The following is a 50,724-nucleotide window of genomic DNA, read 5'->3' as shown; positions in this document are numbered from 1 at the left end:
CACAGCGGAGGGGGTGGGGACACTGGGTGCCCCCCCCCCCGGTCGGAGGGTCAAGACCACCTGGAGGGGGGGGGGGGGAGGTTGGGAACTCTTGGGTTCCCCCCCCCCCCACCCCATTGCCCTGGAGAGATCACGACTGGCGACTGACCAGGTCCATTTGACCGCAGTCTTCCGCCTCTACGGAACCCCCTGTGGACTGAGGTCCAAATACTCCGCAGCCTGTTCAGCCAATAGGTGCCGCTAGTGTCTCGCTTAGTCTTCGCTCGCGGACAGGAACCTGAGTGCGGAGCTTGCCGCAGTAAGAAACTCCTCGGTCTGGCGATCAACTGGGCCAGGGCCCAGATCGCCGAGATTTCGCATCGAGACCCGTTCGGCGGCCTCTCTCATCTCCTCCATCTGGTGCCGCCTCAGCGCCTCGGCAAACGGCTCCGGGGCCGGTCGCTTGTCCAGAGCAACGACAAACGCAAGGTGCTCGCCTTCATGGCCGAGGGTTTGCACGCGCCATCCCAGCTGGTGAGCGGCTCGACGCAAGGCTGCACGAATCAGCGGAATCCCACCGAGGAGGTTGGCATCGTTGGGGTGGAGGTTCGCCTGTAGGGAACCCCCATATCCACCCGCGTCCTTCGGACAAGTGGCTGCCAGGACCGGAACCAGCGCCTCGGCCAACGCCAAGCAACGCGGGTCCTTCGAGAAGGAGTGCCTCTTCGCCGGCTTCCGTGTGGACACGACAGCCTTCGCTGCGGCCGCTGGTACAGCAGCTGCCAGCCCTTTGCGGGCGGGGAACCCGGCCCGGGCAAGATGAGCTTGCAAGATGGCCAGTGCTCGGGACATGCCTTCGCCGTCCAGCCTGCCAGGCAACAGTCCTGCGTCCGCACAGGCAACAACGTGACCGAGTGCCTTCTGATAAGACATGGACTGGGCACGGGAGAGTGCCTTTGCCAGACGAGTGCGGTGCGTGCGGCGGGCGGTCATGCTCGGTCCGTTCCGGTCTGCCGCAAAGGAAACACCCCACCGCACGATGTCTCCGGCAGACCGCAAGGACGCGGTTGGACTAAGGAGTATGCCGGTTGCCCATCCCCTGCGGTCCGGGCAGCGGCCCGGTTCACCCATGGCGGTGGCCTACTAGGTGGCGTGCGCCCGCAGGGCGCAGAGCTGATTATGCCACTACATCATCCCTTCTGGGCCTCGACGGCGCTCAGTACCGACTGACGATCCGTCGGCCACCGGCTAAACCAACGGTTTCCAGATCGCCCGGGCTGCCTGCTGCACCCTTGGCGCCGATCGCCGCCCTCTCGAGCCCAACGCGCTGACGTCCACTACCTCGAGCACCTTCCGGCTTGGGATGAAAGCGCAATGCTCGAAACGTGTCACAAGCAGGAGGTGCGCTCGCATGCCCGGGACAGCCGCTTCCCTCTGTCCCGGGCAAGGGAGCTGCATCGACCACGCCCTGCTCGGCAAGCGAGCAAAACCCAAGCCCAAGGGACTTCAGAAAATTACCGATGCGGCTCAGCGATCAGATGCGCGGTCTCGGAATCGTCGAGGACGGCGCCCCGTCCTCGACGACCGCACGGAGCTGGCATGCCGAGCGGCCTGATCGTGCGATGAGTGACCATGACGGCACGATTGTCCGCCCAGGGGCACTAACGCCTGGAGCTAGACGTGGACGGGTCTGGCGGTCCGGCACACATGCCGGTCCACCCTCACCGGCGCCGACGTGGCCGGGGAGGACATCCGGGCGGTGACCGCGCTCGTGATCGCCGCCCTGGCCGCCGAGGGCACCTCTACGATCCGAGGGATGTACCACCTGCGGCGCGGATACGGCAGCCTGCTGCCGAAGTTGGCCGCGCTCGGAGCCAACCTGACGATCGACCAGGAGTAGCCGTGACCAACACCGTGCCGTGGACCCCGAACGCGCTCGCCGACCTGCGCGAGTGCCTGGACCTGATGACCGCAGACGGCACGGTGCCCGGCGGTGTCATCGCCCACGGCACCTTCGACACCGAGCCCGGCTACCTGGCCTCCGGCGTCGTCGCCCCCGAGTGCGGCGACGCCCGGCCGGGGCCGGACACGGTGTACGACGTGGCCTCGCTGACCAAGGTCCTGGCCACCTGGCCGCTGGTCGGCACCTCCCTCATGGATGGCTTCACCCCGGACACCCCTCTCCGGGACCTGCTGATCGGCATCCCCGCCGAGGCGCCTGGAGGCCAGGTCACGGTTGGCCAGGTCCTGGCCCACACCTCCGGCCTGCGGGCCGACACCCGCCTCGACCAGTACCGCAACCGCCCCGAGCCGCTGGCCGACCTGATCTGCGGAGAGCCGCTGATCGCCGACCCCGGAGCCGGACACCGCTACATCAACCGCGGCTTCATCCTCCTCGGCCTGGCCCTGGCCCGCTACCGCTGCCAGCGCCTGGACGAGCTGGCGGCCGAGCTCTGGCAGGACCTCGGCATGACCAGCACGACCTACGGACCGGTGCCCCGCTCCGCTCAGGTCGCCCCGACCGAGCAGCGGTTGAACGGCGGGCCCCGGCTGTGGGGGATGCCGCACGACGACAACGCCGCCCTGCTCGGCGGAGTCGCCGGCCACGCCGGGGTGTTCACCACCCCGGCCGACCTCGCCGCCTTCGCCGTCCACCTGCTGGCCTCGCACGCCACCGACGAGCCCCTGGGTCGCTGGCTCGCCTACAGCATGCGGCCGCAGGCCGCGATCGAGCCCGGCCTCGACCGGGGCCTGGCCTGGATCCTCGCCGACGAGGGCCGGGTCGCCTACCACCACGGCTTCACCGGGACCAGCCTCTACCTCGCCCCGACCACCGGCCGCTTCCTGGCCATCTGCACCAACGCCGTCTACCACCACCAGGGCAACCGCGCCCGCCTCGCCCCGCTGCGGGCCCTCGCCCTGAAGGCGATCACCGACGAACCCTAAGAGGGCCACCCGTGCCCAGCACCACGCTCGCGTCCCTCACCACCCTGCGGCTCGGTGGCCCGGCCAGCGACGTCCTGCAGGTGGCCGACCCCGACGACTGGTTCGAACTGGTCCGTACGATCGGCGACCGGCAGGAGGACGCACCCATCCCCCTCGGCCACGGCAGCAATGTGATCGCCTCCGACACCGGCCACGAGGGCACCATCGCCGTGATGAACACCCGAGGCATCACCGTGAAGCGGGTGGACGACGACACGGTGGCCGCGACCGTCCAGGCCGGCTACCCGCTCGCCGACCTCGTCCAGTGGGCCGCAGCCGAACGCCTCGCCGGGATCGAGTGCCTGGCCGGCATACCCGGCACTGTCGGCGCCACCCCCGTCCAGAACGCCGGAGCCTACGGCCAGCAGGTCTCCGACACCCTCGACCACCTCACCGCCTGGGACTGGGACATGGGCCGACTGCGGACCCTGCCTGCCCAGGCATGCCGCCTCCGCCACCGCGACAGCCGCTTAAAGAACGACCCCGGCCGCTGGACCATCCTCACCGCCACGTTCCACCTCACCCGCTCACCGGCTGCCCCGATCACCTACCAGCCGCTCGCCGACGAACTCGGCGTCCATGTCGGCACCCGCCCGCCCGTCGCCGAGGTGACCGCCGCAGTCCTCGCCAACCGTCACCGCCGTGGACTCCTCCTCGACCCCCACGGCCCCGACGCCCGCCAGGCCGGATCGGTCTTCCTCAACCCACCCGTCACCGCCGCCCAGGCCGCCCGCTGGTCGGCCGCCGGCTGCCCGGTCCACACCGACAGCGACGGGCAGCTGCGGGCCAGCGCCGGCTGGCTGCTGGAGCACAGCGGTTACCGCCCCGGCTACAAGGTCGCAGAGGGCATCCGCTGCTCAGAACGCCGCGCCCTCACCCTCACCGCCCACGACGGAGCGACCGCAGCGGGCTTCGCCCGGGCCCTGACCGAACTCTCAACGCAGGTCAAGATCGCAACTGGGATCTCCCTCCAGCCCGAGCCGATGCTGGTCGGTGCCTGGGCATGAAGAGCCACGTGGGAACCGAGACCTTCATGACGAGGCCAAGACCACCCACTCCGCACCACCCCCATCGACAGCCACGACGAGGCGCGAAGCGCACCAGTACGGCCCAGGTTCTGGAAGTGAACCTCTGAACTATGGCCAGGCCAACAGCTCCATGGCCGGCACTCCCCACTCAATCCATCGCCGAACCTCCCACACCCCCATGAGTCGAATGCCGTGTGCGCCTGCAAACTGTAGGGCCGGCTTCGTGTAGAACCCGTTCGTGACAACGATGGCGACATCGGCCCGATGCTCCGGAACCGCGGTCCCGTTGAATGCCTGCAATGCCCCTGTGCCGACATTGGCTCCCTTAGAGGTGTGCTTGCACTGGACCACGACCCTCTGCCCGGCCGGGGATAGTGCAATAACGTCCGCACCGAGGTCCCCAGGCTTTCCCTGATCCTGGATTATCGTGAAGCCGTCCTGTCGCAGCCGTCCGGCTACCAGCCGCTCAAAATCCTGGTGATGCATTGTCCGTATGGCCTCCATCGAGAGGCTTCTACCGGACCGCAGCAGCCCGATCCTGAGGTCTTCCAAGCGCGCAACATCGTGGACCGAGTCGCGACAGCCCTTCAGGGCGGCCCGATACACCGCTTGAGCGGAAGTCAGCCCGGCAGAGAACCCAGCTACCGCCTCCACCTTCAGCGACGCTTCCAGGTCAGGAATAGCCTCCTCTCCAGGTACAAGGCGGAACGCAGGCTCAACGCTCTCCCAGAACCTCCCACATTCCTCAACACTGGCGTCCACCTCAATCCGCAGATTTGCCAGAGTCGCAGCCAGCTTTCCTGTAGCGGACGAGAGGTCGCTAGTGCGTTCTGGCGGCACCGAGCGGCCTACAGGACAGGTGAATTCGGCCTGATGAACCTTGATCGCCGCTGCTGCTTCACGTTCAACCCGCTCCTGGTGAGCCCGCAGTTCCGCATAGACATGCCGCAGGTAGCGACCTTCTCCACTGAGAAGGTGTCCATCCAGGTGCTCTCTGCGGCGATGCTCTTTCAAGGCCAGCTCGTGGATGGCATTGCGGTGCCGGGCCATCAGTTCGACGAGCCGCTCGCGCGCCTTCGCCAACTCGAAATAAACGCCTGCAATGGCTTCGAACTCCACGGACCATTCTGGCACCCGCGGCTCGCGTGCGTAGAACCCACTGGTGTCGTAGCCGAGAAGCCTCTGCATGGAGCGTCGTAGTCTCCGAGTGCGGTCAGCCGCATCAGTAACCGCCTTCTTCTCAACCCCAAGAAGGGCTACAAGGTCGCGGCAAGCTGCTTCACACGACTCCTCGAACCTGGCAGATGGCGGGCCATAGTTAGGTCCTGCCCCGTACTGACCGACCTTCACCCGCCTCTCCGTCTCCTGAAGTTCCCTATCGACCAGGTCACAGTGCTCCTGGAACGCCTCCTCTGCTTCCAGCAGGAAATACGCCTCCTCGTTCCACAGCCACACCGCCAGCATTTGAGTCTCATCGGCAACTGCGATCTGCCTCCCCATCCATCTGCGAAGTCGCGGATCGGAGTACCGGGGAGGCAGCACGGGAAGAGAGAGATCAATTTGCACTCGCGGATGTTACACAAGAAAGACTCGCCTTGCCTGCCTCCGCTCACGGCTGGATGGCCAGTGCCGCTCTCGGGAACTCGTGGCTGCCTTCGTGGCACCGGACAGACAGCTCCAAAAGTCATCCAGCAATTGATCTTGCAGCGCGCGGAGACGCGTTGGCCGACGCATCATCAAGGTCCTTATCGGGCAGCCGGTGCAGGCGCCCTGCAACCACGAAAATCTGAAGGTGCTTGGCCACCAACCATTCCCCGAGCGGCCACTCCCGTGCCTGCCCGAGCGACGGCTCCTGAAGGGCCGCACCAGACGCACTTCCCTCGGCCTGCCTGGCAAATTAGGCACCGCAGGCGATTCACGCCGATCCATCAACCTACCGCCTCGAACTGACGCAGCGGCCTTTCCTCCGCGAGAAGTTGGCATAGCGCTGGTTTGCAGGTGTCGTGCAGCGAGCAGGCTGTCACGGTCCCCTGCTGCATATCGTGAGAGGTACTGTTTGAAGCCGTTACGCGGCGAGTCATGGTCCAAGAAGCCCGCGAGCCGGCCTGGTGAGGACATGCTCCGTGCTGTCCTTGCGAAGGCACCCACCGAACACCGGAAGCTCGCTGATGGCCGAGATACGAAGGCCGTTCTCCTCGACATGGTCCATGAGTGGGGCGAGATCCGCGGTGGCAAGGTCTGGTGCGAAGTCATTGGCAGCCGGTGGGCTCACTTGTCCGATGACTCATGGGTCATCGGCGACTACCGTCCAGTCGGCCTGAGTGCGGACATGTGCGCGGTCAGCGATCACGCGGTGGCACGAACCTTGGCTTCCGGCTACCAGAAAATGATCTCTAGCAGCGTGCCCCCGGTGTCCTACTGGAGTGTCATCACCACGCTGGAGGACGTCATACCCGTCATGCTCGCTGTCCTTGACCGCGAACTGACCGGAGCAATCGCATGCCTCGATTGGTACCTCCGGACAACATGCTCCCCCAGGCTCTGCCCACATCACCCAGACGGCGACGGCCCCCCGATCTGCGGCTCGACCTCCTGTGCAGACGCTGCACCCGACAGCCCTTGTGACTGTGTCTGCGGGGGCGAGAATCACGGCATCGGCAGGGGTGCACTCCGTACTGCACGCCCCGAAGCACCCGACTGGTCCTCCGTGCCGGCACCGTTGTGGCAGCCGGGCTTCGGCACCGTAGAGGTAGATCCGACGCACCGCCGGATTGCTGGACGTAGTCCGTTCAACCGGCATGGCACTCGTGTACGTGCCCCCTCAGTCGCGTGGACCGGCACGGTAGAAGGTGCACCAGCAGCCCGAAACTGAGCACCACCTGGTCTCAGTTTTGGTCTCATTCACCCCCGTCCAGCCGGGTTCGGCCGCCGCCCAGGGGTTCGCTCCGGCGCAGGTCAGGACAGGTATGAACCCCGGCGGACGGCGTTCGGGAGAACTGGAAAGCGTGTTGGGGGCAACCCCTCACGAGTTCGAATCTCGTCTCTCCGCCTCTGCCCGCCAGGGCAAACGTTGGCCCCGACCGGGTTCCGGTCGGGGCTCTCGTCGTTCCGCAGATGCGGTTGCGCTTTCGGCGCTGCGGGGGGCCACCCTCCGCTGGGGCGAGGCCTCGGGCGGTCACTCGGGCCGCTCAGGTCCACCGCGCCGCCCGCTTCGACTCGATGTCTTCCTCCTGGTACGGCCGCTGCCACCTGTAGAAGCACTTGCGGCTGAGCCCGTAGTACCGGCAGGTCGGCGAGACGTTCCCGGTGGCTTCCTCGGCGTCTCGCAGGACCGCCAGGCGCCGCTGGGCCTGGCGGTCCTGCTGCCGTTGCGGCGAAGGGGGCAGGGCAGGACTCCGTCGTCGTCGGAGGTCCATGTGTCACCGACGTCCGGCGGTTCTATCGCCAGGGTCGGACCCGGCGTACCCGGTGGGTCCCCGTCACCGCCATGACGAGCGAGTACACCGAGGTGGACGCGGTGATGAAGAGGCGGTTGTTCTTCGGCCCGCCGAAGGTGAGGTTCGAGACGAGCTCGGGGACGAGGATGCGTCCGATGAGCGTGCCGTCCGGGTCGTAGCAGTGGATGCCGTCGCCGAATGCCGCCGCCCAGAGCCGGCCGCCGTCGTCGAAGCGGATGTTGTCGAAGCCGCTGTCCGGCGCCTCCGCGAAGACCTTGCCGTCCGAGAGGGTGCCGTCCTCGCGGACGTCGAAGACGCGGATGTGCCGGGCGCGGCTGTCCGCCACGAACAACTGCCGCTCGTCGAGTGAGAAGACGAGTCCGTTGGGCCCGGTGAAGCCGTCCGCGACGAGCTGCACCTCACCGCTGCCGGGGTCGATGCGGTAGACGTTGCAGGCGCCGATCTCGCTGTCGGCGCGATGGCCCTCGTAGTCGCTGGTAATGCCGAAGTCCGGGTCGGAGAACCACACCGAGCCGTCGGAGTGCACCACCGCGTCGTTGGGCGAGTTGAGGCGCTTGCCCTGGTAGCGGTCTGCGAGCACGGTGACCGAGCCGTCGGGCTCGGTACGGGTCACCCGGCGGTTGCCCTGCTCGCAGGTGATGAGGCGGCCCTCGCGGTCCAGGGTGTTGCCGTTGCTGTGGCCGGCCGGGGCGCGGAACTGACCGACCCTCCCCGTGGCCTCGTCCCAGCGGAGCATCCGGTCGTTGGGGATGTCGCTGAACACGAGTTGGCGCCAGGCCGGGAGGTAGACCGGCCCTTCGGCCCAGCGGCAGTCTCCGTACAGCTTCTCCAGCCGGTGGTCGCCGCTGGCGCACTTCCCGGTACGGAAGCGCTCATCCAGGATCTCGTACAGGCCATGCGTGATCTCACCAGACACAGTCCACCCCTTGACGCCATTATGCCGAATGTCATTCGGTTCTTCTTGAGTATGACAGAAGCCGATATGGTTACTACATGGCATCGGAGAACCTCGACGAGATCGACCGCGCGCTGGTCGCGCTGCTGCAGCAGGACGCCGGGCAGCCCTACGCCACCCTGGGCAAGGCGGTCGGGCTCTCGGCCGGCGCCACACACGAGCGGGTCCGCAAGCTTCGAGAGCGCGGGGTCGTCCGGCGCACAACGGTCGAGGTCGATCCGAAGGCGCTCGGGCTCGGCGTGCTCGCGTTCGTGATGGTCGAGTCCTCGGCCTGGATGGGGGACTCCGCCGCGGCCTTCGCCGCGATCCCGGAGATCGAAGAGGCCCACGTCATCGCCGGCAGCGCCTCGGTCCTGGTGAAGGTGCGCTCGACCACTACGGAGCAACTACAGGACGTGCTGCGCCGGTTGTACGCGATCGAGGGGGTCAGCGGCACCCAGGCGACAGTCTCCCTGGAGACCTTCTTCGAACGCCCGCCGTCGCCCACCCTGTAGAACCTTCGATGCCGCCCAGCGAGCAGGGTGGCATCGGCAGGGTGGCATCGGCAGGGGAATACGGGCCCCTGCTCTGGGCTGCCGGTCGGCGTGGTTGCGGTCCCGGTTGCATTCACCCCCGTCCAGCGCCGTTCGCAGCTCGCCGAGCCAGCCGCTCCGCCCCAGGTCAGGACACCCGACGGTCCGGGCCTTCGTCGTCTCCGTGGTGGTGTGGCCGCGGTCGGCCGATGATGGAAGTCCGGGGGCGCGCGACGTCAGAGGCAGCGCATGGCTGTATGGCACGTCCGGGACTTCACACCGGACGATCTCGAAGCGGTGGTCCGGCTCGACACGGAGAGCGCCACCACGGATCGCGCCGCCGTCTTCCGCCTCTCCGACGTGGTCTCCGCCCTGCTGGCACGGAACCCGAGCGTCGTCGTGGTGGCCGACGGACGTCTCGTGGGTGTGGCGGTGGGGCGGGTGGACGGGGACCGGGCCTGGGTGCTGCGGATCGCCCTGCATCCCGCCTGGCGGAACCTGGGCATCGGTTCGGCCCTGCTGTCGGCCCTGGAGCACCGGCTGCGGGATGCCGGTGCCAGGATCGTCGCGGCTCTGCTGCCCGAGGAGGAGACCGGGGCCACCGCCCTGGGCAACTCCGGATTCCGCCCCCACCGGGGGCTCACGTACTTCGAGAAGTCGGAGGTCGTCAGCGCCCAGGGCGCGACGGTCCTGGCGACGCTCGGCGCGGTCATGCCCGAAGCCGGCCTCTGGGAGCAGCTCACGGGCATGGCCGACGAGAAGCGGCTCATCGAACGCCGCCTGGTGCTGCCGCTGGCGAATCCCGAGCTGGCGGACGCCCACGGGGTGGAGCCGCCGCGCGCGGTGGTGCTGTTCGGTCCGCCGGGCACGGGCAAGAGCACGTTCGCCAAGGCCGTGGCCGGCCGGTTGGGCTGGCCGTTCGTCGAGATCTTCCCGTCCCGGCTGGCGTCCGAGGACGGGCTGGCCTCCGGACTCGGCCGCCGCTTCGAGGAGGTCGCGCAGCTCGACCACGTACTCCTCTTCATCGACGAGGTCGAGGAGGTCGCCGGTACGCGCAGCCTCGCCGCCCCCTCGTCCGTCGGCGTGGTCAACGAACTCCTCAAGTCGATCGTGCGGTTCCGGGACCGCGACGGCCGGCTGCTCGTCTGCGCCACCAATTCGGTGACCGCCCTGGACCCGGCGTTCCTGCGTCACGGCCGGTTCGACTACGTCCTGCCGGTCGGGCCGCCCGACTCCGTGGCCCGCGACGTGCTGTGGGCCGGCTACACGGCGAAAACGGGTACCGCCGCCGACACCGCGGTCCTCGCCGAGGCCAGCGAGGGCTTCACTCCCGCCGACATCAGGCAGGTCGCCATGGCGGTCGCCCAGAGCACGTTCGAGCGCACGCTCGACACCGGGGAGCGGACCCAGCCCAGCACCCAGGACTACCTGGACGCCATCCACCACACCCGCCCGACCGTCTCCGAGGAGATGGCCCGCGAGTTCGCCGACCAGGCGGCCCGCTACGGGCGTGTCTGAGCCGGGCCGCCCGTACGTGGTCCGGGCCCGGGCGAGAGTAACGTGGATGTCACCGAAGGCACTTCGCATGCCGGCACCGGATACTGGCGTCGTCTCCGGCGGAACGGCAATGCCGGACCCGACCTCGCGGTCGGGCCCGGAGACAGGTTCTCGATCATGACCACGATGCTCGATCGTGCGACGACGCCCACCGCCCCGGATCCCACCGCACGGCTCTCCCTCAGACCCAATGATGCGCGGCCCGGCCGTCTGGACGGAGCCTGGTGGCCCCGTTCACGTGACCTTCTCCTCGAACTCCCGGCCCTGGCAGCCGAACTCGACGAGAGGTGGGGCCGGCTCACCCGGATCACCCTGAACCCCGCGCAGTGGCCCGCCATCCCCCGACGGATCCCGGTCACCGGGCACACCGTCCACGCGGGCTGGTTCACCACCGAACAGGACGAACACACGATCGCGGTGTTCTCGTACGCCCCGCTCCGGATGAACCTGCTGATCGTCCCGCCGGAGACGGACGCCGTCGACGCCGCCCGGCTGATGACCGAAGCCGCCCGGCCCGCCAACACCATGACCGGGAGCGAACTGCTGGCCACGCGGACGGGTGACGGCACACCGGGGCCGCGGTCTCCCGCCTCCCCCTCTCTCTCCCCTTCCTCCTCCTCCGACTTCCTGCCGTCGGCCGTCGCCCCCTCCGACGGCGCCGGTGAGGCCGGTAGACGGGCGGAAGTCGCCCGCAGCCGGGCCGCCTCCTGGCCGGTCCCCGCATAACCCGTCGGCCATAACCCGTCGGCTCGGCGGCCCGTCGGCACGCGGCGGCCCGTCAACACTCGGCGGCCCGTCAGTACTCGGCGCCGCTGCGCAGGTAGCTGCCCGCGACCTGGAGCCACGCCCCGGGGCCGAAGCAGACCTCGATCCGGTACGGCGTGTCCTCGAAGACCCGCAGGACGCGCAGCGCACCGCTCGGATGCAGGTCGTACTCGAAGGTGACGCCGTCCGCACCGTCCTCGTACTGCATGTCCAACGGCCCCTTCGAGGGCTCCGCCGGTGCCCGGGTTTCGGCCGAGAGTTTCACGTAGACGGACATCTCTCCGACCCGCCTTCCTGTCTACCGAGGGGCCCGGCGTCGCGGGGCCTGCCGTTCGGCGTCGTGGGCACCGGCCCCGACCACCCACGGTACGCCGGCCGCACCGCACCGGCCCGGCCGGTCGGTCGGTCGGGAGAGCCCGTGCAGGGGCGCCGGCCCGGGCCCCGGCGCAGGGGCCCGCTCAGCGCCACTCGATCAGGAACAGGGTCGCGTCGTCGCTCGTGCGGCCGCCCCGCTTCTCCTTCAGGACGTGGGAGAGCGCGCGCACCACGGCCCGCACCCCGGCCTGCGAGCGCTCGACACGGTTCACCCAGTCGATGAGCTGCTCCTCCCCGAACTGCTCCCCGCCGGGCTCGCGCTCCTCGACCAGGCCGTCGGTGAAGCACAGGACGCGGTCACCGTGCCGCAGCGTCCGCTCGCTGATCACCGGCTCCTCGCCGCCGAAGCCGACCGGCAGGGTGGTCTCGCTCTCCAGCCGCTCGACGACGACGTGGTCGCGGATCAGCAGCGGCTGGGGATGGCCGGCGTTGACCCACTGCAGGTGGCCGGTCAGGGTGTCCAGGCGCATCATCTGCGCGGTGACGAAGTGGTCCGGCCCGAACTGCTCGGCGATGGCCCGGTCCATGAACGCGTAGATCTCGGCCAGTCCGATGTCGGCGCGCCGGGCGTGCCGGTACGCGCCGATGGCGACGGTCGCCATGGTCGCGGCGTCGAGCCCGTGGCCCATGGCGTCGATCGTCGCCACGTGCAGGAGGTCGTCGTTGAGCGCGTAGTCGAAGCTGTCGCCGGCCACCTGGTAGGCGGGTTCGAGGATGCCGGCGACGGCGACCCGGTGGACGGTCATCGACAGCGGCGGCAGCAGCGACCACTGGATCTCGGCGGCCACGCTCATCGGTTCGAGCCGCCGGGACTGGAAGATCCGGTCGGTGTAACCACTCTTGGTGACCAGCAGATCGGCGACCAGGACGGCGAGGCGCCGCAGCGTCCGCCGGTCGTCGTCATCGACGGCGTCCAGCGTGAGAGCCAGGATCCCCGCCTCGTCGCCGCCGTCCAGCAACGGCAGGTACACCCGCACCCCGTCGGCCTGCGCCACCTCGACGGGGACACCACGCAGGAACGCCTCCCCCGCGGGCGAGCCGTCGATCGGCACCGGCCGCCCGGCCGCCAGCCGCCGCCCCGGCAGCGGCGCCAGCACCAGCTGGCCGTAGTCCTGCAGCAGGAGCGCCGGATCTCGGCCACCGAGCCCGCGCACCACGTCCGCGACCAGCGGGGCGATCAGCTGGGGCGGCAGCTCATGGGCCCGATCGAGCAGGGCGCCCAGCAGCCGTCCGCCGCGCCCCTCCGGCCCCGCCGGCCCCTCCGGTCCGTCCGGTCCGTCCGGTCCCTCAGGCCCCTCCGCGCCGGACGACCGCTCACCGCGCATCCTCGCTCACCGCCGTCCTCCTCCGGCCACGGCGCTCGGACTCAGCACTCGACACTCAGCACTCGGCACCGGCCCGATCGCCCCCGGCGCCCCGGCACGGTTCGCCGGGGCGGGTCCTTCCATTACGCCCGACAGCAGTCCATCGCGCCCCCGCTCACCCCCGCGTCGGGGCGGAGCACGGCCCCGACCGCAGTCGCAGTCCCGGTTGCGCGGGACCTCCGTCCACTCCCGTTCAGACCCTCGGTGCCGGAACGCTCCGCCGCAGGCCAGGACGCCTGCGGCCCCTCCGGACAGTCGGACGAACCATGGAAAGCCCGTCGGGGCGACCCCCCACAAGATCGAAACTCGTATCCTCCGCCCTCACGAAAGGCCGGCCCGTCTCGACGGTCCGGGCCTTCGTCGTTCTGCCGGGTGCAGTCCCCTCACACGGCCGGGTCCTGGGTCTCCAGCAGTGCGGAGTTCCCCTGCTGCCACCGACAGGCAGACAACCACCACGGACAGGCACACCGCGCCAGCCGGGCGCCTGCGCCCCGGTTCTTCAGCCCACCGCCGGACTCGGGCTCCGCAGGACAGAGCGTCACGTCAGGAGTGTCAGCTGTTCGCCCCAATCCAGGCCGAGCGGGCGGGAGCCCGCCAGGCCCCGGAGGCGCTCGTCCCGGTCGGCGAGGGCCGCCGTTATCCGGGTGGCCAGCCGGTTTCGCAGGCGCACCCAGTCCGCGTCCCTACGCCGCGGGACGGCCGGAACCTCGGAGAGCAGCAGTTGCTCGGCGTTCGGCCCACGCGGGGTCCACCACTGACCGTCCGACCGGCTCTCGATCCGGGCTGATTGCCGAAGCGCGTTGCGGAGCGATGCCACGTTGTACCGGTACCCGAATCCTTTGAGGCAGTAGTCGAGCGCGGCGACGGTCAACGGTCGATCGGCCGCCGCCAGTACGAGCCGGCCGGACTCTTCGAGGGTCCGCGGGCCGGGCAGCGGTCCGTGGCGGTAGAGGCCGTACACCCCGGCTCCGGCCCAGCAGAACCGCCGGTCACCAGCGACCGCCACCTTCGCGGACGCCTCCGCGATTCGGCGGTCGTGGTCGAGCTGGGCCAGGCGCGCCAAGTCCCTCACATGCACGGGTGCGGCGACGGAGCAGGCCACCGCGTACAGGATGTCCGCCTGGCTACGTCCGATCGGGCCGCGGCAGCCACAGCGGTTGAGCTCCCACACTCCCAGCGCCGACCCGCAGTCGTCACATGGGTCCTCGCCATCCGTTCCGAGGCCGGCCGCATTCAACGCACTTCTCCTGGACGGTCACGCCGGTACGTCGGCATCCACATCATCCGCGGCTCCAGTCGAGCGCCACCGGACCAGCGGGGAATCCCGCCCCGGGGTCATCGGAGACAGCGGAGTTGAGGGTGTCGAGAAAGCGACGTACATCAGCCACGTCGATACCGTCGAGGTTCTCGGCGGCCGCCGCGTCGAGGACGACGTGAGCCTTGCGGAGCACGTCACGCGGCTTCCGGTTCGACCTGCCGAACAGCTCCGATACCGCCGCCTTGGTCAACGGGTAGAGGTCGCCGGGCGTCCTCGCCGAGCCGGGCTTCACAGCAGCGTCGAGGTATCTGGTCAGCAGCTTGCCCGCCTCCGCCACATTCCGCAGGCCGGGCAAGATCACTGTGCTTCGCTGGTTCGCCGCCGTGGTGTCGAAGCTCGGGAGGTCGGCCAACTCCCAGGCGGTCCCGATGGTCAGCGCGGCCCTGGGGTGCATGGTGACGACCACGCTGAGCATGTCCGCCATCGGCAAGGTTTCCACGATGACGTCGCGGAAGCGTTCGGTCTCCAGATCCCGCTTGGCCCTGGCCATCGTCGTGCTTGCCAGGTCCTCCAACTGGTCACAGCACAGCAGGACGTGCTTCATCCCCGCGGCTGACGCGAACAAGAGGAAGGTCGCGAGGTAGACCGCACCGTTGCGCGTGCGCGAGGCCGGCTTGATCCGGTCGAGGTACTCGGCTGCGATGTTCGGATCCTCGTCGCAGAGCGCCACGATCAGCTTGTCGTCGGGCGGTCCCAGCGTTCGCCCCCGCAGGGACCGATGGACGTCGGCCACCACCTTGAGCAGCGCCCGGGGATCGTCACTCTCGGCCCGCGCTATCAGCTCCAGCCGTAGCCGCTGCGCCAGGGTCGGCTCGTCGCCGACACGGAAGTCTGTGGCGTACTCGACCGCGGTGAAGAGCGCTGCGCTGAGCGAACGGATCTGCGCAGTGTCGAAGCTGGTCAGCAGGCCGCAGATCGGATTCTCGCCGGCGTCCTCCTCGTCCAGCCCGGTCGAGAGGTAGGCAGTCCTGCCGAAGTCCTTGTTGAGCAGCCCGGTCAGGTGCTGCATCAGTACCGACTTGCCGAAACCGCGGGCGTCCGAGTCCCCCGGGGCAGTACCTGTTGACCACAGGTAGCCGAACTTGAGCCCGGAGTAAGCAGCACCGAGGACGAACTTGTTGATCGATTCCTGGAGTTGTTCGGCGTTGACGTCCGGTTCGTACAACAGCCCGTTCTCCCTGAGGTCGGAGCCGCCCAGCCGGGCGATTCCGGTGATCGGGAACGGGTTGTTGCGCAGGCTCCAGCGCTTCTTCATCCACACGGGACCGGGCAGCGGTGCAGTTGTGGTCATCAGATACGGACCTCCTCGTACTAATGCGTCGGATCGACGCGGATGATGTTGAACACGCGGGGCATGCCACCCTGGGCAGACATCACCAGCGGCCTGGTGGAGGGCGGTGTCGCACCGTGGGTCGCCTGGTCCAGGTGAACCCGGAAACCGAGGTGGGGATAGTCCCCCCGGAGGGCGCCGAGGATGGCAGCGTCGAACTCGTCGTCGCCGATCCGCTGGTGCCAGCAGACCGCCGCTCGGAGTCTCCAGACCGGGAGGTACATGTCGCCGGCGGCGTCGCCGCGCTGACGGAGCCATATCTGCGGCAGCGCCTCCAACGCGGCCTGACGGGACTCTCTGCCAACTGCCCGACGGATGGTCACATCCCCACCATCACCCGATACCTCGGACGTCGCCCAGAAGCGAAGGGCGGGCGGCCCGGGCGCGTAGTAGCTGAAGTTGGTCAGCCCGAGGAACCTGGTCCAACGGCGCAGCAGTTCATGGCTGATGTAGTCGAGGTTGCATCCGGCAACGCTGAACGCCAGCCGCACCATCGCCTCCTCACAGGTCGTGATGAAGGTCTTGCGGCTCATGACCCGCTCCCGGGCGCTCAGGCGTTGTTCGGCCCGGCCGACGTACCCGCGCACTCCGTGGTCGATCACCTCACGGGTGGCGCTCCAGCCGAGGCTTCCCTGGGCGGCCGCATCCACCGCGTAGTCGACGAAGTCGCCGAGGAAGTCCTGGTGGGAGTGGTGCGTACGGTTGTCGAACTTGAGCAACGGGACCGTGAAGTGGGTGGAGAGTCGGTCCGGCCGTGCCCCGACCAGCCGCAGGAAGCCCTCGAACTGCGGATGGGCGTTCAGCAGTACGCCGATCAAGGCGTTGTAGGCGGCCAGCCGGTCGCGCCCGACCAGGGCGGTCCATTCGACGCCGTTCTCGGTCAGCCTGAACGTCACATCGGAGTGGGCGTAGGCCGAGTTGGGCGTCGAGGGAAGGATGTGTCGCTCGACCCACCCGAGCCGCATCAGCTCCTTGAGCACATCGACCGTGTTGTGCACATGGCGCTTCCCGTCGGCCCGCATTCGGTCCCATTTGCGCTCGTCGAACGAGCCGTCAGTGTCGCTCTCCCTGGCAACCTTTGCTGCCTGACCGACCAGTGCGCAACGGATCTCTTCGAAGGTACATCCCTCGGCGACCGCCTGCGCCGCCACCTCAATGTAGGCCAGATCCTGGAGCCGGGGGATGCCTGAGCCGCCGGCGCTCACTTGCCGACCCCGATCCGGCGGCACGCAGCGCACCTACCTTGCAGTCGATCAGAACACCCAAGCATGCACACGTAAGCCTCCCTGAGCGAGATCCGCGAGGTGTCGCCACCAACTGACCACAGCTCCACGGAGGTTGGCAACGGCTAAAAGAATGTTGCGGCTCTCATGGGGCATGAGAGCCGCAACATTCATATAAAGGGCCAAGATCCGAGATTATTGCCACCCAAACCCAAGTGACCGACCTAGAGTTCGGGTCAGCGCACAGAACCTCCGGACTCCGGCATCGATCTGGTGCGCACGCTCAGCATCCGAGCCGATCCGAGAGGCACCCGATGACCGATCCGCGCGAGCCCGAGTACGTCGACCAGGTGGACCTCACCCGCGGGCGGCCCGTACGGCTACAACAGGTATCCGAACAGCGCTACTTGGCGATCATGCCGTGGGGTCAGCTGCACAGCATCGTGCCCGATCCGCGCCAGGCCGAGATGCCCCGGATGAGGCAGTACCTCTCCGCCGCGCAGCGGGAGCAAGCCGAGCTTCGCAACGAGATCCAGCGAACGATCCAAGGAACGAAGAAGAAGGCGAACGCCAAGGACTACGCCCGCTACATCGCCGAGGGCCTGCGCGGCTCCCGCGGCGAGCGCTGGGCCACGCCCCCGTTCGCACTCTGGTTGCCAGGCGACATGGACATCGTCCGCTTCAGGACTCCGTTCGGTGACGACCTGCTGGCCTACATGCCGTTCGATGCCACCGGTGTCCTGGTGGATGCCGAGACCCAGCACCTTGCACACATTCTGCTCCAGGAGGAGCCAGCAGCATACGGCCTGACTAAGAATCTGGTTTCGCAGCGCCTGGTCAGCGTGGAGATCTACCACCAGATCAGCCTGCGCGGTGCCCGCCAGATCTTCCACGACCGCAACCTGCTTGGAGTCATTCCCAACAAGAACGTGGCGCTCGCCTCGGACTCCAGCAATCTCGCCACCGACATCACCTTTGCGCTGCTGGAAAGTGTCGTCCTTCCGGCTTCGGCCGGAAGCCAGGAGACCTCGCTCGGTCTGGTGGTCTCAGCACGTCCCCGTCAGCTGAAGTCCACGGACACCGAGTGGATGACGCTGTCCTCGTTCCGCGCGTTCGTGGTGACGGCACTCTTCGGCCGGTCGGGCTTCGAGAAGACCAGCGGCCCCATCTCCGATCTGCCCGCCGGGTGCACCCCCGAGCTCGCCAAGCAGTACATCGGAGCCGCTACCGAGTTGATCTTCAGCTCCTTCGCCAAGCACTTCGAGCGCCGGACGGAAACGGTCATCGCCGCCCCCGCCATGCTCGCCGCACTCGGTGCCGTCACCTACCGCTCGATGCCATGGAGCCCGGAGCCCCGACGCAGTCCCGAAGCTCTGATCGAGCTGCTGTCGGAGGTCGAGTGGGCACGCGACCCCAAGATCTGGGACGGCACCGTGGGCAAGGCGACGACTGACGCACGGACCGGCCGGCCGACGCTCTCGCTGGCCGGTGGTGTGAAGGACAGCGGTTCGAGGACGGCTGCCGCGCTCGAGGATCCGGCTTCGCCTCGATACGGGCAGATTCGCGGCTACGTCCAGCCGACGCTCGTCGCCCCGACCGCGACCTAGCCGGACCCGCCCCTCAGACAAACCTGACATCAGCATCACAGTCAACTCCGGACCAGTACCAATCGACAGCCGGACTCAGAGCACACACGAGGTCTCACGTCCGGCCTCATGCTCTCCCGGGCAACGGGGCGCGGCTGACAGTTGGAAGCCTGGTCCACCGCGGGTCAGGGCAGGTGTGAACCCTGGCGGACGGCGTTCGGAGGAGCTGTATCCTCCGCCTTCACGGAGGCCCGGGCCGTTTCGGCGGTCCGGGGCTTCGTCGTTGTGACGGGGTCAGTGGGACAGGGGTTTGGTGAGGTGGGTGGCGGCGGGGGTGGGGGGTGGGGTGGTAGCCGTCGCTCTGGTGGAGGGCGATGTTGTGGTGGCTGCGGGCGCCGATGGTGAGGACGACGCCGGAGCAGTCGGCGGTGGCGGCGGATTCGGCTGTGCGGAGGAGGAGGCCAAGGCCGTGACCGCGGAGGTCCGGGGGGGCGACGCAGAGGCGGCCCAGGTGCCAGGCGGTGCCGGTGCGCCGGGCCCGGACCATGCCGAGGAGGCGGCCGCCCCGGAAGAGGCCGGTGGCGTGCCAGGTGGTGAGCCAGTGGCGGGCGTCCTACGGGGTCTCGTGCAGGGCCGGGACGGCCAGGGTGTCGTTGGCGAGGGCCTCGTCAACCCAGCAGCACCCCTGGAGGTTGAGAACCTCGGTGCGTCCTCGGGGCTCAGCGGGCGCAGGTAGGACCCGAGCAGCGGGCCGGGCAGTGTTCCGGGCTGTCCGCGTTCGCGGAGCGGGCGTAGGGCGTGGGCGGCCCGCGTCAGGACCTGGTCTGATCAACCTGGAGCACCACGCCCGCCGAATCGCGCGGAGCACGGTCTCCACCATGCTTGAACCGTCCGGGGCTCCCGGGGCGGCGGGTGGCGGATGATGGGGAGGAGCAGGGGGTCTAGAGGTGAGGGGCGAAGCAGTGGCTGACAGCGGATCCGGCGGGTCGGGGACGGAACTCGTGGCGGGCGGCGGGGAGCCCGGGGCGGACGCCGTAGAGCCCGGGGCGGACGCGGCTGCCGCACGGCCTGCGGGCGGGGCGGAGGGGCCGGGGCGGCGGCGGTCGGTGGTCCGGCGGGTGGCCGTCCTGGTGTTCGTCCTGCTGGTGCTGTGCCTGCCGCCCTGGTGGACGCTCCTCGGCTCCGGGGCCGGCTGGCCGCTGCCGGTGGTCCTGGCGGGCACGGCGGTGTTCGCCGCCTGGCTGGTGTCCTTCCCGTTCCTGATGGTCGCGGGCCACGGATCGCGGCGCGACGACCGGGCGGCACGCATCGGGGACACCAGCCTCGGGGTGATGTGGGTCCTGTTCACCTGGTCGGTGCTGGGCGGCCTGGTGAACCTCGTCCTGGGCGGGCTCGACGTCGGCGGCGCCGACCGGGCCAGGACGGTGGCCGGGGCGGTGGCCGCGGTCTCGGCCGGGCTGCTGGCCTGGGGGCACCGCGAGGCGATGCGGGTGCCCCGGGTGAAGCGGCTGGACGTCCACCTGCCGCGGCTCGGCGGCGGACTCGACGGGACGAGGGTCGTGGTGCTGGCCGACACCCACTACGGGCCGATCGACCGGGCGGACTGGTCGGCGCGGGTCACCGAGGCGGTCAACGCCCTCGACCCGGACGTGGTGGTCCACGCCGGGGACATCGCCGACGGCACCCCCGCCCAGCGCCGCGAGCAGTCCGCGCCGCTCGGCACCGTCCGGGCCCGGCTGGCCAAGGTCTACGTCACGGGCAACCACGAGTACGGCGGGGAGGCCCAGGGCTGGCTGGACCGCATGGCGGACCTCGGCTGGGAACCCCTGCACAACCGCCACGTGCTGGTGGAGCGCGGCGGGGACACCCTGGTGCTGGCCGGCGTGGACGACGTCACCGCGGAGTCCTCCGGCCTGGCCGGGCACCGCACCGACCTGGCCGGCGCCCTCGCGGGGGCGGACCCGGACCTGCCCGTCCTGCTCGTCGCCCACCAGCCCAAGTACGTCCCGCAGGCCGCGGCCGCCGGCATCGACCTGCAGATCTCCGGACACACCCACGGCGGCCAGATCTGGCCGTTCAACTTCCTCGTCCGGATCGACCAGCCCGTGGTGCACGGCCTGAGCCTGCACGGGCAGCGGACCCGGCTCTACACCAGCCGCGGCACCGGCTTCTGGGGCCCGCCCTTCCGGATCTTCGCCCCGAGCGAGATCACCGTCCTCACCCTCCGCACGGGCGACGCCCCCGCCGACCGGTAGCACGCATCAGGCGACGGCGGACCTGTACCGGATCGCGCGTGTGCGCGGGCCCGGAATCGGTGGTCCCCGGGCGGGCCCGGAATCGGTCGTCCCCGCCCGGGCCCGGGGCCGTCACATGACCATCACAAGTCGAAAACGGTCCGTCACGACGCGGATGCGGTCTGGAAGGCTGGCGCCCTCGACGAACCATCGAAGGGCGCCATCCGCATGGGCTTCTCCTCCCGCAAGAGCTTCAAGGCGGGCCCGTTCCGCGTCACGGCCTCCAAGTCGGGCCTGAGCTACTCCGCCGGGATGAAGGACGCCCGGGTGACCAGGCGGACCGACGGACGGGTCCGGACCACGCTCTCCCTCTCCGGGACCGGCATCCGCCACACCGCCACCAGCAGCACCCCGCAGCCGACCGGGGAGGCGCCCGCCCCGCCGGGTCGGCAACGGCGGCCCGGCTTCTGGTACTTCCTCGTCGTCCTGCTGTCGGCCGGGATGTTCAGCGCCGTCCCGTTCGCCCACGCGGCAGCCCGACTGCAGCGCAAGGACCTGCTGATCCGCGCCGGGTGCTACGCGGGGGCCGCGGTCGTCTTCGGGGTGCTCTCCTCGCTGACCCCGAAGGACCCGAAGGGGAACGCGGTCGGCGCGGTCGGCAACGTGTTGAGCGGCATCACGGTGCTCCTGGCGATCGCCGTGATCGTGACCGCCTGCTACCAGCTGGTCCCGCTCCGCCGAGAGGTCTTCGGTCCGGCCGCCGAAGCGGATCGGCCGCCCCACCCCGCAGCGGCCAATCCCGTGGTCGCCGCCCGGCTCGCCGCCCGCGCCCGCCGCGACGAGGCACGGTCCCTCGCCCGGACCGACCCGGTGCTGGCCCGGGACCTGCACATCGGACGCCCCGACCTGTCGCGCGAGTACGACGACGGCGGCCTCATCGACCTCAACCACGCGCCGTCCGGTGCGATCGCCGCGGCCTGCTCGATCGATCTCGCCCTGGCCGAGCGCATCGTGGCGGCACGTCAGGAACTCGGGTCGTTCAGCTCGCTCGACGAGGTGTTCGTCTTCGCCCGGATCGAGGACGGCACCGCCGCACTGATCCGCGAGTACGCGATCCTCCTGGCGAAGTAACGTCCGACCCCAACCGTCTCCGGCCCGGACCGCCACAGCAGCGGTCCAGGCCGCGGGCGACGCCAGCCACTTCGCGAGCTTCCACCACCCCGACCGGTTGCTGGAGTTGATGCTCACCAAAGTCCGCCCGGCGATCACCGCCGGACCCGTCCCCCGCTGAACCCGGCGGCCGGGTGTCACGGCCGACGGGTGTCACAGCGGAGAGACGGACGGGCGTCAGCCCCGGGCAGCTGTCACACCACCACGACGGTTATCTCGTGGACGGCGTTCCGGTCACCGGTGAGCGGCTGGACCCGCCCCGCGGAGTCGGTGGCCCGGCAGCGGATCCGGTGCGCCCCCGGGGCGAGGTCGTGCCGGAGCCGGAACCGCTGCCAACTCGGGTCCGGGCCGCGCCCGTCCAGCTCGGCGGGCTGCCAGTCGGCGTCGTCCACCGCGACCTCGACGGCCGTCACCTCGGTGGAACTCCAGGCGTAGCCCGCCAGTTCACGAACGCCGGCGGGGACGGTGGCGCCGTCCTTGAGGCTGAGCAGCTTGCTGCTGACGTCCTTCTCGCGGACCGGCCGGGACTCGCTCTCCCCCGGCAGGACCCGGGTGTACAGGCGGGTGGTGAAGAGGTGCTCGGGCCGTTCGGCGGCCAGCACGATCCTGGTCAGCCACTTGACCGAGTTGGTGCCGAACATCCGCGGCGCCACCGCGCGCACCGGGTGCCCGTGGTCGGGGCGCAGCGGTTCGCCGTTCATCCGGTGCGCCAGGACCACCTCGGTACGGGCCTGCTCCAACGGGAGGTCCTTGAGGAAGCTCACGTCGCTCTCCCCCGCGAAGTCCCCCCGGTCGGCGCCCTCCAGCCAGACGTGCCGGGCCTCCGGGCGCGGGCCGGCCAGCGCCAGCACCTCGGCGAGCGGGACACCCTCCCACTCCAGGTTGGTCACGGCCCTGGTCGGCACCGTCGGGTGCAATGGATTGCCGAAGCACTCGTGGACGGCGGTGAACCTGGTCTGCGGCAGCCCCCCGAGGGCCCGGAAGTCCAGCCGCAGCGGCCGTTCCACCAGGCCTTCGACGGTGAGCGACCAGCTGTCGGCGTCGAGCTCCGGCCGCCGGCCGAGGTGGTTGCGGATGAAGACCTCCTCGACCGGAGTGCGGAAGGCGTCGGGCGTCTCCGGATCCGTCCTGAACATGCGTCATACCCCCGTGCTGATGTCACTGTTCCCGGACCGACGGTACAAGGAGCGACTGACAACGAGCCGGGCGGGACCCCAGGTCAGGCGTGCCGCCCGGCAGCGGCGAGGGACCGGGGAGGGGGACCGGGGACGTCCGATTCCTTCAAGACCCCGCCCCTGCGGGCCGCCTACCGTGAAGCCATGGACAGCACTTCCGCACCACAGTTCGCCTTCATCGGCCTCGCCGTCTCCGACATGGCGGCGTCGGTCGCCTTCTACCGGCGACTGGGACTGGTCTTCCCCGAGGGCTCCGAGCAGGAGCCGCACGTCGAGGCCGAGCTGCCCGGCGGGCTGCTCCTGGTCCTGGACGCCGAATCGACCATCCGCTCCTTCCACCCGGACTGGCAGCCGCCGACCGGCGGCGCCCGGGCCGCCCTGGCCTTCCGCTGCCAGAGCCCGGCGCACGTGGACGCGGTGTACCAGGAGCTGACCGAGGCCGGGTACCAGGGCGAACTCAAGCCCTGGGACGCCTTCTGGGGCCAGCGCTACGCCTCGCTGCGCGACCCGGACGGCAACGGGGTCGACCTGCTCGCACCGCTCCAGGGCTGACCGCAGGGCTCACCCCGAGGCCCGCACCAAAGCGCGCACCAAGGCCCCGAACAGGGCCCGGAACAGGGCGCGGGAACAGGGCGCGGACTAGGGCCTGTCCGACAGCAGGTCCGTCACCCGGACGCCCGCCAACTCCCTTACGTCGCGCGACAGGTGCGCCTGGTCGGCGTAGCCCGTCCGGGCCGCCGTGTCGGCGAGCGGGACGCCGGCGCGGGCCAGCCGCAGGGCGCGCTGCAGCCGCAGGATCCGGGCCAGCGTCTTGGGACCGTAGCCGAAGGCGGCCAGTGAGCGGCGGTGCAGTTGCCGGGCGCCGAGCCCGACGGCCTCGGCGGTCGCCGCGACGCTGCGCCCGGCCGCGAGCGCGCCGGCCACCGCCCGTACCAGCGGGTCCTCGGGCCGGGCCGCGGCGGCCAGGTGCAGTGCCAGTTCCTCCAGGGCGGCGGCCGGGTCGGGGGCGGCGTCGATCCGCTCGGTCAGCCGGCGCACCTCGGGGCCGGGCAGCAGGTCCGCCAACCCGACCCGGCGGTCCCGTAGTTCGGAGGCCGGTACGCCGAGCAGCAGCGGCCCGGTGCCGGGCCGGAAGCGGACGCCGGCCCACGGGCCGGGCAGCTCCGGTCCGGGCCGGAACGCCCGGGTGTCCGGTCCGGCGACCAGCAGCCGGCCCTCGGTCCAGAGCAGGTCCATGCAGCCGTCCGGCAGCACCAGGCCACCGCCGCCGGGGCCCGCGCCCGCGCCCGCAGTCGCGCCCTTCGTCCACAGCACCGCCCCGGGCAGCCTGGACGCGCGTTCCGCGTAGTCGGTGGGCATGTTCGAAGGCTACGCGCGCCGCACGGGCGGCGCGTTCCGGACGCCCGAAGGCCCCGACCGGCAGAACCGGTCGAGGCCTTCGGGGTGCCTACGGGGTGCCTACGGGGCCTGCCGGGCCTGCGGGCGCCCGTCGCAGGGCCGCACGGTCAGGCCGCCACCTCGGCGGCGGCCTCCGGGGCCCCGGCGCCCTCCAGGGCCCCGGCGTCCTCCGGAGCCGGTCCCGCCGCACCCGCCCCGCCCGCCGGCCCGCCCCGCATCAGCACCAGGGTGAGCGCCGCCGCGACCAGGGCCGCGATCCCGCCGACCGTGAAGGTGGTGGAGGTGGCGGTGTTGAAGGCCTCCCGGGCGACCCGGGCCAGGGCGCCGTCGCCGCTGCCGGCGGAGAGGGCGAGGGCGTCGGTGATGGCGTGCCGGGCCGGCGCGGGGGCGTCGGCGGGCATGGCGCCGGTGTAGGTGCTGGAGAGCACGGTGCCGAGGATGGCCACGCCCAGGGCGGCGCCGGACTGCTGGATGGTGTCGTTGAGCGCGGAGCCGACACCGGCGTGCTCGCCGGGGATGGCCCCCATCAGCGCGTTGGCGGCGGCCGGCATGCCGAGGCCGGAGCCGACGCCGAGGACCAGCATGGCGAGGGCGACCTTGGGGAAGCCGTCGCCGACCGAGAGGGTGGCCAGCAGGCCGAAGCCGCCCGCGATGATCACCATGCCGATCGAGGTCACCACCCGGGCGGGGACCTTCTTGCCGAGCGCGGCGCCGATCACGTTGAAGGCGAGCGAGGCGACGGCCAGCGGGATGAAGGCCAGGCCGGTGTCGGTGGGCGAGAACTCCAGCACGAACTGCAGGTACTGGGTGAGCACCAGCATCAGGCCGCCGGTGGCGAAGGTGAGCAGGACGAGGGAGAAGCTGGCGCCGGTGAAGACCCGGTTGCGGAACAGCTTGAGCGGGACCATCGGCGAATCGGTGCGGACCTGGCGGATGCCGAAACCGACCAGTGCGGCGATCGCGACACCCAGCGAGCCGAGGGTGTTGACGTGGGCGAAGCCGTCCCGCGGGAGGACGATGATCGACCAGACCAGCGCGGTCATGCCGACCATCGAGAGCACCATGCCGGGCAGGTCGGTCTTGCGCCAGGGGCCCTTGGACTCGGGCATCAGGACGATCGCCGCGACGATGGCCACCGCCGCCACCGGCACGTTGAGCAGGAACACCGCGCCCCACCAGAAGTGCGCGATCAGCGCGCCGCCCAGCACCGGGCCGCCGACCAGGCCGATCATGGCCACCGCGCTCCAGGCGGCGATCGCCTTGGGCCGCTCCTCGTCGTCGAAGACGGTGATCAGGATGGAGAGCGTGCTCGGCATCACGAGGGCCCCGCCGACGCCCATCAGCACCCGGCCGGCGATCAGTTCACCGGGGCTGGAGGCGACGGAGGCGACCAGGGAGGCGGCGCCGAACAGCACCAGACCGATGATCATCACTTTTCGTCGCCCGAACCGGTCGGACAGGCTGCCCGAGGTCAGCAGCAGGCCGGCGAAGACCAGGATGTACGAGTCGATGATCCACTGGATGTCCTGCGCCCCGGCCCCGAGGTCCTCCGCTATCGGCGGGATGGACACCGTGAGCACCATGTTGTCGACCACCAGCACCAGGCTGCTGAGGCAGAGCACGACCAGGATGAGCCAGCGACGCGGGTGACGATCCACCGCGTTCCCCCTTCGGTTCGGCGCCTCGGCCACAGCCCTGCGCACGTCCTCGCGTCGGCGGCAGCCGCGCGGAAGTCCTCGTGGCGCACACCGTCCGCCGTCCCCGACCGAACGGTGTGCGCTACGCCGAACACTGTACGGAGACCGAACACTGTGCGCAAGACCGTACGGCGTTCGGTCGCCGAACAGTGTTCGCATGACCGTACGGTGTTCGGCACCGGGCCTATGCTGGACGGACCGCACCCGACCAGGGGGCACGTGGAATGGAGGGCCTGATGACGGCCAAGTCGGAGGACAACGCACCGGGGCACCGGACCGAAGCACAGCCCGGCATCGCCTCGCCGTGGACTCGCCCGCAGAAGCGGCGCACCCAGCCGGCCCTCAGCCGCGAGCAGATCGTCGCCGAGGCCTTCGCCCTGCTGGACTCCGACGGCATCGAGGCGCTGAGCATGCGCAAGCTCGGCGCCCGGCTCAACGCCGGCGCGACCTCCCTCTACACCCACGTCGCCAACAAGGAGGAGCTGCTCGCCCTGGTCGTCGACCACGTCTTCGGCGAACTCCCGCTGGCCCGCACCGAGAACGCCGAGGACCCGGTGGTCTGGCGCGCCACCATCGTCGAGTGCACCGAGGCCGTGCGCGCGGCCGTGGTGCGCCACCCGTGGATGGTCGGGGTGCTCGGCGACGTCGGGATGATCTACCTCGGCCCCAACTGGATGCGGCTCTCCGAGGCCCTGCTGGCCCTGATGGACGCGGCCGGCTTCGAACTCGGCGAGGCCAACGACGTGATGGGCGCCGTCATGGGCTACGCCATCGGCACCGCCACCGTGGAGGCCGCCTGGCTGAGCGCGCTCGCCAGGAGCGGGGAGGGCGAACAGGAGTTCATGGACCGACTGCTGCCCGCCGTCGTCGAGGCCACCCGGTCGCACCCGCACCTGCACCGGGTGTACACCACCCAGGTGCCGGAGGAGATCGATGCGGGCCGGGACAGCAGCTTCCTGCGCGGCCTCAACATGATCCTGGACGGGGTCGAGGCGCGGCGGGCCAAGCCCTGAGCCCCCAGGGGCTCACAGGGCCAGGACTCGGCTCGGCTCGGCTCGACTCGACTCGGCTGACTCAGCTCGGCTCGGCTCGGCTCGGCTCACTCAGCTCAGCTCGGCTCGGCTCGGCTCGGCTCGGCTCAGCCGCGACGCCCCCTCAACTCCCGCTCAGCGCCTGGACCTCGGCGTAGCCGGGCATCGGACCGACCGGCCCGCCCGAGGCCACCGCGGCGGCCGTCGCCACCGCCGCCGCCAGCGCCGCGCGGTACAGCAGCCCGCCCGTGCTGACCCGGGCCACCCCGAGTCCGGCGAGCTCGGCGAGGGTCGGACCGGTCGGCGTCCAGAGGACGTTGAGCGGGACGGGCAGCCGTCCGACCAGCCCGGCGATCGCCGTCGGCTCGCTCAGCCCGGGCACGAACACGCCGTCCGCGCCCGCCCGTCGGTAGGCGTCGAGCCGCCGTACGGTCTCCGGCTCCGGGTCGTCGTGCCCGCACCAGTAGGTGTCGGTGCGGGCGTTCACGAACAGCTCCGGCACGGCGGCCTTCACCGCGGCGACCTTGGCCGCGTGGAGGTCGGCCGGCGCCAGGGTGCCGTCCGGCCGACCGTCCTCCAGGTTGATGCCGACCGCCCCGCACCCGGCCAACTCCACGGCCAATGCGGCGACTTCGGCCGGATCGTCACTGAACCCGGACTCCACGTCGACGCTCAGCAGGTAGTCGTCGCGGCCCAGTCGGCGGGCCAGCCGGAGGGTCTCCGCGCGGGTGGCGGCGGCGCCGTCGGGCAGTCCGGCTGCGGCCGCCACACCCAGGCTGGTGGTGCCGATCGCGGGGTGGCCGGCGGCGGCCAGGGCGGCGGCCGAGGCGTGGTCCCAGGCGTTCGGGAGCAGCAGTGGACGGCCGGGGCGGTGGTGCAGGGCCGCGAAGGCGGTCAGCGGAGCGGGGGTGGTCATCGGGTCTGCTCCTCGGTCGTGGTGACGGGTCCGGCCGGAACGGCTCCCACCGGGCCGACGGGGCCCGGCGAGTCGGCGGGACCCACCGGGCCGACGGGGCCCAGCGAGTCGGCGGGACCCACCGGGCCGACGGGGCCCAGTGAGTCGGCGTAGTAGGCGGCGGCCTCGGCGAGGTGACGGACGATCTGCCGGATGCTCCAGCCCGTCCCCGGCGAGTCGTCGAGCTGCCGCTCCGGCAGCGCGGCGACCCGGTGGGCCCAGATCGCGCCGAGCCGGGTGAGCCGGCTGCGGGCCTCGTCCAGGTCGGCGGCGGTGAACGGCGCCAGGTCGGCCGGGGTGGTGACCAGGGAGGCGTGCCAGTGGTCGGGGGCGGTCGGTGCGCCGGCCAGCCGGGCCTCCACCTCGGCCAGGTGGTCGAGCAGGTGGTCGGCGACCCGGCGCACCACCTTGTGCGGGGTGTACGTCCGGCCGTCGGCGTTGACCACCGGTCGGCCGTCCCAGGCCGTCCAGGTGTCCGCCAGGGCGAGCACGTGCCGGACCGCCGCCGGGACCAGGGCGGCCGTCTCGGCCCGGCCCGGCTGCTCCCGCTCGGCCCCGTCGGGGAGCGCCTCGGCCCCGTCGGGGAGCGCCTCGGCGCCGCCGAGCTGCTCCTGCGCAGGCGGCACCGAGCCGTCCGCCGGGTCGGAGGCGCCGTACAGGATGCCCTCGGCGATCACCAGGGCGTGCGCGCGGCCCGGGCAGGGCCGGGGCCCGGCGCCGAAGGCCAGCGGCTCCCGCCCGGGCTCCCGGGCGGCGTCCAGGTCGAGCAGCACCCGCGCGCCGGCCGGCACGGCGACCCCGCCGACCACGGTCGCCCGGGCCGCCAACCGGCGCATCACCCGGACGGGCGGGTCCTCCCGCAGCACCGCGGCCAGGTCCGGCGCCCCGCCGCCGGGCCCGGCCTGCTCGACACCGCCACACCCGGCGTCCTCGGCACCACCATGCCCGGGGTCCCCGACACCGCCACGCCCGGCGTCCTCGGCACCACCGCGCCGGGCATGCTCGACCAGGGCCGCGGTGGCCTCGCAGGCCTGCACCAGCAGGCCGATCCGGTTCGCCGCCGTCTCCGCGTCCGCGTCGCCCATCGCGGGCAGCAGCCGGGCCACCGCCGCGTCCGCCGCCGGGTCGTCCGGTGCCGGGTCGAAGTACGCCCGGGCGACCGCCTTCACGTCCCGCGCGACGGCCTCCGGCCCGGCCAGGCCCAGCGCCGTCGCCAGCACCCGCACCACCCGCAGCCGTACGTCCGGTTCGTAGCCGCCCGCGGCCAGGGTCCGCAGCAGGCCCTGGTCCAGTCGTGCCAGGTCGGCGAGGACGAGCGCCCGGCGGCGGGCGTGCGGCTCGCCCGCGCTGAACCGGGCGACGGCGGACCGCAGCCAGGCCACCGTGCCGTACCGGCCGGGCGTCGCGGGCGGCGGGACCAGTGCCGGGTCGGCCAGGGCCGCGGTCACGTCCTCGTAGCGGGCGAAGATCACTTCGTTCATGCCGTCATCGTGGCCCCGGGTCGTTTCGGCCCCGGCCGAACCGTGCCGGGACGACCATGGAGGCATGCCCGACCACGAACGCACACCGGTGGACCACCGGGGCTCCCCGCTCGCCGCCCTCGCCGCGCTGCTCGCCGACCCCACCCGCGCCGCCTTCTGCTCCGCCCTGCTGGACGGCCGCGCCTGGACGGCGGGCGAGCTGGCCCGGGCGGCCGGGGTCGCGCCGTCCACGGCCAGTGAGCACCTGTCCCGGCTGATCGCGGGCGGCCTGCTGAGCGAGGAACGCCAGGGGCGGCACCGGTACGTCCGGCTGGCCTCGCCCGCCGTCGCGACCCTGATCGAGGACCTCACCGCCTTCGCCGAGACCGGCCCGGAGACCGGACCGGAGAGCGGCCCGGGGCGCGGCCCGGAAACCGCCGGGGGCACGGTCGGCGGGAGTCCCGGCGAGCCCGCCCGCCGGGCCGGGCCGGCGCCCCGCACCCTCCGCGAGGCCACCCGGCAGAGCGCCGAGGCCCGCGCCCGCACCTGCTACGACCACCTGGCCGGCCGCCTCGGTGTGGCCGTCGCCGCGGCCCTGATCGACCGCGGCCTGGTCAGCGACCGCGCCGGGCTCGCCGTCACCGAGCGCGGCCACGCCTGGCTGGCCGCCCAGCGGATCGAACTGCCGCCACGGGCCGGCCGCCCGGGCGGGCGCCCGGTGGTGCGCAGTTGCCTGGACTGGACGGAGCGCCGCAGCCACCTGGGCGGCGCGCTGGGCGAGGCGCTCTGCCGGACCGCCCTGGACCGCGCCTGGGTCGAGCGGATCGGCTCCGGCCGGGCCCTGCGGGTCACCCCGGACGGCGGCCGGGCGCTGCGCGAGCTGCTCGGCGTCGAGGTGTGAGACGTGTGAGGGGTGAGGGGTGAGGGGTGAGGGGTGAGGGGTGAGGGGTGAGGGGTGAGGGGTGTGAGGGGTGTGAGAGGCCGCCCGCTCACCCCATCGACTTCGCCCCGTCCAGCGCCTCCCGGATGATGTCCGCGTGCCCGGCGTGCTGCGCCGTCTCCGCGATCAGGTGCAGCAGCACCCGCCGGGCCGACCAGCTCGCCCCCGGCTCGAACCAGGGCGCCGGCGGCAGCGGGTGGCCGTGGTCGAGGTCGGGCAGGCTCCGGACCAGCTCGTCCGTGCCGCGCGCCACCGCCTCGTACCCGGCGAGCAGTCCGGCCAGGGTCTCGCCCTCCGCCATCCGGAACTGCGCCGCCCACTCGTCGGCGGCCCCGCTGCCGGAGCCACCGCCCCCGCCGCGCATCGCCTCCGCGCCGCCGGTGATGAACCGCCCCCAGCGCGCCTCCACCGCCGCCACGTGCTTGATCAGGCCGCCCAGGCACAGCTCGCTGGCGGTGGTGCGCCGCGCGGCCTGCTCGTCGGTGAGGTCCCGGACGGTGCGCCGCAGCAGGCCGCGGTGCTTGTCCAGGGTCTCGACGAGGTCCTCGCGCTCGCCCATCAGACGTCCACCGTCGGCGGCTGGTCGCCCACCGTACGGCCCAGGTCGATCAGCCCGAAGGCCGCGCCCTGCTGGTCGCCGACCGCCGCGAACCGCCCGAACGGGCTGTCCATCGGCCCGAAGTACACCTTGCCGCCGCGCGCCGTAAGCCGCCCGATCGCGGCGTCGGTGTCGTCCACGGCGAAGTAGACGCTCACGTACGAGGGCGCCTCGGGCGGCAGGAAGTCGCCCTCCGCGCCCATCCGGCCCAGCACCGGCCGCCCGCCGACCAGGAACATCCGGTAGTCGAACTGCTCGGAGTCCATCTTCCGCACGCCGTACGGGAAGACGGCGGGGAAGAAGGCGTCGGCCTTCCCGGGCTCGCGGGTGACGAGCTCGGCCCAGGCGTACGCGCCGGGCGCGTCCTGCTTCTCGAAGCCCTCGTGGGTGCCGCCCTGCCAGACCCCGAACACCACTCCGCCCGGGTCCTTGGCGATCACCATGGTGCCGAAGTCGCCGACCTGCATCGGCCCCATCACCACCTCGCCGCCGTTGGTGCGGATCCGCTCGGCGGTGGCGGCGGCGTCCGGCGAGGCGAGGTACAGGCACCAGGCGGACTGCGCCTGCTGGCCGGGCATCGGCGGCACGATCGCGGCCACCGCCTTGCCGTCCGAGTAGGCCTGGGTGTAGTTGCCGTACTCCGACGAGCTCTCGCCGAAGGTCCAGCCGAGGACGTCCCCGTAGAAGGCCTTGGCGCCCTCCAGGTCGGTGAACATCGCGTCGGCCCAGCAGGGTGTGCCCTCAGGTAGCGCTGCCATCTCTCAGCCCTCGTGTACGACGGTGCGGGCGCGCGCCGGAAGGCGCGCACGGCCCCCGACTCGCCAGCCTAGCCACGACACGGCGCACCCGCGCGGGCTGGCCGCGCGGGTGCGCCTCCGTCCGGGAGGGTCCGGTCAGTTCGCCGGGGCCGCCGCGCCGAACGGGGGGCGCAGCGAGGCGGTGCCCAGTCCGGTCGGACCGAGCGGCCCCGCACTCACGGTCACGCCGGGCCGGGGCACCGGAGCGGCCGCCGGGGGTACGGCTGCCGGGTCAGCCCCTGCACGGGCCCGGATCGCGCCCGCGAGGTCCCGTTCGGCGCCGAAGTGCCGCTCCAGGTCCTCGGTCCGGTACCGGCGGCACTCCCGGTGCCAGTTCAGCACCCCGGCCAGCCAGTTCTCCAGCTCCCGCACGTACCCGTCGAGCAGCCCCCGGGCCTGTGCCGACAGCCCGAAGTCCTCGTACATCACCGGGAGTTCCTTCTGCGCGACGTGCTGGAACTGCTCCAGCCGCGAGTGCATCAGGTCGTCGACGATCCGGACCGCCGACGGGTAGTCGCAGTCGAAGAAGTTCTGCACCACCAGCACGATGTTGTGCAGCTCGCCCTCGTACTCGATCTCCTTCTGGTACGAGAACAGGTCGTTGACCATGGCGCCGTAGTCCATCGCGGAGTTCTCCAGCGCCCGCATCGAGCCGTGCCGGTAGACCTCCTCCGGCACGGTCCGTCCGTGGCCGAGCCGGGCGAGCAGGGTGGTGAGCTCGGAGCCGAAGGTGGTGCGGCGCATCTCCAGGTAGTCCACCGGGTCCGGGATCCGGTTCTGGATCTGGTTGGCGAGCTCCCAGATCCAGCTCGCCGTCATCACCTCGACCGACTCCCGCAGCCGGCCCCGGGCCTCGACGGTCATCGGGGCGGCGGTGCGCTCCCAGATGTCGGCGAGCGAGCGCTCCAGCGCGTTGGCGGGCGCGGGCGCGGGGGTGCCGTCCACCGGCATGAACAGCGGCAGCCGGGCGGTGGCGGCCTTCGCCCCGGCCAGGTCGCGGGTGCGGCCGAAGACCACCGGGTAGTAGTCGTCGGCCCAGGTGCCCCAGGCCAACCAGGCCGAGGCGACGTCGAGTTCGTCGACGGTGGCGTCCGGCTGGAGGCCGGCCGCGCAGAGCGCGAGGTCGTAGTCACGCATCGACTCGGCGTCCCAGATGCCGGAGCCGGGGACGCCGGGCTCGGCGGCGGCCAGCAGCCCGACCCGATCGGCCCACTCGACCACCCGCTCCCGCGCACCGTCCAGGTGCGGGCTCAGGGTGAGGCCGAACGGCAGCTCGAACTCCGGCAGTCGGGACGGCCCGACGGCCCGGTACGGCCGGTTCCCGTACGACCGCGCCCGTCGCACGGCCGGCGCCGCCGTCGGCCCGGTGCCGGCTTGCGCCCCGCCACCGGCCGTCCCCTTCCGCAGGATGTCCAGGGCCGAGGTCCCGATGCCGCCGATCGCGTACTGGTCCCACCAGTTGCCGGCCCCGGGCATGCCCGGCAGCCCGCCCCCGCTGCCGGGCGGCACCCCGCCGGCCGAACCCGCCCCACCGGCCGAAGTCGCCGCAGCACCACCGCCGTTCATGTACCGGCTCGACCGCATGTGCCACTCGTGCCCGCCGGACTGCCAGTCCTGCAGCCCCTTGACGTACGCCAGCACCCGGGCCCGGCCCACCGGGTCCAGCCCGGTCTCCTCGAACAGCACCGGCAGTTCGGTGAACACGGTGTTCTCGAACTGCTGCAGCCGTGAGGTGAGCAGGTCGTTCACCGCCTCGGCGGCGTCCTGGGTCGAGCACTCCAGGAAGTGCTCCAACACCAGGATCCCGTTGCTCAGTTCACCCTCGTCCTCGACCTCGCGCTGGTACGAGAAGATGTCGTTGCGCAGGTGCACTCCGTCGGAGAAGGCGTCCATCAGCACCCGCAGCGCCCGCGAGCCCGACACCTCCGCCGGCACCTCGGCCCCGGCCGCGTACTCCACCAGCTGCGCGGACCACGGCGCGCCGCCGACCTTGCGGCGCATCTCGATGTACTCGACCGGATTGGCGATCCGGCCCGCGTCGATGTTGGCGAGCTCCCACAGCGACTCGTTCAGCAGGTTGCGGGTGCTCTCCGCGAACCGGGCCCGCCAGTCCTGCCCCATCACCGGCACGGTGCGCCGCCACAGGTCGGCCAGCCCGGCCTCGACCGGGTTCTCCGGCTCGGGCACCGGCGCGGCCGGGTCGGCGGGCATGAACAGCGGCAGCCGGTCGAGGTGCGCCTTGCCGGCCCGGCGGTCGTTGGTGCGCTTGTACATGTCGAGGAAGTGGTCGTCGAAGAAGAACACCCACACGTACCAGTCGGTCACCAGCGACAGCGCCTCGGCCGAGGCGTCGGGGTGGGTGTACGCGCACAGCAACCCGTAGTCGTGGGCGTCCAGGTCGGCCTGGTCCCAGATCCCCGACCCCTCCAGCATCCCCATCTCCCGGGCCCAGAGCGAGGAATGGGCCCGTGCCTCCTCCAGATGGGGATTGAGGCGCGCCGGGTGCGGCACGTAGAAGGACGGCAGTTCGAACGGCTGGCTCACGGCGGCGGGCCTTTCTCGACACGTCGTTGGGGATCAAGAATGACCCCCCGTCACACCCCGGCACCGCCACAACCGAAACAGTCATACGAGATGCCCCGCCCCTGGAACAATGCCCACCCACACCGCTGAGGGTGTGGCGCTCAGCTCAATCCTCCGGGTCGGACGACGTCCCGTTCGCCGCGAAGCCGTTCACCGATCCGTTGAACTTCGTGAAGCGCACCCTCGGGGCCTCTGCCGACTCCTGCTCACCACCCTGCTTCTCGATGAAGGTCTCCCGGATCAACCCGGCATCGTCCGGCCGACCGGCAACATCCGTCGCATCCGCCACCCGGTGGACGTACACCTGCCCCTCGGGCGAAGTCTTCTGCAACCTCATGTCGCTCATCATCCGGTCCAGCGGCCCGACCACCGGTGGCTCCACGGCGGCCCCATCCGGCTCCTCGGCTTCCGGGAACGCCCCCGGCACCAAGTGCTCGTACAAGTCGCTCACCGCCTCGTTGTTGGCCACCACCGACAACTGTGCGAGTGGGCCGATCAGATCGACAGCCTCGTGGATCCGGTCGTCATGCCGCGCCAACCACCACATGGCCGCGCTGCCAGGTGACTTGAACACATCGCCGCCGAGGTAGGCCCGCTTGCTCTGCTCGTACCGCCGTTCGTGCTCCCACACTTCCTCGGTCTTACGCACTTCGGACAGCTTCCCCAATCGGCGCCGGTCGTCCTCGGAAAGCCTGAGCTCGACCCGCCCGCCCATCGCCTCAACCAGTCCCGACCTGTCCCGACTCTGTGTGCCGAGCACACCGTTCAGACGGTGTTGCACCAGATCCAGACGCCCCGGCACCTCGCACTCGGTCACCTCGCGTGCACGGGCCAACAGCGTCTCGACCGCCAAACCGGCCGGATCCGCGTGCACGGTGCCAGTCGTATTCAGGACCGGTCGCCACCAAACCGTCGCCGAGAACTGGAAGTCGTAGTCCGGTACCAGACTGGGCAGTGCTACCCCGGCCACCCTGGTCTTCTCCCACGGCGGCTCGGCCGGCTCCGCCCTCGGCACCCGTGCCGTCGCCAACAGCACGGTGAGCACCAAGGCCACCGTTGCCGGCACCGCCCACAACCACACCGGCCAGTGGGCCGACACTCCGAGCAGGACGATCGCCGTCCCTGCGGCCAGGGCCAACCCGACCGTTGGAATCTTGTCTACGCCCCTCATCGCCTGCTCCCCCCGACCAACGGTCCAATTCCCTGCACCTCGTCGATCCGCCGACAGAACCGCACCGCCACCTCCGCCCGGCTCAGCCGACCAGGGACGTCATCCGGTCCGGCGGCCCAGGCACGGGCGTGCAGGTACAACCGATTGAGCGCGACGTTCCCTCCTCCAGCGGCGTCGATGAGGATCCCCATCAGCCGCTCTCCTCCGTCCAGCTCCTGACGGACCGCCGACAGAAGTGTCTCGACCAGTGCTTGGAAGATTCCGGCATCAGCCCGCCACGGAGGCTGCCGCTCCATTCCCTCACTCGCACGGCCCAGCAGTCTCAGATACAACTGTTCTTTCCTACAGGCCAGTTCGAGCAGAGCCACCCTGGCATACCTCGGTACCCCGTCGGGCTCCCGCCGCGCGAGCTGGTGCAGACGGACAAGAGCCTGTTCAGGGTGGTCCGGAGCCATGACGTCGACGCAGATCAGCGACAAGACCTGCACCAGGCTCGGGTGCAACTTCGGTGTCACCGACCAGTCGTAGGTCTTCTTCCGAAAGGCGGAACCACCGGTCTCACTTCTGAGCCCCTGTTCCAGAACCCGCATAACCTCGGGCAGCAGCCGCGTCTCCTCCACCCACGACTCCACCATTCCGGTCAGGACCTGGACGTCGCCGAAACGCAGCGCCTGTTCCGTGAGCCGATCGACCAGTCTGCGCCTGTCGGGAGTACCCAGCCCGGCCGTCGTGCCGACGATCTCCCCCACCCACTCCCCGAAAGCTGCACGCAGGTCCGGGTAGTACTGCCAGAAGTGGGAACGGACGGCGTCCGCGTACGCCAGTGCAGCGAAGTGGACGCGCCCATTCGCCACGACCACCCGCAGCTCGGTCAACCGTTGGTTCAGGTCGGCGTGATCGAGGCGTGGCCGTTCATCCTCCGGATGACCGACCTTCCTGAGCAGTTGCTCCGCGAACCGGAAGACCGCGTCCGTGGGGGCCCCGTCCAACATCGCCGCAGCGAACAGCAGCGCGCGCTGGCGCCCGTCCTTGAGATCGGCGACCTGCCGGGCCACCTCTCGCCCGCGCTTGCACAGAGCGGAGATGGCCTTCGCGATCCACACACCGGAGTCACCACCTGCCGTGCGCACCTCCATCACCAGCTCGGAGAGACGCTGCAGGTCCCGCATGGGGGCAGTGTCGAGCAGCTTGCCGAGCTCCGGCCAACGCCTGGCCGGGAGGTGCACCTCACGTAGGTGCCTGGCCAGCACCTGGTCACCGGCCGGACGCCCGACCCGGACCATCAGTTGGCGGAAGTCCGGGTGCAAGCGGTGCTCGTGCTCGCTGGAGAGGACCACGACGAAGCGCCCGCGGCATGCCTCGACCTTGTCCCAGTAGGACTGCACCAGGGTCTGTGAAGCAACGAGCTGCTGCTCGGACACTCCGGAGAGATCCAACAGGACCCGTTCACCCTCCGCCAGTGAACCCGCTTCGTTCGGCTTCTCGTCCGGCGCAACCTCACGGAACGGATCGCGGGGTTCTCCCGCTCGGTGAAGCAGCACGACGGCTGCGGTGCGACGCCCGTTGCCGTCGGAGCCCGAGATCAGGACCGCCGTGCCGCACGCTCGCAGTCCGGCAGTCGCCCTCTCGTACCCGGGTGGCGGTACGAACCGCTCGCTCAGCCACCGTCGCCGCTCGACCGCGACCCGGAGCGGATCTGCACCCTCACGGATCAACCGCTCCGACTCGTAGTGGTAGTGGTAGTTGTTCTGGGCTCCACTGCCTGTGTGTGTCGGCCCCTGCGTGCTGCCGATCCGAGTCCCACCCCCTGTCTCGCTCACCGGCGGCGGTCCTCGCCGGGGGCCCAGCCACCGAAGTCGTTTTTGACCGTGCCGCGTTCGACGTAGTTGCTGCCCTCTCCGTGGAACTCCACCCCGCCATGCCGGATGGTGTTGTTCTGCGTGCCGCTTCCGGTGTGCAGCGGCCCGTTCGCACTGTTGATGAACGTTCCGACGTCCCGTCCTACGTTGCCGATCCCCCCGCTCTGGTCGTGCCGGTAGTCCCGGGCCTGCACCGCGCTGCCGTTCTGCCGATCGATCTCGTTGTACGTCTCACGCACTCCGGCGTGGTCCATGGCGATCTTCTTTTCTGCCTCGGCAAGTTGGGGCAATGCCTTTGCGAGGTCATCGCCGATCCTCTGCAAGCCGGACTCCGCGTCGCGGTTGTCGAAGCGGCGGTACTGGCAGTCGGCCAGTTCAGCGATCTCTACCGGAAGGTCTCGCCGGTCGAGTCGGGTCGCCCGACCGACGAGGACCGGAATGACCAGCGCACCGGTCTCGAAGGCCTCGATGATCTCCCGGCGGGTCCAGTCCTCCGGGTCGTTGAGCGCGCGCCGCCCGTCCGCCGTTCGGGCGTTCGACCAGCGCGAGCCGATGACGGCGACCAGCACCGCGCAACGGCGGACGGCGGTCAGCAGTTCCTGGGGGAAGCGCCCCCCGGCCGTGATGGACTTGCTGGCACGAAACACCCGATCGGTGCCGAAACGCCGGGAGAGCTCGCGCTCGATCAAGGTGGCGGTGCTGTCCTCATCGTTGGTGCGGTAGTTGACGAAGATATCGGGCATAACGAATCACCTCTCCGGTGAGTGAGGGGTACGGATGCAGGTACAGCTGAGCCCAACGGCCAGGGTCGGGCCGATCACTGGCGGCTAGGGCCGCAGTGCCCTGGCGATTAGCGGCTGGATGTCCTGCACGGGGCGGACTGCCCGGAAGCGGTACAGCTCCCGCTCGAGCCGATGGACGTCGGAGCGGACGGTGGCCGAGTGCAGTCCGGGGACGGCCGGCAGGAGTTCCGCGGCGAGTTCGCAGGCGCGTTCCGGTTCGCCCGCTCCGGCGTGGGCTAGCGCACGCCGGAGGCCGTACCGGGCGCGACTTCGGACGGCATGCGCCGGGATCCTCGGGTACTCGCGGTCGAGGACCTCAGCGGCCTCACGGGGACGGCCGAGGTCGTGGAGGCACCATCCGGTGACGACGGCTGCAGGGTCGGCCAGGCTGGTGGTGCCCAGGACAGGCCCGCCGTCGTGCTCCACGTCGGCCCGGGCCAGTAGTTCCCTGGCCCGGTCGAGGCTGTGCATGCAGGCACTCAGGTGCCCAGCGAGGGCGTGGCCCTGGGCCTCGCGTTGAGCGGCGAGGCCACGGATCCGTGGTGGCAGCTCTCCGCTCTGAGCGGGTTCCACGAGCTGTACGGTCTGCGCCGCATCGCCCGCGTAGAAGGTGACCAGGGCACGCCTGACCAGCGCGTACGGGGCCAGGTCGTGGTCGCCTCCGGCCTGCGCGAGCTCGACAGCCCGGGCGGTCCACCACAGCGCCGAGGGGTCGTCGCCGGCTTCCTGTGCCATCCAGCCCGCGTACTCCGCGTACCGGGCGGCGAGCACCAGCAAACGGCCTCGCTGCGTCGCATTCGCCCGAACGGCGAGTTCGCGCAGAGTGTGGGTCTGGACAGTGAGCAGCGACAGGAGCAAGTTGGGATCGCTGCTCTGGCCGAGTTGCCGCATCTGGTCGAGCTGTGCCCGGAAGGCCTCGACCGGACCGGAGTCCACAGGGACGGCCGGAGGAACGACCGGCGGTGCAATCGGTGCCGGACCTCCCTCGGAGAGGCTGCTGCCGAGCATGGTGGTGGCTCCGGCGACGAGCAACTGCCGTCGCCCGAGCGCGCCGGACCAATGGATGCCCTCACGGTCGATCCGGACCAGCGGGTCCCTCTCCGCTTCGTGTCCGAGGGCGGCCGCGGTCGCGCGCCGTCGTCGCGGTTCTGCGGGTTCGATCAGTCGTTCCAGCTCGCCGCCGGCCCGGAGCTGGGCGTCGCAGCGCCGCGCGAGCTCGGGTGGCGGTGCTTTGTGCCCTCGTTCGATCTTGCTGAGGTGGCCCTTGCTATAGCTGAGGAGTTCGGCGAGCCGGGTGAGGGTGAGTCCGGCAGCGATCCGCCGACGGCGGAGTTCCGGACCGAACTCACCGGACGACCCTCTGGACGCGCTCATGCCAACCCCCACTTTGGATCCAACCGCCCATGCGTCTGCCGCGCCGTGGGCCGGAAGCGGTCACCCCTCGCTTCCGCCTGAATATTGGCATGCGACCCAGCCGGTCAAACGGGGTTCTGTGGGTTTCCCGTTTCCTCTTTCCGCCTCGAATGACCATGCGAACAAAACGAGTTGGCGATATATCCACGCACTCGAACGAACCCCCTGGGGCGGGCCACCGGTCGGTGGTCCGCCCCAGGGGTGCGGGGTGGTCAGGCCGCCAGGCCGAGGGCGAGGGAGGCGGCGGCCGGGGCCAGGTAGATCAGCGGGAAGGGGAGGTGGGCGTAGGCACGGGCGCGGGCGACGGTGATCACGGCGCCGAGGAAGTAGAGGACGATGCCGACGGCGGCCGCGTAGCCGATGGCCGGGACGGCGAGGCCGACCAGCAGGCCGAGGGCGCCGGCGGCCTTGGCCACGCCGAGCCAGGTCCACCAGGCGCGCGGGACGCCGTACTCGGCGAGCGGCCCCACGACGTACTCGGCCATGGGACTGCTCCCCGTTCGGTGGGTGGCCGATCCGATGCGCTCGGATCCGGTCGGGCACGGCACTGACCCGGCCCGCGCGACGGATGTGACCACTGCGGACAAATATGTTTCCGCCGCACCCCCGAGAGACCCCCGACAACCGCTCCGCCAACGAACAAAGCAGGCCTGACAAGGGATTGAACACCAAGACTTCCCCAGCTACGGGCGTGTTGACGGTGTCCACCCACGCCGCGTCATCCAGACTGGGCGCCGACCGACGTCAACTCCGAGGAGGCCCCACCTCATGAACGTCACCGTCCGGCTCGCCCAGCAGCCCGAGGCCGACGAACTGCTCGGACGGAGTGCGCTCGCCGCGCTCGTCGGCATGCTGCTGGACCAACAGGTGCCGATGGAATGGGCGTTCACCGGCCCGCTGACCATCGCCCGACGGCTCGGCCGGAACGATCTCGACGCCCACGAGATCGCCACCTACAGCCCGGAGGAGTTCGTCGCCCTGCTGTCGGCCAAACCGGCCGTCCACCGCTACCCGGCCGCGATGGCCAAACGGGTCCAGCAGCTGTGCCAGTTCCTGGTCGCGCAGTACGACGGCGACGCCGCCGCGCTGTGGAAGGACGCCCGCACCGGAAAGGAGCTGCTCAGCCGACTCAACGCGCTGCCCGGTTTCGGCAAGCAGAAGTCGCAGATCTTCCTGGCCCTGCTCGGCAAGCAGTACGGGGTACGGCCGGAGGGCTGGCGCGAGGCGGCCGGCGCGTACGGCGAGGAGGGCGCGCACCGCTCGGTCGCCGACATCACCGGGCCCGAATCCCTCACCCTGGTACGGGAGTTCAAGCAGGAGACGAAGCGCGCCGCGAAGGAGGCCAAGGCCGCGGCGAAGCCCCGCACCACCACCCGGTCGGTCACCGCGGCCGCCACCGGGGCCCGTTGAGCCCACCGGCGGGCCGACGGACCACCCGGCCGCACGACCACCCGGCCACCCGACGGCCGGCAGCGGCTACCGCCCGGCCGGCACCGTCGTGTAGGCGTAGCGCCCGCGCACCGACCGTACGAAGTACCGCCCGTGGCTCTCCGCCGCGAGCAGCTCCCGGTACACCCGGGGCGGCACGTCCGCGTACCGGTAGACCCGCCCGCCGGTGAACTCCAGCTCCAGCACCCGCGCCCGCGGGTCGTACCCGACCGAGCGCAGCACCGAGGAGTTCACCGCCGTACGGTCCATGACCCTCCCAGTGTGCGGCGAGGGCCCCGGTCGCGCAGTGCGACCGGGGCCCTCGCCGGGAGGCCGGAGCTCAGACCAGGACCGGCTGCTCCACCGCGGTCCCCTCCGGGCCACCGGTCCCGTCCGGGCCACCGGTCCGCTCCGGGCCGCCGGCCTCGACCGGCGCCACCGCCCGCTTGCGCGGCAGCGCGAACATCAGCAGGAACACCGCCGCCAGCACCCCCGCGACCCACCACATCGCGTGCACGAACGCCCCGCCGAAGGCCGTCCCCAGCGCGTCGGGCGCGACCACGTCGTCCATCGCCCCGAAGAAGGCGACCGACACCAGGCCGAGCCCGAGCGCGTTGCCGACCTGCTGCACGGTGTTGATCAGGCCGGAGGCCGAGCCGGCGTGCCGGCGCGGCACCTCGGACAGCACCGCGTCGGTGATCGGCGCGACGATCAGCCCCATGCCGAGGCCCATCACGACCAGCGGCAGCGCCATCTGCCAGGCCGAGATGGCCGTCCCGTACCGGTCGGCCTCCCAGATGTAGGTGAGCACGCCGGCCACCATCACCAGCGCGCCCGCCTGGAGCACCTTGCGCCCGAAGCGCGGCACCAGCTTCTGCACCGACAGCCCGGCCGCCGCGGAGACGGCGATCGAGAAGGGGATGCCGGTGGCACCGGCCTTGAGCGGGCTCCAGCCGAGGCCGACCTGCATGTAGAGGGTCCAGACCAGGAAGAAGATGCCCGTCGCGACGCCGAAGGCCAGCTGCACGCCGATCCCGGCCGCGAAGCTCTTCACCCGGAACAGCGACAGCTCGACCAGCGGCGAGCCGTCCCGCCGGGTCTTGACCTTCTCGTACGCCACGAACAGCAGGAACACCGGCAGGCTGCCGGCCATCGACAGGTAGCCCCAGAGCGGCCAGCCGGCCTCCCGGCCGTGGGTCAGCGGGTAGATCAGCATCAGCAGGCCGAGGCTGGCCAGCGCGACGCCGACCAGGTCGAGCTTGAGCGCGTGCTCGGCCTTGGACTCGTCGATGAAGCGGCGGCCGAGGAGCAGCCCGGCGACGCCGACCGGCAGGTTGATCAGGAAGATCGGCCGCCATTCGAGGCCGAGCAGGTTCCACTCGGTGAGCAGCGCACCGATCATCGGACCGGACACCGCGCCCAGGCCGACCACCGCGCCGAACATCCCGAACACCTTGCCGCGCTCCTCCGCCGGGAAGGTCGCGTGGATGATCGACAGCACCTGCGGCACCATGAGGGCGGCCGTCCCGCCCTGGAGGATCCGCATCGCGACCAGCATCTCCGGGCCGGAGGCCAGTCCGCAGAGCGCGGAGGCCAGCGTGAAGCCGGTGATCCCGATCAGGAACAGCCGCTTGCGGCCGTGGATGTCACCGAGCCGTCCGCCGGTGATCAGCCCGATGGCGAAGGCCAGCGCGTAGCCGCCGGTGACCCACTGGATGGCGCTGAACGAGGCTCCGGTGTCCTCCTGGATGCTGGGGATGGCGATGTTGACGATGGTCACGTCCACCAGGTCCATGAAGGAGGCGACCATCACGATCGCCAGCGCGATCCACCTCCGCCGGTCGGCTCCCGCCGTACTCATGCCGTTCTCCTCGCTCGTCCTCTTCTCCACGCCGAGGACGGTAACGGCCATGTAGGTCAGGAGCTGTCCCAGTTCCTCCGGCATGCTGGACGGCATGACCGACACCCCGGCCCGGCTGCTCAACCTGCTCTCCCTGCTGCAGACCCCGCGCGAGTGGCCCGGCAGCGAACTCGCCGAGCGGCTCGGCGTCAGCCCCCGCACCATCCGCCGCGACATCGACCGGCTGCGCGAGCTCGGCTACCCGGTGCAGGCCAGCATGGGCGCGGACGGCGGCTACCGGCTGGTCGCGGGCACCGCGATGCCGCCGCTGCTGCTGGACGACGAGGAGGCGGTGGCCATCGCGGTCGGCCTGCGGGCGGCCGCCGGGCACGCCGTGGTCGGCATCGAGGAGGCCTCGGTACGGGCCCTCGGCAAGCTGCTCCAGGTGCTGCCGGCCCGGCTGCGGCACCGGGTGGGCACCCTCAACACCGCCACCGTGCCGCTGCTCACCGGGGACGGCCCGACCGTCGACCCGGAGGCGCTGACCCTGCTGGCCGGCGCCGTCACCAACCACGAGCGGCTGCGCTTCGGCTACCGGGCCCGCGACGGCGCCGAGACCCGGCGCAACGTCGAACCCGAGCGCCTGGTCTCCACCGGCCGCCGCTGGTACCTGATCGGCTACGACCTGGACCGGGACGACTGGCGGCTCTTCCGGGTCGACCGGATCGCCGACCCCTTCGCCACCGGCGCCCGCTTCACCCCGCGCCCGCTCCCCGCCGAGGACGCCGCCGCGTTCGTGGCCAACCGGCTGCGCCGCTCGCCGACCCGCTCCATGGTGGCCACCGTGCACCGCCCCGCCGCCGAGGTCGACGGCTGGATGCCCTGGACGGGCGACTACGCGATCGAGCCGATCGACGACCACAGCTGCCGGCTGCGCGCCCGCGCCGACTCGTTGAAGTGGATGGCGGCCGGACTGCTCATGCTGGACTGCGACTTCGAGGTGCACGACCCCCCGGAGCTGCGCGAACACCTGCGCACGGTCGCGACGCGGGCCGCGCACGCCGCGAACGACGGACCCTAGGCCGACACCCGGTACCAGCCGTCGCCGCGGCGGAACCACAGCTCGCCGTCCCGCCCGTACGCCCGCCGGTCGAGCTCGCCGGGCAGGTCCGGCTCGCGCCTCGCGGTCTGCTTCCAGGCCTTCCCGACCAGCAGCTGCCAGGTCAACTCGCCGCCCCCGGTGAGGAAGACGCCCGCCCGCCCGCGGACCGCGAAACCGACCGGCACCCGGACCGGGCAGGGCACCGTGCCCGACGCCCCGTCGGCCGGGTCGACCCGGGTGAGGTAGCTGCCCGAGGGGCTCGGGTACCAGGCCAGCCAGGCGCACCGGCCCTCGGTCGCACCCGCCAGCCCCTCCAGCGGGAAGGCCGGCAGGTCGGTCGGGCTCCACGCCACCCGCCCCGCGGGGTCCGCGGCCCGCAGCCCGGCGGCGGCCATCGGGTGGTCGCCGTAGATGCCCTCGTCGCCGTAGGCCATCCAGATCCGGCCGGCCCGGTCGGTCACCAGCACGCCCGTGTCGTCGCCGAGGGCGAGGGCCGCCCCCGGCGTCCCGCCGGGGCCGTACACGGCGCCGTTCGGCAACCACTCCTCGCCGTCCCGGTCGGCCCGGGCGCCCGCCAGCAGCACCCGCCCGCCCGGCAGCAGCGCCAGGTGGTCCGGCGGCACCGCGACGCCGGTGAGCGGCACCCGCCGCTCACCCGCCGTCCCGGGTGCCACCAGCACCTCGCCGTCGTAGGGCAGCCGGACGGTCGGCCACGACCCGGCCGGCGCCGCGTACTCCTCCGGCACGAGCAGGACGGCCAGCTCCCCGTCCGGCCCGACCGTCCAGGTCACGGCCCGGCGGCCGGCCCGCCGCTCCTCCTCGGGCAGCCGCCAGACCTCGACCGGACGTTCGGGCACCACGCCGCTCAGACCCCGTACTCGCCGGTCAGCAGCGCGCGGCCCAGGGTGTGGAAGGTGAGGTGGAAGCCCACCTGGGCCGGCGGGGTGTCGGCGCTGACGTCGAGCTTCTCGACGTCCAGCGCGTGCACCGCGAACACGTACCGGTGCGGGGCGCCGGGCGGCGGGGCGGCGCCGTCGTACTTGTTGGCGGGGAAGTCGTTGCGGCCGTGGAAGGAGGCCGCGCCGGGCAGGGTGTCGTCCGAGGAGCCGGCGCCGCGCGGCAGCCCGACGGTGTCGGCGGGCAGGTTCAGGGCGAGCCAGTGCCACCAGCCGGAGCCGGTCGGCGCGTCCGGGTCGTAGCAGGTGACGGCGATGCTCCGGGTGCCCTCCGGGAGGCCGGACCAGGCCAGCTGCGGCGAGAGGTTGCCGCCCGCGTGGATGAACTCCTGTTCCAGCGTGGCGCCTTCGGTGAAGTCCTCGCTGCTCAGCGGGAAGGACGGCACCTGCGGCAGGAACTCGTACGGCAGCGGCGGGCGAACGCTCATGGGTGCACCTCTCACGGTCGGGATGACATCGGTCACTGTAATGGGGTGCACGACCGATCCGGCGGCCCCTACAGTCGATTCCATGGCCTCGAAACTCGCCCAGTTGCTCTCGGATTCCCGCCGTGCGCTGTTGACCATGCTCGGGATCCAGGCCGTCATCTGGTCGGTCCAGGTGGTGAACTGGCTGGACGACTACGACCTGTCCAGGGAGTACGGGCTGCGCTCGGAGCGGGTGGACGACCTGCCCGAGATGTTCACCATGCCCTTCCTGCACTTCAGTTGGGACCACATCATCTCCAACTCCTGGCCGCTGTTCGTGCTCGGCTTCCTGGCCGCCTACCGGGGCATGCGGAAGTTCCTGCTGGCGAGCCTGGTGATCACGGTCTCCGGCGGGCTCCTGGTCTGGCTGCTGGAGAGCCCGAACCACGTGACGGCCGGGGCGAGCGGCATGGTCTACGGCTACCTCGGCTACGTGGTGCTGCGCGGGGTCCTGGACCGCAACGTGCTGGACGCGGTCGTCGGCCTCGGCGTCGCCGCGGTCTACTGGACGATCCTGATCGGCGTGCTGCCGGTCTTCCCCGGTGTCAGCTGGCTGGGCCACCTCGGCGGGCTGATCGGCGGGCTGGCCGCCGCCGTCCTGCTCCGCGACCGGGCCCGGCCGAAGCCGGTGCCCGCGGCCCCCGCCCCGGCCCCGGCCGCCGCCGCGTCCACCCCCGTCCCGGACAGCCCGAACGCCGCCCTGCTCAAGGAGCTCGACGACCTGGGCCTCTAGCCGGGCCGCCAAGGGGCCTCTCGGCCGATCGGCCCCGTCAGGTATAGACCATTGCCACCCCTGCGGCTAGCGTGAACGGCGCACCTGCCCCCAGCTCCGGAGCCGCACCCGTGGAGTCGTCCGTCCTCGCCTTCGCCACCGACCTGCTCGACGAGGGCGCCGACACCTTCTTCGGCAACCTCACCGACCGGGCCGGCGTCGGCGGCGTCACCCTGGCCTCCGTCTACCACGAGGCCCGGGACGTCTTCCCGCACAACCCGCGCCGGGTGATCCGCTACCTGGAGCCGGGCGCCGCCTACTTCCGCCCCGACCCGGCCCGCTGGCGGGGCCGCCAACTGGCGCCCGTGCCGTCCACCGCGATCGGCGACCGCGACCCCTTCACCGAGGCCGCCGCCGAGGCGGGCCGCCGCGGCCTGAAACTGCACGCCTGGACGGTCTTCTGCCACAACGACCGGCTCGGCTTCGCCCACCCCGACTGCGCCCCGGCCAACGCCTTCGGCGACCGCCACCTCACCGAGCTCTGCCCGGCCCACCCCGAGGTCCGCGAGTACGCGCTGACCTTGGTGGCGGAGCTCGCCCGCTACGGCGTGGACGCGATCCGCGCCGAGTCCCTGCACTTCCACGGCCTGCGCCACGGCTACCACCACGAGCGCTACTTCGAGGAGCTGGGCCCGACCGCCGAGGCCCTGCTCGGCGTCTGCTTCTGCCCGCACTGCCGCGCCGCCGCCACCCGCGCGGGCGTCCCGGCCGACCGGGTCGCCGAGGCCGTCCGGGCCGAACTGCGGCACCGGCTGGCCGACCAGCACGCCGCCGCCGGGCCCGCCGACCTCAGCACCCTGGCCGACGGCGCCTTCGCCGCCTACGTGGACGCCTCCGCCGCCACCGTCACCGCGCTCGCCGCCGACCTCACCGAGCAGGCCCGCCGGCACGGCATGCGGCTGAGCTTCATGGACGGCGGCGGCCCCGGCAAGGGCTGGCTGTCCGGCATCGACCTGCCCGCCCTCGCCCGGGCCACCGACCAGATCGAGACCCTCGGCTACGCCGCGACCGCGCGCGAAGTCCGGGAGAAGGTCGCCGCGTTCGCCCTGCACGGCGTCCGCCCCGAGCGGATGGCAGTGATCCTGCGCCCGATGGCCTCGGACTGCGACGGCCCGGAGAACCTCGCCGCCAAGCTCGCCGAACTGCGCCGACTCGGCGTCCCCGAGGTCGAGTTCTACCACTACGGCCTGATGCGGCTGTCCTCGCTGGACCGGATCGGCGCGGCGCTCGGAGCCTGAGCCCGGCCCCGCCGCCCGGGGCCCGAACCCGTCAGCGCCGCCCGGGGCCCGAACCCGTCAGCGCCGCCCGGCACCGTCGCCCGTCAGCGCCGCCGCTTGGACGTCCCGAACAGGCTGCGCGAGATCTCCTGCCCGAGCTGCTTCCCGGCCGAGCGGGCGAAGGACTTCACGGTCGGGTTGTTGAGCAGCGAGCCCAGCAGCCCGCCCGCCCCCTGGGGTTCCTCCCGCCGCGGTGCGGGCGCGGACGCCGGTGCGGGTTCGGGCTCGGCCGGCCCGACCGGTGCCGCGTCCGGCCGCGGCGCCCGGGCCGCCAGCTTCTCGTACGCGGACTCCCGGTCGATCGCGTCCCGGTAGCGCGCCGTCAACGGCGAGGCGTCCACGGCCGCCTGGAGCGCCCCTGGCTCGATCGGCCCCATCAGCGAGCGGGGCGCCCGCAGCCTGGTCGCGGCGACCGGCGTCGGCGCGCCCTTCTCGGAGAGCACCGTCACCACGGCCTCACCGGTGCCCAGCGAGGTGAGCACCGTCGCGAGGTCGTAGCCGGACCGGGGGAAGGTGGAGACGGTGGCCTTGAGCGCCTTGGCGTCGTCCGGGGTGAAGGCGCGCAGCGCGTGCTGCACCCGGTTGCCCAGCTGGGCGAGCACCTCGGCGGGGACGTCCCGCGGAGTCTGGGTCACGAAGAAGATGCCCACGCCCTTGGAGCGGATCAGCCGCACGGTCTGGGTGATCGCCTCCAGGAAGGCCTTGGAGGCGCCCTTGAACAGCAGGTGCGCCTCGTCGAAGAAGAACACCAGCTTGGGCCGGTCGAGGTCGCCGACCTCGGGCAGCTCCTGGTAGAGGTCGGCGAGCAGCCACATCAGGAAGGTGGAGAACAGCCGCGGCCGGTCCTGCACGGCGGGCAGTTCCAGCACCGAGACGACGCCCCGGCCGTCCGGGGCGGTGCGCAGCAGCTCGGCGGTGTCGAACTCGGGCTCGCCGAAGAACGCTCCGGCGCCCTCGTTCTCCAGCACGGTCAGCGCCCGCAGGATCACCCCGGCGGTGGCGGCGGAGAGGCCGCCGATGGTGCGCAGCTCCTCCTTGCCCTCGGGCGAGGTGAGGTGGCCGATGACGGCGGTGAGGTCCTTGAGGTCGTAGAGCTCCAGGCCCTTCCGGTCGGCGTAGTGGAACACCAGGCTGAGCGAGGACTCCTGGGTCTCGTTCAGGTCCAGCACCTTGGACAGCAGCAGCGGGCCGAAGCTGGTGACGGTGGCCCGGATCGGGATGCCGGCGCCCTGCCCGCCGAGCGAGTAGAAGTCGACCGGGCAGCCCAGCGGCGTCCAGTCCTGTCCGACCTCGGCGGCGCGGGCGGCGGTGCGCTCGCCGGGCGTGCCGGGCGCGGCGATGCCGGAGACGTCCCCCTTGACGTCGGCGAGGAACACCGGCACGCCCTGGGCGGAGAGCTGTTCGGCGATCAGCTGGAGGGTCTTGGTCTTCCCGGTGCCGGTGGCCCCGGCGACCAGTCCGTGCCGGTTGAGCACCGCGAGCGGGACGCGCACCTGCGCGTCGGGGTACGCGGTGCCGTCCAGCAGGACCGCGCCGAGGTCGAGGGCGGGCCCGGTGAAGGCGTACCCGTCGGCGATCTCCCGGACGGTCGTCGGGGTGGGGGCGGAGTCCATCGGTGCACGCTCCTGGACGGGATCGGCGGTCGGAAGCCGGGCCTGAACCCGGCCGGGACCGGGCGATGTTCGCGACATTTCCCATCAAACAGCCGCAATCGCCCCCGCGCAGCTCGCACCGGTGCGCGTGGCGGAGGCACGGCTGCTGCGCCGCGCGCCGTCCGAACGGTAGGCTTTCCGTGTGATCTTCAAGCGCATCGGCAATGGGCGGCCGTACCCGGATCACGGCCGGACGAGCACCCGACAGTGGGCTGACGTCGCCCCACGCCCGGTGCGGCTCGACCAGCTGGTGACCACCAAGGGCCAGCTCGACCTGGAAACCCTGCTGGCCGAGGACTCGACCTTCTACGGCGACCTCTTCGCCCACGTGGTCAAGTGGCGCGGCGACCTCTACCTGGAGGACGGCCTGCACCGGGCCGTACGGGCCGCGCTGCAGCAGCGCCAGGTCCTGCACGCCCGTGTCCTGGAAATGGACTGACGGCCGCACTCCGACGGCTCCGGACCGCCCCCTCGCCACCCGGCGGTGGGCGGTCCGCGCGTACCCGGGTACCCCCTTTCGGGTACCGGGGTACTCCAGATGATGATCGTTTAGTACCTTCGCAGCTGTCCGGCACTACGCTGCTGACTACGGCCGCGACCAGGGGATCCGCCCGCTCCCGGGGGATCCCCCGCCCTGGCCCTCCCGTCATCCCGACCCCGCCCCGGCACGAGGGGGAGACAGACCCGTGAGCATGTTGACTCCCCAAGGCCTCAAGGGGAAGCAGTACCGCGTCACCGGCAACGCCTACCCGCGGCTGGGCCGGCCCCCGAAGAAGAGTCGCAAGGTGATCGCCGCACTCGCGGCCCTGCTCGCCCTGGCCCTGATCGGCCTCGGCGGCGTCCAGCTGTACGACATCTTCCGCGGCAAGGACAGGAACGCCTCGGCCCAGGCCTGCGCCGCCCCGTCCGGGAAGCCGCTGGCCGCCCCGACGGCGGGCGCCACCCCGGGTGCCCCTGCGGCCTCCGGCGCGCCGGTCGACCCGCACGCCGTCCCGCAGCCCTCCGCCGTCACGGTGAACGTCTACAACGCCACCACCAAGGCCGGCCTGGCCGGGCGGACCGCCGACGAGCTCAAGAAGCGCGGCTTCACCATCGGCAAGGTCGGCAACGCCCCCGCCGAGCTGGACAAGAAGGTGCCCGGCACCGCCCAGGTGATCGCCGGCCCGACCGGTGTCGCGGCCGGCACCCTGGTGGGCGCCCAGATCGCCGGGGCCACCGTGACCGCCGACGCCCGCACCGACACCAGCGTGGACTTCGTGATCGGCGACAGCTACAACGCCCTGCTGGACGAGACCCAGGCGGCCGCGGCCCTCGCCCTGGCCGTCAAGCCCTCCCCCACCCCGAGCGCCACCGGCAGCTGCTGAGGCGCGGCGCAGAACCAGCGCAGAACCGGCGCAGTACTGCCGGCGCAGAACCAGGAGAGCCCCCCGGCAGACGCCTTAGGTTCTAGTGGTCGTTGCAACACCCCAGCTCAAGGGGTGTTATGGACTTCGAGATTCGGAAGGACCGGGGTGCCAAGGGGCCTCGTCTGA

General features: G+C 71.4%; 46 protein-coding genes. 18 read left to right on the top strand and 28 right to left on the bottom strand.

Going from position 1 to position 50,724, the window contains the following annotated elements; all coding sequences use genetic code 11:
- Window positions 1-252 precede the first annotated feature (252 nt).
- On the bottom strand, window positions 253-672 hold the full coding sequence (locus ACZ58X_RS19115) for a hypothetical protein (protein WP_470334791.1): 420 nt from the start codon (window positions 670-672) through the stop codon (window positions 253-255).
- Window positions 673-1,669: 997 nt separating this feature from the next.
- On the opposite strand from ACZ58X_RS19115, the gene ACZ58X_RS19110 reads away from it, so the two are divergent.
- From ACZ58X_RS19110 to ACZ58X_RS19100, 3 genes are read left to right on the top strand one after another with little or no spacing between them, the layout of a single operon-like run.
- Window positions 1,670-1,879: a hypothetical protein gene (locus tag ACZ58X_RS19110; protein ID WP_470334963.1), complete on the top strand. Its 210-nt coding sequence runs from the start codon at window positions 1,670-1,672 to the stop codon at window positions 1,877-1,879.
- A gap of 2 nt (window positions 1,880-1,881) precedes the next feature.
- Window positions 1,882-2,925 carry a serine hydrolase domain-containing protein gene (locus tag ACZ58X_RS19105; protein WP_470334790.1) on the top strand — a complete coding sequence of 348 codons (1,044 nt, stop codon included), beginning with the start codon at window positions 1,882-1,884 and terminating at the stop codon, window positions 2,923-2,925.
- An 11-nt stretch (window positions 2,926-2,936) separates the two neighbouring features.
- A complete protein-coding gene (locus ACZ58X_RS19100; protein WP_470334789.1) occupies window positions 2,937-3,971 on the top strand; it encodes a UDP-N-acetylmuramate dehydrogenase in 1,035 nt (344 codons plus the stop codon).
- 129 nt (window positions 3,972-4,100) lie between these two features.
- On the opposite strand, the gene ACZ58X_RS19095 is transcribed toward ACZ58X_RS19100, so the two are convergent.
- The 3 genes from ACZ58X_RS19095 to ACZ58X_RS19085 all read right to left on the bottom strand — a co-directional run bounded on the left by ACZ58X_RS19095 (window position 4,101) and on the right by ACZ58X_RS19085 (window position 8,366).
- Window positions 4,101-5,558 (bottom strand): restriction endonuclease, encoded by a 1,458-nt coding sequence (locus ACZ58X_RS19095; protein ID WP_470334788.1) that lies wholly within the window; start codon window positions 5,556-5,558, stop codon window positions 4,101-4,103.
- Window positions 5,559-7,180: 1,622 nt separating this feature from the next.
- Entirely contained in the window at window positions 7,181-7,408 is a 228-nt protein-coding gene (locus ACZ58X_RS19090; RefSeq protein ID WP_470334787.1) for a helix-turn-helix domain-containing protein, read from the bottom strand.
- A gap of 22 nt (window positions 7,409-7,430) precedes the next feature.
- Window positions 7,431-8,366: an SMP-30/gluconolactonase/LRE family protein gene (locus tag ACZ58X_RS19085; RefSeq protein WP_470334786.1), complete on the bottom strand. Its 936-nt coding sequence runs from the start codon at window positions 8,364-8,366 to the stop codon at window positions 7,431-7,433.
- A gap of 77 nt (window positions 8,367-8,443) precedes the next feature.
- Between ACZ58X_RS19085 and ACZ58X_RS19080 the strand changes: the two genes are divergently transcribed.
- The 3 genes from ACZ58X_RS19080 (at window position 8,444) to ACZ58X_RS19070 (ending at window position 11,200) form a co-directional block, all read left to right on the top strand.
- The gene (locus ACZ58X_RS19080; protein ID WP_470334785.1) at window positions 8,444-8,899 is read left to right on the top strand and encodes an Lrp/AsnC family transcriptional regulator; all 456 of its coding nucleotides are present in this window, start codon (window positions 8,444-8,446) and stop codon (window positions 8,897-8,899) included.
- Between the two features lie 267 nt (window positions 8,900-9,166).
- Window positions 9,167-10,435 carry an ATP-binding protein gene (locus ACZ58X_RS19075; RefSeq protein WP_470334784.1) on the top strand — a complete coding sequence of 423 codons (1,269 nt, stop codon included), beginning with the start codon at window positions 9,167-9,169 and terminating at the stop codon, window positions 10,433-10,435.
- 165 nt (window positions 10,436-10,600) lie between these two features.
- Window positions 10,601-11,200 (top strand): DUF5994 family protein, encoded by a 600-nt coding sequence (locus ACZ58X_RS19070; protein WP_470334783.1) that lies wholly within the window; start codon window positions 10,601-10,603, stop codon window positions 11,198-11,200.
- 70 nt (window positions 11,201-11,270) lie between these two features.
- Here the strand turns inward: ACZ58X_RS19070 and ACZ58X_RS19065 are convergent, their stop codons facing one another.
- From ACZ58X_RS19065 to ACZ58X_RS19045, 5 genes are all read right to left on the bottom strand, one after another.
- The gene (locus ACZ58X_RS19065; protein WP_470334782.1) at window positions 11,271-11,447 is read right to left on the bottom strand and encodes a hypothetical protein; all 177 of its coding nucleotides are present in this window, start codon (window positions 11,445-11,447) and stop codon (window positions 11,271-11,273) included.
- A 250-nt stretch (window positions 11,448-11,697) separates the two neighbouring features.
- Window positions 11,698-12,939: a PP2C family protein-serine/threonine phosphatase gene (locus tag ACZ58X_RS19060; protein ID WP_470334781.1), complete on the bottom strand. Its 1,242-nt coding sequence runs from the start codon at window positions 12,937-12,939 to the stop codon at window positions 11,698-11,700.
- A 577-nt stretch (window positions 12,940-13,516) separates the two neighbouring features.
- A complete protein-coding gene (locus ACZ58X_RS19055) occupies window positions 13,517-14,041 on the bottom strand; it encodes a hypothetical protein (RefSeq protein ID WP_470334780.1) in 525 nt (174 codons plus the stop codon).
- A 217-nt stretch (window positions 14,042-14,258) separates the two neighbouring features.
- Complete coding sequence (locus ACZ58X_RS19050; RefSeq protein ID WP_470334779.1) at window positions 14,259-15,587, bottom strand: hypothetical protein; 1,329 nt, start codon at window positions 15,585-15,587, stop codon at window positions 14,259-14,261.
- Between the two features lie 20 nt (window positions 15,588-15,607).
- Window positions 15,608-16,831: a hypothetical protein gene (locus tag ACZ58X_RS19045; RefSeq protein WP_470334778.1), complete on the bottom strand. Its 1,224-nt coding sequence runs from the start codon at window positions 16,829-16,831 to the stop codon at window positions 15,608-15,610.
- 332 nt (window positions 16,832-17,163) lie between these two features.
- Here ACZ58X_RS19045 and ACZ58X_RS19040 point away from each other — a divergent pair, with 332 nt between their 5' ends.
- Window positions 17,164-18,456, top strand: a complete 1,293-nt coding sequence (locus tag ACZ58X_RS19040) for a DNA sulfur modification protein DndB (RefSeq protein WP_470334777.1) — start codon at window positions 17,164-17,166, stop codon at window positions 18,454-18,456.
- A 220-nt stretch (window positions 18,457-18,676) separates the two neighbouring features.
- On the opposite strand, the gene ACZ58X_RS19035 is transcribed toward ACZ58X_RS19040, so the two are convergent.
- Window positions 18,677-18,982: a hypothetical protein gene (locus ACZ58X_RS19035; protein WP_470334776.1), complete on the bottom strand. Its 306-nt coding sequence runs from the start codon at window positions 18,980-18,982 to the stop codon at window positions 18,677-18,679.
- 559 nt (window positions 18,983-19,541) lie between these two features.
- Here ACZ58X_RS19035 and ACZ58X_RS19030 point away from each other — a divergent pair.
- Window positions 19,542-20,690 carry a metallophosphoesterase gene (locus ACZ58X_RS19030; RefSeq protein WP_470334962.1) on the top strand — a complete coding sequence of 383 codons (1,149 nt, stop codon included), beginning with the start codon at window positions 19,542-19,544 and terminating at the stop codon, window positions 20,688-20,690.
- A gap of 207 nt (window positions 20,691-20,897) precedes the next feature.
- A complete protein-coding gene (locus tag ACZ58X_RS19025) occupies window positions 20,898-21,800 on the top strand; it encodes a DUF4236 domain-containing protein (RefSeq protein WP_470334775.1) in 903 nt (300 codons plus the stop codon).
- A 233-nt stretch (window positions 21,801-22,033) separates the two neighbouring features.
- Here the strand turns inward: ACZ58X_RS19025 and ACZ58X_RS19020 are convergent, their stop codons facing one another.
- The gene (locus ACZ58X_RS19020; protein WP_470334774.1) at window positions 22,034-22,975 is read right to left on the bottom strand and encodes a molybdopterin-dependent oxidoreductase; all 942 of its coding nucleotides are present in this window, start codon (window positions 22,973-22,975) and stop codon (window positions 22,034-22,036) included.
- 183 nt (window positions 22,976-23,158) lie between these two features.
- On the opposite strand from ACZ58X_RS19020, the gene ACZ58X_RS19015 reads away from it, so the two are divergent.
- Window positions 23,159-23,566, top strand: coding sequence for a VOC family protein (locus ACZ58X_RS19015; protein ID WP_470334773.1), 408 nt, complete (start codon window positions 23,159-23,161; stop codon window positions 23,564-23,566).
- Between the two features lie 87 nt (window positions 23,567-23,653).
- Here ACZ58X_RS19015 and ACZ58X_RS19010 read toward each other — a convergent pair whose 3' ends face one another.
- Both ACZ58X_RS19010 and ACZ58X_RS19005 read right to left on the bottom strand, forming a co-directional pair.
- The gene (locus ACZ58X_RS19010) at window positions 23,654-24,373 is read right to left on the bottom strand and encodes a helix-turn-helix domain-containing protein (RefSeq protein ID WP_470334772.1); all 720 of its coding nucleotides are present in this window, start codon (window positions 24,371-24,373) and stop codon (window positions 23,654-23,656) included.
- A gap of 146 nt (window positions 24,374-24,519) precedes the next feature.
- Window positions 24,520-26,070 carry an MFS transporter gene (locus ACZ58X_RS19005; protein ID WP_470334771.1) on the bottom strand — a complete coding sequence of 517 codons (1,551 nt, stop codon included), beginning with the start codon at window positions 26,068-26,070 and terminating at the stop codon, window positions 24,520-24,522.
- 275 nt (window positions 26,071-26,345) lie between these two features.
- Between ACZ58X_RS19005 and ACZ58X_RS19000 the strand changes: the two genes are divergently transcribed.
- The gene (locus ACZ58X_RS19000; protein WP_470334770.1) at window positions 26,346-27,122 is read left to right on the top strand and encodes a TetR/AcrR family transcriptional regulator; all 777 of its coding nucleotides are present in this window, start codon (window positions 26,346-26,348) and stop codon (window positions 27,120-27,122) included.
- A 142-nt stretch (window positions 27,123-27,264) separates the two neighbouring features.
- Here the strand turns inward: ACZ58X_RS19000 and ACZ58X_RS18995 are convergent, their stop codons facing one another.
- On the bottom strand, window positions 27,265-28,056 hold the full coding sequence (locus ACZ58X_RS18995) for an isocitrate lyase/PEP mutase family protein (protein WP_470334769.1): 792 nt from the start codon (window positions 28,054-28,056) through the stop codon (window positions 27,265-27,267).
- Window positions 28,053-29,576: a cytochrome P450 family protein gene (locus tag ACZ58X_RS18990; RefSeq protein WP_470334768.1), complete on the bottom strand. Its 1,524-nt coding sequence runs from the start codon at window positions 29,574-29,576 to the stop codon at window positions 28,053-28,055. Before ACZ58X_RS18990 ends, ACZ58X_RS18995 begins: the two co-directional genes overlap by 4 nt.
- Before the next feature lie 64 nt (window positions 29,577-29,640).
- On the opposite strand from ACZ58X_RS18990, the gene ACZ58X_RS18985 reads away from it, so the two are divergent.
- A complete protein-coding gene (locus tag ACZ58X_RS18985) occupies window positions 29,641-30,456 on the top strand; it encodes an ArsR/SmtB family transcription factor (RefSeq protein WP_470334767.1) in 816 nt (271 codons plus the stop codon).
- An 88-nt stretch (window positions 30,457-30,544) separates the two neighbouring features.
- On the opposite strand, the gene ACZ58X_RS18980 is transcribed toward ACZ58X_RS18985, so the two are convergent.
- The 8 genes from ACZ58X_RS18980 to ACZ58X_RS18945 form a co-directional block, all read right to left on the bottom strand.
- Window positions 30,545-31,054, bottom strand: coding sequence for a DinB family protein (locus ACZ58X_RS18980; protein ID WP_470334766.1), 510 nt, complete (start codon window positions 31,052-31,054; stop codon window positions 30,545-30,547).
- Window positions 31,054-31,851: a VOC family protein gene (locus ACZ58X_RS18975; RefSeq protein ID WP_470334765.1), complete on the bottom strand. Its 798-nt coding sequence runs from the start codon at window positions 31,849-31,851 to the stop codon at window positions 31,054-31,056. Before ACZ58X_RS18975 ends, ACZ58X_RS18980 begins: the two co-directional genes overlap by 1 nt.
- 135 nt (window positions 31,852-31,986) lie before the next feature.
- The gene (locus tag ACZ58X_RS18970; RefSeq protein WP_470334764.1) at window positions 31,987-34,434 is read right to left on the bottom strand and encodes a terpene synthase family protein; all 2,448 of its coding nucleotides are present in this window, start codon (window positions 34,432-34,434) and stop codon (window positions 31,987-31,989) included.
- Between the two features lie 145 nt (window positions 34,435-34,579).
- Complete coding sequence (locus ACZ58X_RS18965; protein WP_470334763.1) at window positions 34,580-35,644, bottom strand: hypothetical protein; 1,065 nt, start codon at window positions 35,642-35,644, stop codon at window positions 34,580-34,582.
- Window positions 35,641-37,185 carry a hypothetical protein gene (locus ACZ58X_RS18960; RefSeq protein WP_470334762.1) on the bottom strand — a complete coding sequence of 515 codons (1,545 nt, stop codon included), beginning with the start codon at window positions 37,183-37,185 and terminating at the stop codon, window positions 35,641-35,643. Before ACZ58X_RS18960 ends, ACZ58X_RS18965 begins: the two co-directional genes overlap by 4 nt.
- Window positions 37,186-37,460: 275 nt before the next feature.
- Window positions 37,461-38,246: a toll/interleukin-1 receptor domain-containing protein gene (locus tag ACZ58X_RS18955; RefSeq protein ID WP_470334761.1), complete on the bottom strand. Its 786-nt coding sequence runs from the start codon at window positions 38,244-38,246 to the stop codon at window positions 37,461-37,463.
- Window positions 38,247-38,330: 84 nt separating this feature from the next.
- Entirely contained in the window at window positions 38,331-39,659 is a 1,329-nt protein-coding gene (locus ACZ58X_RS18950) for a helix-turn-helix domain-containing protein (protein ID WP_470334760.1), read from the bottom strand.
- A gap of 251 nt (window positions 39,660-39,910) precedes the next feature.
- Window positions 39,911-40,183 carry a DoxX family protein gene (locus ACZ58X_RS18945; RefSeq protein ID WP_470334759.1) on the bottom strand — a complete coding sequence of 91 codons (273 nt, stop codon included), beginning with the start codon at window positions 40,181-40,183 and terminating at the stop codon, window positions 39,911-39,913.
- 283 nt (window positions 40,184-40,466) lie between these two features.
- Between ACZ58X_RS18945 and ACZ58X_RS18940 the strand changes: the two genes are divergently transcribed.
- Window positions 40,467-41,108 carry an HhH-GPD-type base excision DNA repair protein gene (locus tag ACZ58X_RS18940; RefSeq protein WP_470334758.1) on the top strand — a complete coding sequence of 214 codons (642 nt, stop codon included), beginning with the start codon at window positions 40,467-40,469 and terminating at the stop codon, window positions 41,106-41,108.
- Between the two features lie 66 nt (window positions 41,109-41,174).
- Here the strand turns inward: ACZ58X_RS18940 and ACZ58X_RS18935 are convergent, their stop codons facing one another.
- Window positions 41,175-41,396: a KTSC domain-containing protein gene (locus ACZ58X_RS18935; protein WP_470334757.1), complete on the bottom strand. Its 222-nt coding sequence runs from the start codon at window positions 41,394-41,396 to the stop codon at window positions 41,175-41,177.
- Window positions 41,397-41,466: 70 nt separating this feature from the next.
- Entirely contained in the window at window positions 41,467-42,987 is a 1,521-nt protein-coding gene (locus ACZ58X_RS18930) for an MFS transporter (RefSeq protein WP_470334961.1), read from the bottom strand.
- A gap of 94 nt (window positions 42,988-43,081) precedes the next feature.
- On the opposite strand from ACZ58X_RS18930, the gene ACZ58X_RS18925 reads away from it, so the two are divergent.
- The gene (locus ACZ58X_RS18925) at window positions 43,082-44,047 is read left to right on the top strand and encodes a helix-turn-helix transcriptional regulator (protein ID WP_470334756.1); all 966 of its coding nucleotides are present in this window, start codon (window positions 43,082-43,084) and stop codon (window positions 44,045-44,047) included.
- On the opposite strand, the gene ACZ58X_RS18920 is transcribed toward ACZ58X_RS18925, so the two are convergent.
- Window positions 44,044-44,925 (bottom strand): hypothetical protein, encoded by an 882-nt coding sequence (locus tag ACZ58X_RS18920; protein WP_470334755.1) that lies wholly within the window; start codon window positions 44,923-44,925, stop codon window positions 44,044-44,046. The two genes, ACZ58X_RS18925 and ACZ58X_RS18920, sit on opposite strands and share 4 nt — an antisense overlap.
- 8 nt (window positions 44,926-44,933) lie before the next feature.
- A complete protein-coding gene (locus ACZ58X_RS18915; protein WP_470334754.1) occupies window positions 44,934-45,452 on the bottom strand; it encodes a YbhB/YbcL family Raf kinase inhibitor-like protein in 519 nt (172 codons plus the stop codon).
- Window positions 45,453-45,534: 82 nt separating this feature from the next.
- Between ACZ58X_RS18915 and ACZ58X_RS18910 the strand changes: the two genes are divergently transcribed.
- Together ACZ58X_RS18910 and ACZ58X_RS18905 are read left to right on the top strand one after the other, a co-directional pair.
- Entirely contained in the window at window positions 45,535-46,224 is a 690-nt protein-coding gene (locus ACZ58X_RS18910; protein WP_470334753.1) for a rhomboid family intramembrane serine protease, read from the top strand.
- A 110-nt stretch (window positions 46,225-46,334) separates the two neighbouring features.
- Window positions 46,335-47,501, top strand: a complete 1,167-nt coding sequence (locus ACZ58X_RS18905) for a hypothetical protein (protein ID WP_470334752.1) — start codon at window positions 46,335-46,337, stop codon at window positions 47,499-47,501.
- Between the two features lie 83 nt (window positions 47,502-47,584).
- Here the strand turns inward: ACZ58X_RS18905 and ACZ58X_RS18900 are convergent, their stop codons facing one another.
- Window positions 47,585-49,153 (bottom strand): helicase HerA-like domain-containing protein, encoded by a 1,569-nt coding sequence (locus ACZ58X_RS18900; protein WP_470334751.1) that lies wholly within the window; start codon window positions 49,151-49,153, stop codon window positions 47,585-47,587.
- 181 nt (window positions 49,154-49,334) lie between these two features.
- Between ACZ58X_RS18900 and ACZ58X_RS18895 the strand changes: the two genes are divergently transcribed.
- Together ACZ58X_RS18895 and ACZ58X_RS18890 are read left to right on the top strand one after the other, a co-directional pair.
- The gene (locus tag ACZ58X_RS18895) at window positions 49,335-49,631 is read left to right on the top strand and encodes a type II toxin-antitoxin system VapB family antitoxin (protein WP_014136828.1); all 297 of its coding nucleotides are present in this window, start codon (window positions 49,335-49,337) and stop codon (window positions 49,629-49,631) included.
- Window positions 49,632-49,884: 253 nt separating this feature from the next.
- Window positions 49,885-50,556, top strand: a complete 672-nt coding sequence (locus ACZ58X_RS18890) for a LytR C-terminal domain-containing protein (protein WP_470334960.1) — start codon at window positions 49,885-49,887, stop codon at window positions 50,554-50,556.
- The last annotated feature ends 168 nt before the right edge of the window (window positions 50,557-50,724 follow it).

It is taken from the genome of Kitasatospora sp. NPDC040550 (assembly GCF_055594965.1).
The sequence above is the reverse complement of the archived record's forward strand: the minus strand, read 5'-3'. Positions and strand labels throughout refer to the sequence as shown.

Coding starts and splice junctions, on each gene's coding strand:
- ACZ58X_RS18950 (WP_470334760.1), bottom strand. CDS start 39,659: ATGAGCGCGTCCAGAGGGTCGTCCGGTGAGTTCGGTCCGGAACTCCGC.
- ACZ58X_RS19025 (WP_470334775.1), top strand. CDS start 20,898: ATGGGCTTCTCCTCCCGCAAGAGCTTCAAGGCGGGCCCGTTCCGCGTC.
- ACZ58X_RS18980 (WP_470334766.1), bottom strand. CDS start 31,054: ATGGGCGAGCGCGAGGACCTCGTCGAGACCCTGGACAAGCACCGCGGC.
- ACZ58X_RS18935 (WP_470334757.1), bottom strand. CDS start 41,396: ATGGACCGTACGGCGGTGAACTCCTCGGTGCTGCGCTCGGTCGGGTAC.
- ACZ58X_RS19070 (WP_470334783.1), top strand. CDS start 10,601: ATGCTCGATCGTGCGACGACGCCCACCGCCCCGGATCCCACCGCACGG.
- ACZ58X_RS18910 (WP_470334753.1), top strand. CDS start 45,535: ATGGCCTCGAAACTCGCCCAGTTGCTCTCGGATTCCCGCCGTGCGCTG.
- ACZ58X_RS18965 (WP_470334763.1), bottom strand. CDS start 35,644: ATGAGGGGCGTAGACAAGATTCCAACGGTCGGGTTGGCCCTGGCCGCA.
- ACZ58X_RS18925 (WP_470334756.1), top strand. CDS start 43,082: ATGACCGACACCCCGGCCCGGCTGCTCAACCTGCTCTCCCTGCTGCAG.
- ACZ58X_RS19040 (WP_470334777.1), top strand. CDS start 17,164: ATGACCGATCCGCGCGAGCCCGAGTACGTCGACCAGGTGGACCTCACC.
- ACZ58X_RS19000 (WP_470334770.1), top strand. CDS start 26,346: ATGACGGCCAAGTCGGAGGACAACGCACCGGGGCACCGGACCGAAGCA.
- ACZ58X_RS19020 (WP_470334774.1), bottom strand. CDS start 22,975: ATGTTCAGGACGGATCCGGAGACGCCCGACGCCTTCCGCACTCCGGTC.
- ACZ58X_RS19065 (WP_470334782.1), bottom strand. CDS start 11,447: ATGCAGTACGAGGACGGTGCGGACGGCGTCACCTTCGAGTACGACCTG.
- ACZ58X_RS19090 (WP_470334787.1), bottom strand. CDS start 7,408: ATGGACCTCCGACGACGACGGAGTCCTGCCCTGCCCCCTTCGCCGCAA.
- ACZ58X_RS19015 (WP_470334773.1), top strand. CDS start 23,159: ATGGACAGCACTTCCGCACCACAGTTCGCCTTCATCGGCCTCGCCGTC.
- ACZ58X_RS19010 (WP_470334772.1), bottom strand. CDS start 24,373: ATGCCCACCGACTACGCGGAACGCGCGTCCAGGCTGCCCGGGGCGGTG.
- ACZ58X_RS18990 (WP_470334768.1), bottom strand. CDS start 29,576: ATGAACGAAGTGATCTTCGCCCGCTACGAGGACGTGACCGCGGCCCTG.
- ACZ58X_RS19060 (WP_470334781.1), bottom strand. CDS start 12,939: ATGCGCGGTGAGCGGTCGTCCGGCGCGGAGGGGCCTGAGGGACCGGAC.
- ACZ58X_RS18955 (WP_470334761.1), bottom strand. CDS start 38,246: ATGCCCGATATCTTCGTCAACTACCGCACCAACGATGAGGACAGCACC.
- ACZ58X_RS18975 (WP_470334765.1), bottom strand. CDS start 31,851: ATGGCAGCGCTACCTGAGGGCACACCCTGCTGGGCCGACGCGATGTTC.
- ACZ58X_RS18915 (WP_470334754.1), bottom strand. CDS start 45,452: ATGAGCGTTCGCCCGCCGCTGCCGTACGAGTTCCTGCCGCAGGTGCCG.
- ACZ58X_RS19035 (WP_470334776.1), bottom strand. CDS start 18,982: ATGGTCCGGGCCCGGCGCACCGGCACCGCCTGGCACCTGGGCCGCCTC.
- ACZ58X_RS18930 (WP_470334961.1), bottom strand. CDS start 42,987: ATGAGTACGGCGGGAGCCGACCGGCGGAGGTGGATCGCGCTGGCGATC.
- ACZ58X_RS18940 (WP_470334758.1), top strand. CDS start 40,467: ATGAACGTCACCGTCCGGCTCGCCCAGCAGCCCGAGGCCGACGAACTG.
- ACZ58X_RS18890 (WP_470334960.1), top strand. CDS start 49,885: ATGTTGACTCCCCAAGGCCTCAAGGGGAAGCAGTACCGCGTCACCGGC.
- ACZ58X_RS19080 (WP_470334785.1), top strand. CDS start 8,444: ATGGCATCGGAGAACCTCGACGAGATCGACCGCGCGCTGGTCGCGCTG.
- ACZ58X_RS18985 (WP_470334767.1), top strand. CDS start 29,641: ATGCCCGACCACGAACGCACACCGGTGGACCACCGGGGCTCCCCGCTC.
- ACZ58X_RS19075 (WP_470334784.1), top strand. CDS start 9,167: ATGGCTGTATGGCACGTCCGGGACTTCACACCGGACGATCTCGAAGCG.
- ACZ58X_RS18995 (WP_470334769.1), bottom strand. CDS start 28,056: ATGACCACCCCCGCTCCGCTGACCGCCTTCGCGGCCCTGCACCACCGC.
- ACZ58X_RS19050 (WP_470334779.1), bottom strand. CDS start 15,587: ATGACCACAACTGCACCGCTGCCCGGTCCCGTGTGGATGAAGAAGCGC.
- ACZ58X_RS18900 (WP_470334751.1), bottom strand. CDS start 49,153: ATGGACTCCGCCCCCACCCCGACGACCGTCCGGGAGATCGCCGACGGG.
- ACZ58X_RS18945 (WP_470334759.1), bottom strand. CDS start 40,183: ATGGCCGAGTACGTCGTGGGGCCGCTCGCCGAGTACGGCGTCCCGCGC.